The organism is Mesorhizobium sp. M1307 (assembly GCF_040318155.1).
Taxonomy (GTDB): domain Bacteria; phylum Pseudomonadota; class Alphaproteobacteria; order Rhizobiales; family Rhizobiaceae; genus Mesorhizobium.
In genome coordinates, this window is record NZ_JAMYLR010000034.1 from 1 (window position 1) to 56,612 (window position 56,612).

The 56,612-nt window shown below is 58.7% G+C and carries 53 protein-coding genes and 7 pseudogenes; 21 read left to right on the plus strand and 39 right to left on the minus strand.

What is annotated here, in order from left to right; all coding sequences use genetic code 11:
* The coding region (locus tag NKH16_RS26335) for a serine hydrolase (RefSeq protein WP_352902566.1) at window positions 1-1,060 on the plus strand (1,060 nt) is incomplete at its 5' end.
* A gap of 2,020 nt (window positions 1,061-3,080) precedes the next feature.
* On the opposite strand, the gene NKH16_RS26340 is transcribed toward NKH16_RS26335, so the two are convergent.
* A complete protein-coding gene (locus NKH16_RS26340) occupies window positions 3,081-3,527 on the minus strand; it encodes a hypothetical protein (RefSeq protein ID WP_352902568.1) in 447 nt (148 codons plus the stop codon).
* 1,196 nt (window positions 3,528-4,723) lie between these two features.
* Between NKH16_RS26340 and NKH16_RS26345 the strand changes: the two genes are divergently transcribed.
* On the plus strand, window positions 4,724-5,398 hold the full coding sequence (locus NKH16_RS26345; RefSeq protein WP_352902696.1) for a Crp/Fnr family transcriptional regulator: 675 nt from the start codon (window positions 4,724-4,726) through the stop codon (window positions 5,396-5,398).
* 787 nt (window positions 5,399-6,185) lie between these two features.
* Here NKH16_RS26345 and NKH16_RS26350 read toward each other — a convergent pair.
* Window positions 6,186-6,695: a ferritin-like domain-containing protein gene (locus NKH16_RS26350; protein WP_352625184.1), complete on the minus strand. Its 510-nt coding sequence runs from the start codon at window positions 6,693-6,695 to the stop codon at window positions 6,186-6,188.
* Window positions 6,696-6,835: 140 nt separating this feature from the next.
* A pseudogene (locus NKH16_RS26355) lies at window positions 6,836-7,021 on the minus strand (IS21 family transposase); the annotation flags it as partial.
* 160 nt (window positions 7,022-7,181) lie between these two features.
* Between NKH16_RS26355 and NKH16_RS26360 the strand changes: the two are divergent.
* The 6 genes from NKH16_RS26360 to NKH16_RS26390 all read left to right on the plus strand — a co-directional run bounded on the left by NKH16_RS26360 (window position 7,182) and on the right by NKH16_RS26390 (window position 9,271).
* Window positions 7,182-7,409 (plus strand): hypothetical protein, encoded by a 228-nt coding sequence (locus tag NKH16_RS26360; RefSeq protein ID WP_352902570.1) that lies wholly within the window; start codon window positions 7,182-7,184, stop codon window positions 7,407-7,409.
* A gap of 173 nt (window positions 7,410-7,582) precedes the next feature.
* Window positions 7,583-7,759 carry a hypothetical protein gene (locus NKH16_RS26365; protein ID WP_352902572.1) on the plus strand — a complete coding sequence of 59 codons (177 nt, stop codon included), beginning with the start codon at window positions 7,583-7,585 and terminating at the stop codon, window positions 7,757-7,759.
* 4 nt (window positions 7,760-7,763) lie between these two features.
* Complete coding sequence (locus NKH16_RS26370; protein WP_352902703.1) at window positions 7,764-7,922, plus strand: hypothetical protein; 159 nt, start codon at window positions 7,764-7,766, stop codon at window positions 7,920-7,922.
* 175 nt (window positions 7,923-8,097) lie between these two features.
* Window positions 8,098-8,352 carry a DUF982 domain-containing protein gene (locus tag NKH16_RS26380; protein ID WP_352902575.1) on the plus strand — a complete coding sequence of 85 codons (255 nt, stop codon included), beginning with the start codon at window positions 8,098-8,100 and terminating at the stop codon, window positions 8,350-8,352.
* A 7-nt stretch (window positions 8,353-8,359) separates the two neighbouring features.
* Window positions 8,360-8,605, plus strand: coding sequence for a DUF982 domain-containing protein (locus tag NKH16_RS26385; protein ID WP_352902578.1), 246 nt, complete (start codon window positions 8,360-8,362; stop codon window positions 8,603-8,605).
* A gap of 447 nt (window positions 8,606-9,052) precedes the next feature.
* Complete coding sequence (locus tag NKH16_RS26390; RefSeq protein WP_352902580.1) at window positions 9,053-9,271, plus strand: KTSC domain-containing protein; 219 nt, start codon at window positions 9,053-9,055, stop codon at window positions 9,269-9,271.
* A gap of 25 nt (window positions 9,272-9,296) precedes the next feature.
* Here the strand turns inward: NKH16_RS26390 and NKH16_RS26395 are convergent, their stop codons facing one another.
* Complete coding sequence (locus NKH16_RS26395) at window positions 9,297-9,716, minus strand: YidB family protein (protein WP_352902583.1); 420 nt, start codon at window positions 9,714-9,716, stop codon at window positions 9,297-9,299.
* Between the two features lie 470 nt (window positions 9,717-10,186).
* Between NKH16_RS26395 and NKH16_RS26400 the strand changes: the two genes are divergently transcribed.
* Window positions 10,187-10,336, plus strand: coding sequence for a hypothetical protein (locus tag NKH16_RS26400; protein WP_352902586.1), 150 nt, complete (start codon window positions 10,187-10,189; stop codon window positions 10,334-10,336).
* Window positions 10,337-11,141: 805 nt separating this feature from the next.
* Here NKH16_RS26400 and NKH16_RS26405 read toward each other — a convergent pair.
* The 3 genes and pseudogenes from NKH16_RS26405 to NKH16_RS26415 all read right to left on the minus strand — a co-directional run bounded on the left by NKH16_RS26405 (window position 11,142) and on the right by NKH16_RS26415 (window position 13,063).
* A pseudogene (locus NKH16_RS26405) lies at window positions 11,142-11,816 on the minus strand (peroxiredoxin-like family protein).
* A gap of 361 nt (window positions 11,817-12,177) precedes the next feature.
* The gene (locus tag NKH16_RS26410; protein WP_352902588.1) at window positions 12,178-12,426 is read right to left on the minus strand and encodes a hypothetical protein; all 249 of its coding nucleotides are present in this window, start codon (window positions 12,424-12,426) and stop codon (window positions 12,178-12,180) included.
* 298 nt (window positions 12,427-12,724) lie between these two features.
* Window positions 12,725-13,063 (minus strand): hypothetical protein, encoded by a 339-nt coding sequence (locus tag NKH16_RS26415; RefSeq protein WP_352902590.1) that lies wholly within the window; start codon window positions 13,061-13,063, stop codon window positions 12,725-12,727.
* A 181-nt stretch (window positions 13,064-13,244) separates the two neighbouring features.
* Between NKH16_RS26415 and NKH16_RS26420 the strand changes: the two genes are divergently transcribed.
* A complete protein-coding gene (locus tag NKH16_RS26420) occupies window positions 13,245-13,460 on the plus strand; it encodes a DUF3606 domain-containing protein (RefSeq protein ID WP_352902593.1) in 216 nt (71 codons plus the stop codon).
* Between the two features lie 590 nt (window positions 13,461-14,050).
* Here the strand turns inward: NKH16_RS26420 and NKH16_RS26425 are convergent.
* From NKH16_RS26425 to NKH16_RS26450, 6 genes and pseudogenes are all read right to left on the minus strand, one after another.
* Complete coding sequence (locus tag NKH16_RS26425) at window positions 14,051-14,209, minus strand: hypothetical protein (RefSeq protein ID WP_352902595.1); 159 nt, start codon at window positions 14,207-14,209, stop codon at window positions 14,051-14,053.
* A gap of 388 nt (window positions 14,210-14,597) precedes the next feature.
* On the minus strand, window positions 14,598-14,981 hold the full coding sequence (locus NKH16_RS26430) for a hypothetical protein (RefSeq protein WP_352902598.1): 384 nt from the start codon (window positions 14,979-14,981) through the stop codon (window positions 14,598-14,600).
* A gap of 354 nt (window positions 14,982-15,335) precedes the next feature.
* The gene (locus tag NKH16_RS26435) at window positions 15,336-15,830 is read right to left on the minus strand and encodes an FAD-dependent oxidoreductase (RefSeq protein WP_352902601.1); all 495 of its coding nucleotides are present in this window, start codon (window positions 15,828-15,830) and stop codon (window positions 15,336-15,338) included.
* Between the two features lie 1,114 nt (window positions 15,831-16,944).
* Entirely contained in the window at window positions 16,945-17,250 is a 306-nt protein-coding gene (locus NKH16_RS26440; RefSeq protein ID WP_352902603.1) for a hypothetical protein, read from the minus strand.
* A gap of 272 nt (window positions 17,251-17,522) precedes the next feature.
* A pseudogene (locus NKH16_RS26445) lies at window positions 17,523-17,623 on the minus strand (SOS response-associated peptidase); the annotation flags it as partial.
* 60 nt (window positions 17,624-17,683) lie between these two features.
* Window positions 17,684-18,563: pseudogene (locus NKH16_RS26450) on the minus strand (hypothetical protein).
* A gap of 273 nt (window positions 18,564-18,836) precedes the next feature.
* Between NKH16_RS26450 and NKH16_RS26455 the strand changes: the two are divergent.
* The 3 genes from NKH16_RS26455 (at window position 18,837) to NKH16_RS26465 (ending at window position 19,712) form a co-directional block, all read left to right on the plus strand.
* On the plus strand, window positions 18,837-18,959 hold the full coding sequence (locus NKH16_RS26455; RefSeq protein WP_292654615.1) for a hypothetical protein: 123 nt from the start codon (window positions 18,837-18,839) through the stop codon (window positions 18,957-18,959).
* 119 nt (window positions 18,960-19,078) lie between these two features.
* Window positions 19,079-19,177, plus strand: a complete 99-nt coding sequence (locus NKH16_RS26460; RefSeq protein WP_502911758.1) for a DUF2905 family protein — start codon at window positions 19,079-19,081, stop codon at window positions 19,175-19,177.
* A gap of 409 nt (window positions 19,178-19,586) precedes the next feature.
* Window positions 19,587-19,712, plus strand: a complete 126-nt coding sequence (locus NKH16_RS26465) for a hypothetical protein (RefSeq protein ID WP_023722793.1) — start codon at window positions 19,587-19,589, stop codon at window positions 19,710-19,712.
* 235 nt (window positions 19,713-19,947) lie between these two features.
* On the opposite strand, the gene NKH16_RS26470 is transcribed toward NKH16_RS26465, so the two are convergent.
* The 8 genes and pseudogenes from NKH16_RS26470 to NKH16_RS26505 form a co-directional block, all read right to left on the minus strand.
* The gene (locus tag NKH16_RS26470) at window positions 19,948-20,166 is read right to left on the minus strand and encodes a DUF3072 domain-containing protein (RefSeq protein ID WP_352902609.1); all 219 of its coding nucleotides are present in this window, start codon (window positions 20,164-20,166) and stop codon (window positions 19,948-19,950) included.
* A gap of 74 nt (window positions 20,167-20,240) precedes the next feature.
* A complete protein-coding gene (locus tag NKH16_RS26475; RefSeq protein ID WP_352902612.1) occupies window positions 20,241-23,216 on the minus strand; it encodes a Tn3 family transposase in 2,976 nt (991 codons plus the stop codon).
* Between the two features lie 121 nt (window positions 23,217-23,337).
* Window positions 23,338-23,520: a hypothetical protein gene (locus NKH16_RS26480; protein ID WP_352902615.1), complete on the minus strand. Its 183-nt coding sequence runs from the start codon at window positions 23,518-23,520 to the stop codon at window positions 23,338-23,340.
* A complete protein-coding gene (locus tag NKH16_RS26485) occupies window positions 23,517-25,223 on the minus strand; it encodes a patatin-like phospholipase family protein (protein WP_352902618.1) in 1,707 nt (568 codons plus the stop codon). Before NKH16_RS26485 ends, NKH16_RS26480 begins: the two co-directional genes overlap by 4 nt.
* Window positions 25,224-25,235: 12 nt before the next feature.
* Window positions 25,236-26,210 (minus strand): HNH endonuclease family protein, encoded by a 975-nt coding sequence (locus tag NKH16_RS26490; RefSeq protein WP_352902621.1) that lies wholly within the window; start codon window positions 26,208-26,210, stop codon window positions 25,236-25,238.
* Window positions 26,210-28,183: an AAA family ATPase gene (locus tag NKH16_RS26495; protein WP_352902623.1), complete on the minus strand. Its 1,974-nt coding sequence runs from the start codon at window positions 28,181-28,183 to the stop codon at window positions 26,210-26,212. Before NKH16_RS26495 ends, NKH16_RS26490 begins: the two co-directional genes overlap by 1 nt.
* A gap of 627 nt (window positions 28,184-28,810) precedes the next feature.
* Window positions 28,811-29,805: pseudogene (locus tag NKH16_RS26500) on the minus strand (4-hydroxyproline epimerase).
* 195 nt (window positions 29,806-30,000) lie between these two features.
* Window positions 30,001-30,150, minus strand: a pseudogene (locus NKH16_RS26505) (ABC transporter permease); the annotation flags it as partial.
* 462 nt (window positions 30,151-30,612) lie between these two features.
* Here NKH16_RS26505 and NKH16_RS26510 point away from each other — a divergent pair.
* Together NKH16_RS26510 and NKH16_RS26515 are read left to right on the plus strand one after the other, a co-directional pair.
* Window positions 30,613-30,930 (plus strand): hypothetical protein, encoded by a 318-nt coding sequence (locus tag NKH16_RS26510; protein ID WP_352902625.1) that lies wholly within the window; start codon window positions 30,613-30,615, stop codon window positions 30,928-30,930.
* On the plus strand, window positions 30,927-32,165 hold the full coding sequence (locus tag NKH16_RS26515) for a hypothetical protein (protein ID WP_352902628.1): 1,239 nt from the start codon (window positions 30,927-30,929) through the stop codon (window positions 32,163-32,165). Before NKH16_RS26510 ends, NKH16_RS26515 begins: the two co-directional genes overlap by 4 nt.
* A gap of 319 nt (window positions 32,166-32,484) precedes the next feature.
* Here NKH16_RS26515 and NKH16_RS26520 read toward each other — a convergent pair.
* Window positions 32,485-33,595: pseudogene (locus NKH16_RS26520) on the minus strand (IS110 family RNA-guided transposase).
* A gap of 35 nt (window positions 33,596-33,630) precedes the next feature.
* On the opposite strand from NKH16_RS26520, the gene NKH16_RS26525 reads away from it, so the two are divergent.
* Window positions 33,631-34,821, plus strand: coding sequence for a tetratricopeptide repeat protein (locus NKH16_RS26525; protein ID WP_352902631.1), 1,191 nt, complete (start codon window positions 33,631-33,633; stop codon window positions 34,819-34,821).
* A gap of 159 nt (window positions 34,822-34,980) precedes the next feature.
* On the opposite strand, the gene NKH16_RS26530 is transcribed toward NKH16_RS26525, so the two are convergent.
* Window positions 34,981-35,340: a hypothetical protein gene (locus NKH16_RS26530; RefSeq protein ID WP_352902634.1), complete on the minus strand. Its 360-nt coding sequence runs from the start codon at window positions 35,338-35,340 to the stop codon at window positions 34,981-34,983.
* Between the two features lie 276 nt (window positions 35,341-35,616).
* Here NKH16_RS26530 and NKH16_RS26535 point away from each other — a divergent pair, with 276 nt between their 5' ends.
* Window positions 35,617-35,796: a hypothetical protein gene (locus NKH16_RS26535; RefSeq protein WP_352902636.1), complete on the plus strand. Its 180-nt coding sequence runs from the start codon at window positions 35,617-35,619 to the stop codon at window positions 35,794-35,796.
* A 201-nt stretch (window positions 35,797-35,997) separates the two neighbouring features.
* On the opposite strand, the gene NKH16_RS26540 is transcribed toward NKH16_RS26535, so the two are convergent.
* Genes NKH16_RS26540 through NKH16_RS26550 form a run of 3 tightly spaced genes read right to left on the minus strand, consistent with a single transcriptional unit; the run spans window position 35,998 to window position 38,830 of the window.
* Window positions 35,998-36,330, minus strand: coding sequence for a ubiquitination-like system serine protease family protein (locus NKH16_RS26540; RefSeq protein ID WP_352902639.1), 333 nt, complete (start codon window positions 36,328-36,330; stop codon window positions 35,998-36,000).
* Entirely contained in the window at window positions 36,327-37,727 is a 1,401-nt protein-coding gene (locus NKH16_RS26545) for a HesA/MoeB/ThiF family protein (RefSeq protein ID WP_352902641.1), read from the minus strand. Before NKH16_RS26545 ends, NKH16_RS26540 begins: the two co-directional genes overlap by 4 nt.
* Window positions 37,724-38,830: a multiubiquitin domain-containing protein gene (locus NKH16_RS26550; RefSeq protein WP_352902644.1), complete on the minus strand. Its 1,107-nt coding sequence runs from the start codon at window positions 38,828-38,830 to the stop codon at window positions 37,724-37,726. Before NKH16_RS26550 ends, NKH16_RS26545 begins: the two co-directional genes overlap by 4 nt.
* Before the next feature lie 198 nt (window positions 38,831-39,028).
* Here NKH16_RS26550 and NKH16_RS26555 point away from each other — a divergent pair, with 198 nt between their 5' ends.
* Genes NKH16_RS26555 through NKH16_RS26565 form a run of 3 tightly spaced genes read left to right on the plus strand, consistent with a single transcriptional unit; the run spans window position 39,029 to window position 40,765 of the window.
* The gene (locus NKH16_RS26555) at window positions 39,029-39,619 is read left to right on the plus strand and encodes a transposase (protein WP_352902647.1); all 591 of its coding nucleotides are present in this window, start codon (window positions 39,029-39,031) and stop codon (window positions 39,617-39,619) included.
* Window positions 39,619-39,993, plus strand: coding sequence for a hypothetical protein (locus NKH16_RS26560; RefSeq protein ID WP_352902650.1), 375 nt, complete (start codon window positions 39,619-39,621; stop codon window positions 39,991-39,993). The genes NKH16_RS26555 and NKH16_RS26560 overlap by 1 nt, the downstream gene beginning before the upstream one ends.
* Window positions 39,971-40,765: an ImmA/IrrE family metallo-endopeptidase gene (locus NKH16_RS26565; protein WP_352902653.1), complete on the plus strand. Its 795-nt coding sequence runs from the start codon at window positions 39,971-39,973 to the stop codon at window positions 40,763-40,765. The genes NKH16_RS26560 and NKH16_RS26565 overlap by 23 nt, the downstream gene beginning before the upstream one ends.
* Window positions 40,766-41,121: 356 nt before the next feature.
* Here the strand turns inward: NKH16_RS26565 and NKH16_RS26570 are convergent, their stop codons facing one another.
* Window positions 41,122-42,318, minus strand: coding sequence for a hypothetical protein (locus NKH16_RS26570; RefSeq protein WP_352902656.1), 1,197 nt, complete (start codon window positions 42,316-42,318; stop codon window positions 41,122-41,124).
* Window positions 42,315-42,650, minus strand: a complete 336-nt coding sequence (locus NKH16_RS26575) for a hypothetical protein (protein ID WP_352902659.1) — start codon at window positions 42,648-42,650, stop codon at window positions 42,315-42,317. Before NKH16_RS26575 ends, NKH16_RS26570 begins: the two co-directional genes overlap by 4 nt.
* Before the next feature lie 672 nt (window positions 42,651-43,322).
* Here NKH16_RS26575 and NKH16_RS26580 point away from each other — a divergent pair.
* Window positions 43,323-43,517 carry a hypothetical protein gene (locus tag NKH16_RS26580; protein WP_352902662.1) on the plus strand — a complete coding sequence of 65 codons (195 nt, stop codon included), beginning with the start codon at window positions 43,323-43,325 and terminating at the stop codon, window positions 43,515-43,517.
* Window positions 43,518-44,115: 598 nt separating this feature from the next.
* On the opposite strand, the gene NKH16_RS26585 is transcribed toward NKH16_RS26580, so the two are convergent.
* The 11 genes from NKH16_RS26585 to NKH16_RS26635 form a co-directional block, all read right to left on the minus strand.
* Window positions 44,116-45,192 (minus strand): NAD(P)/FAD-dependent oxidoreductase, encoded by a 1,077-nt coding sequence (locus tag NKH16_RS26585; protein WP_352902665.1) that lies wholly within the window; start codon window positions 45,190-45,192, stop codon window positions 44,116-44,118.
* A gap of 8 nt (window positions 45,193-45,200) precedes the next feature.
* Entirely contained in the window at window positions 45,201-46,739 is a 1,539-nt protein-coding gene (locus NKH16_RS26590) for a LodA/GoxA family CTQ-dependent oxidase (RefSeq protein WP_352902668.1), read from the minus strand.
* Between the two features lie 35 nt (window positions 46,740-46,774).
* Window positions 46,775-48,265 (minus strand): ferritin-like domain-containing protein, encoded by a 1,491-nt coding sequence (locus NKH16_RS26595; RefSeq protein ID WP_352902671.1) that lies wholly within the window; start codon window positions 48,263-48,265, stop codon window positions 46,775-46,777.
* Window positions 48,266-48,302: 37 nt separating this feature from the next.
* On the minus strand, window positions 48,303-48,701 hold the full coding sequence (locus NKH16_RS26600; protein ID WP_352902674.1) for a cupin domain-containing protein: 399 nt from the start codon (window positions 48,699-48,701) through the stop codon (window positions 48,303-48,305).
* A gap of 173 nt (window positions 48,702-48,874) precedes the next feature.
* Window positions 48,875-49,981, minus strand: coding sequence for an NAD(P)/FAD-dependent oxidoreductase (locus NKH16_RS26605; protein WP_352902677.1), 1,107 nt, complete (start codon window positions 49,979-49,981; stop codon window positions 48,875-48,877).
* Window positions 49,978-51,975, minus strand: coding sequence for a LodA/GoxA family CTQ-dependent oxidase (locus NKH16_RS26610; protein WP_352902680.1), 1,998 nt, complete (start codon window positions 51,973-51,975; stop codon window positions 49,978-49,980). The genes NKH16_RS26605 and NKH16_RS26610 overlap by 4 nt, the downstream gene beginning before the upstream one ends.
* 99 nt (window positions 51,976-52,074) lie before the next feature.
* Window positions 52,075-53,100, minus strand: a complete 1,026-nt coding sequence (locus tag NKH16_RS26615) for a catalase family protein (protein ID WP_352902683.1) — start codon at window positions 53,098-53,100, stop codon at window positions 52,075-52,077.
* A 188-nt stretch (window positions 53,101-53,288) separates the two neighbouring features.
* Entirely contained in the window at window positions 53,289-53,900 is a 612-nt protein-coding gene (locus NKH16_RS26620) for a hypothetical protein (protein WP_352692931.1), read from the minus strand.
* A gap of 10 nt (window positions 53,901-53,910) precedes the next feature.
* Window positions 53,911-55,140: a hypothetical protein gene (locus NKH16_RS26625; RefSeq protein WP_352902686.1), complete on the minus strand. Its 1,230-nt coding sequence runs from the start codon at window positions 55,138-55,140 to the stop codon at window positions 53,911-53,913.
* Window positions 55,141-55,627: 487 nt separating this feature from the next.
* Complete coding sequence (locus NKH16_RS26630) at window positions 55,628-55,924, minus strand: hypothetical protein (protein WP_352692935.1); 297 nt, start codon at window positions 55,922-55,924, stop codon at window positions 55,628-55,630.
* Window positions 55,925-55,982: 58 nt separating this feature from the next.
* Window positions 55,983-56,393 (minus strand): hypothetical protein, encoded by a 411-nt coding sequence (locus NKH16_RS26635; RefSeq protein WP_352902689.1) that lies wholly within the window; start codon window positions 56,391-56,393, stop codon window positions 55,983-55,985.
* Between the last annotated feature and the right edge of the window lie 219 nt (window positions 56,394-56,612).

Here is a 56,612-nt window from a genome sequence, read left to right on the forward strand (position 1 = left end):
GCGCAAGCAGATCGTCGGGAGCCTGTGGATGGTGCCGCTCGATCCCTTCCGCATCTCCTATCACTACGCCAATTTCGGCACGACGATCGGCGCCGAGGCAGTGGCCCACGCCGAGAAACAGCCCTGGGAGCCGCTGGCCAAGAGCCTGTTGTTCGATCCGCTCGGCATGCGCTCGAGCAGCTATCGGCACGAGGACTTCATTGCCGCCGGCAAGAACCGCGCCCTGCTGCATGCGCGCGTGGCGGAGAATGTGTTCGAGCCGCTCTATGACCGCGACCCCGACCAGCAGGCGCCGGCGGGCGGCGTCTCCTCCAGCGCCCAGGACCTTGCCAAGTGGATGATCCTGCTGCTTGGCGACGGCACCTATAACGGCCAGCCCATGATCGACCCGAAGATCCTGCAGCCCGCCATCACACCGCAGAGCGTGACCTACCGCGGCGAGACGCCCGATACGCGGGCCAGCTCCTATGGCTATGGCTTCAATGTGGGGGTGAACGCCAATGGGCGCACCACCATGGGCCATTCCGGCGCCTTCCTGCTCGGCGCCGGCACCACCTTCCAGATCTTGCCCTCGGCCGATGTCGGCATCGTCGTGCTCACCAACGGCTCCCCCGTCGGCGCCGCCGAGGCGGTCGCCGCCAGCTTCATGGACATCGTGCAATATGGCCAGGTCACTCGCGACTGGTATCCCTACATCAAGCCGCGGTTCATGGCCTACTACAAGCCGGTGGGCGACCTCGCCGGCAAGGACAAGCCGACGAACCCCGCCAAGGCGCGCAGTCCATCCTTCTACGAGGGCCAATATACGAGCAATTATTTCGACACCGCCACCGTGCGGGCCGATGGCGACAAGCTGATGCTCGAACTCGGCCCCAAGCCCATGCAGTTCACGCTCGAGCACTGGGACGGCGACACCTACGCCCTCACGCCCCGCGGAGAGAACGCGCCGACCGGCTCGCTGTCATCGGTGAAGTTCGTTGGTTCCCCCGGCGGCATTCGTGCGCGGGTGATGACGGTGGACTATCTCAATGAGAACGGGTTGGGGCATTTTCAGAGGTAGGGATGGGGGCGTCGGGTGCTCCATACACCCTATGCCGTCGAAAAGGCGAACCGGCCGTCTGCAAGGTGATGCCTGAGATGGCGGATTTGTGACGGTTCGCTTCCGGGCCTGGAAATCAGGAAGCCGGCATTTGCTCGGGAGCTTCCGACAAGCTACGTCGGCTTTTGGCCAGCCGCTGATCCGAAGCAGACCGACGGCTCCAGGCCCCTATGCCGCCGAGAAGCAATGCGCCGCTAAGTCGACGTTTGCAGCAAATGCGGCATGCGCTAGCAGTCAAGAGTCCCGGTGTCCGTCGGGGAGCTTTGTTATCTCGACTTGTTATAGCCAACCGCCCGAAAAACCGGCTCGGTGCAGTCCCGCGATGATCGCCGGCACGCGGCGCAAAGGCACCACAGGAAGTCCGAGCGGTAGTTCTCTATCATCAGAGTGATCGGCCCCTGATTGCCTGATTGATGCCGACATGGTCCGGCGACACCCAACCGCATGGCCGGCCGTCGGCTGGTGCTATTGTCGGATTGAAGCTTGCGGTGAAGCCGTAAGGGTTGCCCTCGTGCAGGTCGATCTCGTGGAAATAGCGCAGTGCGAGGACATCGGCGAGATAGCCCAGCGGCTCAACGCCGTTGGCTTGCAGGTTTCAATCAGCGACGGCTTAGGAAACGGCCACTCCTAAAAGAGCCATTTGATGGCTCCCAGGATCAGCACAACGATTGCTGCCACCACATACTCGCGCCCCGGCTTAACGTGTGCACGAAGTCGCGGTGAAAACCGACAAGCCAGCAGGACGCCAAGCCCGCCTCCAAGCGGGGTTAGAACCTTGTCGATGAACTCAGCAGCACTCATTTTCTAACCCCCCACTGTCAAATATATAATCGCCATCTTGGCCGAGCATCTTCCTTCTGCCGTCGGCCGAATTTTTTCAGGCCAGGGGCGAGTGACGCGCCAAGTGTGCAGTCGAGCGTTCGCAATAGGCCGAAATCAATAAGTCGTGCAATTCACTGTGTACCGAAGCGGTTGCAAGTCGTTGTTTTCGGCTGACTGTGTTGCATGTTGGCAAAACGCCGCATTTGCCCTGGCAGATGGGCGGGACAGACCTCCGGCGAGTCGACCTGCTGGAGGCGCCGGCCGCTTACGAACCCGATGAAGACGAGGAAAATGATCCGGATGTCCTGATGCTCAAGGGCAGACACTTCCGTCTGTGATGGGAAAGGGGACGGGCCCAATCTTAGGCTTTTGAACCTTTTGAGGGTTCGGCCTAGGGGGCTTGTCCAAATTTTCGGCCGCTCGTCGGCGATGCCTCCCCGCTGATAATACAGCGAGGAAACAGCGGGGGAGGGCTACCGGGGAATTAAGGTGGTGAGTGCTGCGAAGCAGTGCCGGTCTGCTTCGTGAAGTCATGGAGGCGCGCGCGAACATGTGCCAGCAAATTCACTTCATTGACGACCCCGGATTGAAAGAGAGACAGCGTGGTCGAGGCTAGAATCTGGCTGTCTACCGACGTGCTGTACGATTTGGCGTCGGCGGCTATCTGGTCGACAACCCGCTGGCAGATCGCTCGATCTTTAGGTCTAAGGAACTGACTTTTCGGTTCTCGTGGCATCTCGACGCCTTTAAAGGGGAAGTTACTGTGTCCCCCCACGCGACGGATGCGTGGGGTCTCTGCGAATGAACCCTAATCGCATTTAGACAGATAGTTGCCATTCGTTTGAGTGGTGCCGATGCCCCTCAAGGCCCATGGCCGTTATAGGCACGGTCAGTTCACTTGCGAGGCCGTCTTGCCGCGTTGGTCGCCGAGGCGCGGCGAACAGCGGCCGCGGGGTATGAATGGAGTGGTTCGCCAATCACCCAGCAACGCCCGTGCCCCGTCGTCTGAAAACAGACGAGCGACAGGCCTCGTTACAGCCCTACGACTTGAAGCTGTTCCGCACGGTTACCGGCTGGTCGCAAAACGCGCTCGCTTTCAGCATACGGCCCTGCTGACATCTGGCGTGTGCTGCGGAGCGGTGACCCAACGACGGTGTGCTCAATCCGGCGCCGGCAATGGCGCCTTAATGTCGGTCCGGTAGGTCCACTCCTGCTTCATCTCCACAATATCGGCAAGCCCAATGCTGGTGCAGATCATCTTTCGGCTCAGGTATTGCGGAACCTGTATCCAACCAATGCAGCGATACTGCTGTTTGCGATTGGGCATGGAAAAAGTTTTCGTATAGGCGATTACCACGGTGTTGACGCCATCAACCAATTCTTCGCGCAGCCTATGGCAGTTCGAATGATAGGGCGTACCGTCAGTATTGGGATTGATGTTTAAAGCGTAAGGTTCCGCGCGCCACGGTGCATATGGAGCTGTCCGCTCATATTTGACGCGATTTTCGTACACGATTTCAGAATGCATTACCACGCGCGGGTTGCCATTGATGACGCCATCCCACGTAGCCTGAAAACTTAAGAGCGCCTCGTTGGCGGCAGCCATAGGATGGCACTCTGCCTCTTCAACCGGCTGACCGTCTCGTGAGCCAGCCCAGGATGGCAAAGGCGAATATGCCGACCCGACAATGACCGCGGCGAGTTGCAAAAAGACGGATTTCAGATGACTTCGACTTAGCTCAACGTCCTGGCGATGTCATCCAGGAGAGAAGCGGGAGCTAACCAGTTGCTCAGGAAGAGGCCACTTCTGCCTGATAGACTGGACGAATGGTTTGATCTTCTCCGCATCAAGGGGGCCTTGCCCTGTTTCGCGCCGACGTCCTATCTAGCCGACTACTTTCAGTTGTGGGGACGGATATGAAACAGTTGGCCATCGGGCTTTTGATATCGAGCATATCTCTGGCAGGGTGCACTACAGTCTCAAGTAGCGGTCCGGATGGATGGCTTACGAAGCGAACTGCTTCCGGGGTTTCCGACGCAATGGCTAAGAAAGGCATGATGCCCGTAGCGGTCGACTGCCGGTTCGATCGCACAGACCCGGACAACGCGGCCTTTGGATCAAAGGTTACTTGGAAACCTGCCCCACCAAATTTCCTCTGGCAATGGCATGTCGGCTATCCCGATTACGTTGCGACGAAGGAAGCTAGATCACGCGCAATGGGCCTTCATCGCGTGTTTTCGAAAAGAGTTCGTGACCGGGCAACGGGTCAAGTAGTTCAGTGTTCAATCTGGAGGAATTGATCCTCTCAGCGGTGCGGACCATCCGTTAACCAAAAAAGCCCCGGTGCTGGGTCGATGCGCCGGGGCTTTGGGCATGTACAAGCTACACCAACATGTCCGTATATGAACGTGCGCTAATAACGTGAAGGAATGGTGAATCGCGGCATCAGCTCACGACCTGCGTGCTAGTTGTCTGCTCTGTCGGTGCCGAATTTCCTTCCAACTGGCGAACTAAAGGGTTCTGACGGCACTTTCGTCAAAGCCGGCCCCGTGAAGTGGGCTCGGGCTCCGTCCAAAAAATTCATGCCGAGACTCTTCGCAGCGATAGCTGTAGTCTGTTCCATCGGCGACAGTATTCAGGGCATCGCCGGCTGTGAGCGAGCATCATGCTTCCGCCCAATTCGGGAGGGAGCCATGAACAGCCCCAACACCTCGAAAATTGGCCTCGCCTACTCAGACCGCGACCGCCCGCAGCCGATTTATAGCCCCGAAATTGCGTATAAAAACGAACTGCTGCGGCAGATGGCCCCGGCCGACCTGCAATTGCTCAGCCCTCACCTTCACAGCAGCTTTCTGCCATTGAGGACGCAGCTCGAAACCGCAAACGCCGCGATCGAGGCCGTCTACTTCTTCGAGACGGGAATTGGCTCGGTAGTGGCGAAACTCCGGCCGGAGGTCGACGCCGAAGTAGTAGTCATTGGTTTCGAGGGCATGACCGGCTCGGCGCTGATCATGGGTGGCGATCGATCCCCGCACGACTGCTACATTCAATTGGATGCCGAGGTTGCCAGCATGGAAGCCGAGCCGTTCACAAAGGCGCTTTCCGACAGCCCGACGCTGCGGCTTTTTCTGCTGCGCTACGTGCACTACGCGTGGATCCAGGCAAGCTATACCGCGCTCGCAAATGCTCGCTTGAAACTGGAAGAACGGCTGGCGAGATGGCTGGTCATGTGCAACGACCGCATAGAAGGCGACCGGCTGCCGATTACCCATGAATTCCTGTCGGGCATGTTGGGTGTACGACGGCCGGGCGTCACCTTGGCACTTCAAATGCTGGAAGGCCGCGGCCTGATCAGGTCAAATCGTGGCGAGGTCATCATCCGCGACCGCGCTGGCCTCATCATCTTGGCAAACGACTCGTACGGGCAGCCGGAGGCGGAATATGCCCGCCTGATCGGCGAGCCGGCATCGCCATGATCTCAAGGCAACGGTCGCTTCACACGCTACGGGCTCTGGCACGACGGGGCCGGGCCTCCTACCAGGACGGCTCACCGGTGTCGCCGCTCGGTATGAAATCGCCTTGTCGTTACAAGACAGAGTCGTTGAACGTGAGCGGCGAATGGGTTTCCCTGCGGAGATCAACGAAAATTCCTCGGGTCGCTCCTCACGCCCCCGGGGTGCACAGGCTCTGCATGGAGTTAGGCTATTAGGGTGCGGACCCGTAAGTCGGATCTATCCCGATGTTCCCACATCTTTCGTCGCTGTCCCGGGGTTACAGGGAAGTTTTGGAGACGAATGGACGGTATGCTTTGACCTGCATGGCGTGGCGCGGTGTCTGGATAGTAAGCTCGCACGCCGGGTCAGACTTGGCAGCCTCAGACGATGCAATCACGACGTCATTAGGCAAGCCTTTACTTGCTCACTGCAGTTCGCCATGGGGCATCTCGTTTCGCCAACTCCAAATCGCGGACGCCGGCTGACAGCGAGCTTCCTTCCCGCGATCAGGGGCTTCTGCGGTCGTGGCAACCGCCACCACGTCGCCAAGCTATTCCCCGCGCCATAGTTGAGTCAGGGGCATGCGCTTCGAGGATCTGAAGCTGTGTGTTCCGGGCCATCATCGCCGGGGTCCCAAGCCGGCGCCAAGACGACGCTGCTGCGGCGGCGATGTTTTCTCGGCTACCGAGTGCCAGATGAATATCTCGGCCGACGGGCGCATCAGGGTTCCTCGGAAGGATTCAGAAGCGGCGCGTACCCTGCAAGCTCATCAGCGCTTCGCGCTGTCGCTTTCCGTTTCGGCCCTCGCGAGGAACTGCTCGGTTGTCGAGGGAAGATGGTCCTTCAACCATTCCGCCATCGCGACCTCCTCTCGCAAGTTCTCGTCGCAAGCCCGCGCGACCTCGCTTTCGCCCAGCGATTCAGCGGCGGCAATGAGGATCGTGTAGGAGGCGATTTCCATGTGCTCGAAAGTGTAACTCGCGAGTGATCCCTTCATCACCTCGTCGCCGGCGAAGATGCCGCTCAACGATTGCGCCATTGCAGTGAGCTTGCCGCCAGCATCCTTCATCGTAGATGAACCCTCATCCATTCGGTCGAGGCAGATTTTCAACCGAGCAGCCTGCTGCCTCGTTTCATCAAGGTGCAGTCGGATTCGGTCGCTGAGCTCGGGATAATTCTCGATACGGCTCAACTGCCCGTTCAACATCGTTTCGGCCTGCTCTTCCATGGCATGAGCATCTCTAAGCCATTGGGCAAGCCATTCTCGCGCCTCTGACATTTCAAATCTCCTTAGTGGACGGAGAAGAACTGCCGAACGGTGACATTGTTCCCACTTCGTCTGGTCGGATTAGAGAGGTCCGATGAGACGGCTCTCAGGTCCGGCGCGCGCGGAGTAACATCCCTGCCTCCTCCGCACTGCCGCCGTAGCATTTCTTCGTAGATGGCGACAGCACGGATGCCTGGCGCCGCCTTCAAAAGGGGAAGGACCTCGGCATCGAAGATGTGCTCGAGAGGGCCAGGCCGTCGCCGGCCGCGAGCCTTTTGCTTTTGCGATGGCAGGTCCGGATGCTTTTTGATGCGATAGGCCGCCGCTCTGCTGATCGACGGTACCGGGGGTCTTCGCGCGAGCCAGTTATCTGATCCCCCGCTCAGAAATTTCTACCAAAAATTCCGTGCTTATTCCGTACGATTCGAACATTGATTTCTTGGAGAAGTGACCCATAAGGTGGCCGCTTGGGTTCTCGCTGAGGTGGGAGGCCTTCGGATGAACGTTCTGACGAACTGCCGACCCCGCAAAGTGACTGCACATGAGCTTGTTGAAGAGCTGATCTTACGAGCCCGTCGCGGCGAAATCATCTCCGTCAAAGAGACCATCGCAGGGGTGCGCCGAGCCGGGCCGCATCTGGTGGAAAGTGACTGCGCGCTGGTCGAGCTTATTGTCGAGATTGCCCCAGCCTTTGGCCTGTTTGTCGCGTTCGACCTCCGCGAATAGCCGCATGGCTCTCCACTGGTTCTACCCGTAGGATCGATAGGGCGTAGGGGGTCTTCGCGCGAGCCAGTTATCCGATCACCCGGGCGAATTTTCCACCAAACATTCCGCCCATCATTCAAGGGAACAAATCCTCTCGCGGTGCAGTTCGGTCCTTTAAACATGCAGGCCCGAACATGGCTGAAATCGATGAAGCCAAACGGAAGGTTATTGCCGAACTTGTGCGCCGGTCGATCACCTCAGAGGTAATCCGCAATTACCTTCGCAACCTGCTAAATCTGCCTGTAGAACGGGAACTGCCGGCTGAGCAAAGGTCTTTGCTGGAGGAACTTGATAGGGCCGACAAAGAGTGACTGTATGGCACTCCATTGGTTCAACCCTCCGGTCTCCGACAAGACCGAGCGTCCCGGGATCATCCGCCACGTCAACAACGCCGAGACAGCCGGCGAGGAGCTGATGAAGTGGACAAGCGTGGCCCTTGATGGGACCTCGTGGTGCGCGTTTGCATCGCCGTGATATTCGACGAGATGGAAGCTGAGGAGGCCCGCAAGGCATTCCTGGCTGCCGCCGCCAAGGAGGAGGGGATGTTACGGTCCTCTAATTAGGGCTGGTGGTTGACGCCCGGTAATTTCGACCCAATACTCCCGACCGGAAGCTGGCTGCAGAGGAAGTCCTTCTCTAAATTCCGCAAATGGCAATCCTTTGGTTCGCACCTCCAGTGTACGTCAGGACGGAGCATGACGGCTTCCGCTCCGGGGTCCACCACGTCCAGGCTGCGGCCGAGGAACTCGTGTTGTGGACCAAGCGTGGCCCTAAGTGGCAAAAGGCGGAGCGCGCCTGTATGGATGCCATGAGCGGCAAGGTGTCTCCACAGCAGGCCCGTGAGGCGTTCGAAGAGGCAGCCAAGGAGGGGCCAAGGAGGAGGGTATGCTCTTTTGCTGATTAGGAGTGCTATGTCTCGCCATTGGTTCTCCCCTCCGGTCTACGTCAGGACCGACTACCCAGGTGTCCGCGTCGGGGTCAGCCACGTCGAGGGTGCGGCCGAGGAACTCATGAAGTGGACTAACCGGGGACATCGGTGGGACCTTGCGGTACGTATCTGCATGGCCGCACTGGCCGATAAGGTGTCACCTCAAATGGCTGCTAAGGCATTCTTGGCTGCTGCAAAAGACGTTACTCCCCCAATGGCAACTGGCTAAATTCGGACTGCACTGTCAGTCTCTAACCAAGAGGCCCGCCGCCCGTGAGAAAGGCGACGGGACCCCCCAGCGGCTGCACATCCAAGAAGATCGACCGCTGCGGAGCGCCTGAGCTGGCGGCCGTCACCGTAGGGATACCATCCCTCCAGCCGCGGCCGGATCGCCAATGGGGACGCAACCCGTTCGACGGCGATTACTAGGTCCTGCCGCTCTGCGGGCACGCCCCTTCATCGGTTCCCATGCTCGGGTGGGCGACGAGCCAGGCACTCTGCGCGTTCTCGATCGCCCCGACCAATCGGTGATAATGGACATCGCCACGGCTGAAGGGTTTCCGCCTCGGGCAGCAGCCAGCGCTGAACTAGAGGGACGGTCGCGCCGCCGGGCTTTCTTTGCGCGCCCACCATCAGAGACGAGGAACGCGATGGCTTTTCCGCTCGTTGATCTCTTATGCCCTCTACCTCGATTCGCAAAACCGAATACGATCCTGAGCGGAAGGTCCTTTCGGTGTGGTTTGTGGCCAGCGGCAAGCGCTACGAGTTTGAGGGTGTTCCGCCGGAGACCTTTGCCGAGTTCAAAGCCGCGTTCGCCAAGGGTCGCTATTTCAACGAGCGCATTCGCAATCATTTCCGCTACCGCCTGATTGCGAGCGATAGCGATCCGGGATGACCTGACCTGTCGTGGCAAGGTGGCGCTAAGTGCGGCCTGGGATCTCGCCCAGGAGATTTGGACCTTTGCTCGCTGGCAACTGGCCGTCGGGAGTGAGCTTGTCCACTGCGTCGGGGAGTTCTCTTGTGAGCCGGTCGAGAAGCTCGTCGTGGGACAGTCCGGTTTGCTCGGCCAGATCGTTCAACGTTTGGGGGTCGATTGCTTTTTCAACCTGCTCGCGCTGAACGGGCCGGTTTGATCCTTTGCTTACCCACGAATCAACTTCGTCGCCCGCACCTGCATTCCTGAGGCGGTCCAGGATGTCCCCGAGGCCGCCGGGGGAGCCAGCGCTAGCGTTGGGATCGGTCGATTTCCTGCCAGCGATCAACTCGCCGATCTTGTCCCTGTTCTTGTAGGCAAGCAGACCAAGCAACGCTATGGCGACCTTTCCTATGTCAAGGCTCATTTCTCATCTCCTTCTATCGAAAAGGGACAAGGCATGCGGCTTTGAAAGGTTCCATGGGTCGGGTCTCGCACCGGAATTCCGGGCTAGCCTCGCACCTGTTGTATATTAACATCTGCGGAACTTTCGGCCGCTTTCACGTGTGGAGCTTCGTACTCCGGCCAGACGGCAAATTGTCATGAGCTGTCGGTCACACTTGGCCCGTCGGCTTCGGTCGCCGGGCTTTTTGTTGTCTTGGGTGGAACACCCGCCTGCGACGATGGTTCGATCACTAGCACTATTCGCCCAGATCGGGCCTCGCATAGGAGAGCGCCGCTTGGCCACTTGGACACAAAGAGATGAGAGAGAGCAGCGCACGTCAGATGCTGCACGGTCATTAATCGATATTGAGCGCGCGGCCCGAGACGCAAAGACGGCTCGGCTACGGGAGCAGCGGCGGAAGGCTGAAAACACGCCCTCCTTGGAAACACGCGATGGAAGAGCTTCGCAGTGAAATGGCGATGTTGGCGGACCCCGGCTTTTGGGTAGCGCTGGCGGTCGTTCTGGTTCCCTACGGGATCAGGAAGGCTATTGCAGAGCCGGAGGGCTACCCACAGAAGCAGTGCAACGCCGACGCCGCATAACGGTTCGTTAGGCATGTTTGAGGCCGTGATGGGACTGTCTCCAAACGTTCATCGACCGTCTTCGAAGCGCTCAGTAGGCGGGCAGGCATGCATCATCTCCCAATGGGTGTCGCCCTCGCCATTTCGCTTGCATTCGGTTTAGTCGTGACGGCGATTGCCGCATTGCCGCTAAGGATCCATCGGCACGCTGCAGCACGCGGTGCTCATCCGTCCTGGGCGATGTTCCCATGACGGGCACGCGCCACGATGTGGAGGCGGAACCGGACATCGGGCACGCCGAGCCCTAAACAGAGGGCCTCCTTAGCAGCCTCGAAAGTCATAAGTGCCTCTTCTGGTGACGCTCGGCCCCGCCAATGCCTCGGTGCAGAGCTGCACAGCCTTCTTCCACTTGGGTCCCTTCTTGGTCAGATGGATTTCTGAGCCGTCGGGAAATGCCAGTGGATACTATCTGTCACTGTCCGCTATTGACAGCCGAAGGGCATCGGCAACTTCGACTATGGCGTCCCTTATCTCTTGGTCTGTCGCGACCAAATGAGGTGCCGCCTCCCGAACCCGGCGTAACGCGACAGAAATCGATATTCTGTCCTCCCAGTCAGCCCTGTTGAGGACTGCATCAAGTGCCTGCTCCAAAACTGGATTGATCCTTGCAACGCCCATCCAACCCCCCGGTTGTAAGGGTCTCGATGATATTACCGTAGTATTAAGGATCAATTCGATCTTCGCGCCGAAGCGCGTCGACCCCGGCTCGAACTAACGGTTTGCATAACACCTGCTATCCGTGCAGCCGATGTCCGCAACTGCGCCGCTACTGACCAATGTGCGACGCTGCCGACATTAGCTCCTGCATATTCGGAGCGCCGAACAGGCCGCCATCGAGAACCTCTGTGGAAGGTCCAGCGAACGACACCGTCGCGGTCGAGCAGGAACTGGCCGACGAGCTGCCCCATGCCAGTGGCCATCATCTGTTGATCCGCTTCCGTGATATCGTAGCTGTCCTTCTTGTTCAGATATTCGAGCGCCGCAAACGGGTCCATCGGCTCCGGCATCTCGCCCGGCAAGTCGACCCGCATCGACTTCGCATCGCTCATCCAAACCTTTTGCGGCCATGCGCTCTCGTCTTCGGTGATCTCCATATTCGGCAATCCAAAGGCGCGGTGTGAAGTCCGCTCCGGATCGGATGCCGCGAGCAGGCCGAGCATCGGATGGTACCGCAGATAGAGGCGCGCCCGCTCGATGGGCGTGTTGACCACTGTCAGACTTTCGATGCCCTTCTCGTTGAGGCTGAGGTGAGCTGCGAGATCATCGCGATGTGACGCCTGCAAAAAGGACAATGGAGACCTCGATACAGCCCAACCAACACTGGTTTCTCGCCACGGAAATCGTCGATAGCGTTTGTGCCCTCGCGGGTAATCGCGTCGAGCACGAAACTGGGCGCCGTTTCGCCCAGTTGCAGAGGGCCTACGTCGGGGCGGTCAGACATGCAGCCTCCAAAGAGCCGCGGTACTTCCCGGTCCAGCCCGTGTTCGGCACATACTTCCTGTGCGTGTTGAAATTGCACTGTAACACAGAGATGGCGGACGATGGGGCGCCATCTTAGTGTCGGCACTTTCCGAGCTTAATTTCCGGCCATTTTCGCGCCAATATTTGTTAAATGCCTGCGCGCCGACAAAGACAGCGAGCGGCGCCAGAGCGAGGCCGTTGAGGCGTTTGCCCGATCAACCGGCTATGAAATCATCGAGAGCTACTACGGTCAAACAAGAATTGCTCCGCACCGTTCAAGGTCAGCAACCCGTCGCGGCAGCAATCAAGCATCGCAGCACCGGCTGTGCGGAAATCGACTGCTAGTAGCGCCAACCTTGCTTGAATTCGTCGATGAACCATCGCTCGACGTCGTCCCGCACCGAAGTACTGCTTCGGAATTTCAAGTGGCCCGGCGACTTCTGCTCAAGCCAAGAAAAGAAATCGGAAAATCTTGGATTCTCTGGCTGATGAGGAAGCCCGCGCTCTTCAGCCCATTTTGTGCAAAAGTAGCGAACACCCTGTTCTGCTTCATCCCTAGTCATGACCGATGATGACAGGTGATCACTCAAAGGCAAGTCTTCTGTTCCGACACAAAGCAAGCCGCCGACGACGCTGGCACGTCCGAATGGCAGCGTGTGACAGCCATCCGCGTCGCCACGTCCCCCCAATCAATTTGAGACGGCAATTAAGAGCGACAACCCGCCGAGCTTTACGGCCAAAAGGAAAGTCGGCGGCCCATCTTTCAATGAGCATTGCCTGAACCCGCCGACCTGCGGATTGCCAGTGGCCCCGCGATTCCCACCTTTGCCGGAACGAAGGCGTGCCGTCTAGCAATGTAGGCGTGTACCGTTCCAGGTGCGGAAGTTTTCAAGACTCTGCCTTAAACCGCAGTGGCCGGCTGATGATCCCGAGTATCCCGTTCTTTGGACTTGGTTCTTGCGCGATCCAACTTTCCCCATACGAAAGCGGAATAGCAATAGGAGTTGATGACGGCTTTCTGTAGTGCGTTGAAGTCGGGCAGGCCATTCGCACCCGTGACCGCCTCGCCCTCGAAGATCGCGTTTTGACGTTGAGTTCACGCGCCGCTTCGACGATGCCAGTGAACTTGCTGGTCCAATCGACGCCGGATTTGGTGAAGATGCGGATATCCTCGGGGCTGTTGATGACGACGTGAGCGCCGTAGCCGTCGAGCTTGATCTCGTGCATCCAGTGTTCACCCTCTGGCGGCTTTGCGGCCAGCTTGGGCTCCATCGGCGGAATGAACTCGAGGCGGCCGGCTAGGTACAAACCTTATATTGGCCAGAGCGAACAGAATGATTCTGCGAAGGCGAAACAAAATTGACTTGCCGGTGTTGCCATTAATCCAAGCCAAAGAAGGAGGATTCGGATGGCTGACGACAAGGACAAACGAGATTTCCGCGACCGCAACCGAGTCTCGGCTGACGACGACTATGAGGTCGAACATTTCGCGAGAGAGAATGGCATTACGCCAGAGCAGGTCCGCGACTTAATCAAAGCTACCGGCAATGACCGCGCCGCTTTGACGGCCGCTGCGAAGCAATTGAGGACCGTTCTGGAAGGAGGCCCGCTGATCGCCAGGTAAGATAGACATCATCGACGGTGACGGGGCTTTATTGACAGTCCTTTTGATCTCTCATCACTCCGCTCCGCCCGCACGGCGCCAGCCTTCAATTGCTGTTCGCGCAGCCTAGCAGTTTTCTGTTCCCTGGCCGTGCGCTCCGCATGGGTCAGCTTCCGCGCCGTGTCGGACGTACGCTCCTGCTTTTCTCGAGTTTCACGAGTAACCATGCTTCGCCCCGAATTTGGTGTACGCCGCTCCAACCGTGGTCGAGACCGGGGGTTCCACCGCCAAGCCAAAAAGCCCGCCAGCCGGAGCCAATGGGCAAAGCCATCGGGCCGAAGCCCGCGCCCTGCGGGGAGCGCGGGCCGATCGGGATACCGATCTGCAGCAATATCCATGAGGGGAAGGACTTTCTGCGTGCACCGAACCTTCCTTGCTGGCCGGTGTTCCAACTGGACTCATAAAAAGTCCCGCTGCACTACAGCGCGGCGAGACGATCTAGGGCCTTTACACCAGGCAGGGTGTGGGGAGATTGCGCTTGCCCGGTGCGGGGCTGACCGTAGGGTAACTCTAGAAGCGGCAGCGGCAAAGCGTCTACCAACCGCCCGACGCTATTCAGCGCCCGGCAGGCCTGGCCTGAAACCCTTCAGCGCCGCAGCGATTCCCATCATCACCGAATGCTCGGGGTAGTCGAGCACCCGCAGCGTGCCCGGCACATCGCCACCAACGCCGCAGATCGGCAACACCTGGTAGTCGCCCTCGAACGGCAAAATGTCGCCGTTGGCAAAAAATCGTATTCTGGAAAACAGCTCTTCAGTAATGCCTCGACTCCGCGCAGGTCCGCTTCGGACCGGGCGACTGATGGCGGCAGGATGATGAAGCTGTCAATCCCGTCCCCGGCAGGCATGCCGGAAATGTCGATGGCGGAATGCATGAAGCCCCGATTGGATGTTCTCATCCCGGTCATGATCCTGGCCCAATTATGGCGACTAGCGCCAACCGTGTGCCGTAGCGGAGATACAACTCCTCGTCATCAGTGTCCCAAGCTGCTGTGCTACTCTCCTCGAGAGAGAACCGACCGATGGTACCTACAATCGGCACGTGGTTTCGCAAAGAAAGGCCTGTCCGATGCGCTGGCACAGTTAGGGGCGGCCGAGTTTACCAGCTTAGTGCGACCTGTTCGACCAGGCGCTGCCGACGATCCAGGCGGCGAGGCCGATTATGAGCAGGACTATTGATGCCGGAATGTGCGTGAGAGTTTCGTCGGCTCCAACATGAGGCGTGGGGAATGAGCAGCAGAAAAGCCATGAGTGAAAGCGGCAACCATTCGGCGTTGAAAAGGTAGCTCATCAACTGGATCAGTATGATAAGAAACGCAAATAGGCACAGAAGGCGGCCGATGAACCGGAGAAGCAAAAAGGCTTGCTCTTTAAAGGACGACAACAAGGCAAATTCCCCACTGCCATGTGGGCGTTCACCATGGAACCCGTTCGACAGTTCCTTCCATCTGATGTCCAATCTGCGGTCACGCCGTTTCGACATGATTATATAGGTCTCCCCGAACGCCAGCGCAGCGGGGGAACGCCAATCTTAGCAAAAACAGGACAATGCCCGGGCTCTGGCGGCGTCGATCGACGTGCTGGAGCCGACCAGCAGGATGAGAAGGTTTGGCAATGCGGGCGAGACGACCGCAACAGCAGGTCTAGCTGTGAATCAGCATCGAAGGTCGACCCCTATCATCGGTCCCGTAAAGCCTTGATTTGGCGAAGTGAAACGAGATCGGGTGGGGTCGATCGGCGCCGATCATGACCCACCCGCGTTGCGAGTTTTGCAAGCAAAGTCAGGCACTGCCGCCGCTCCGAACGGGGTCAACCTCGGTGCTTGAGATCAATCAGCTTACCGTAGCATTCGGCCACGCAGCGGTCGCTGCAACCGACATGCACAACTATGTTGCAAATGGCGATGGCGAGCATTGATCCCGACATGTCCGGCTGCATAAAGGCCGGTGACTGCGGTGCGCTGGCGCGAGTCCACGACGAGATTGCCCGCTTTGTCACAGCATGCACCAAGCTCGACCGCGAGCCTCGAGCGTGTGGTCGAGCCCATCGCAGCGTAGATGGTGTCGAACCAGAGCATTCCGCCGTAGATGAGCTCCACGACCGCCTCCCGGCCCGTATCGCAAACGGCATTGGATCTGCATACGCCGATCTTGATTCCGGCCCCCTTGAGCTTTGTAAGCTTGTCCCGAGAGAGCTCGGATGGATCGGTAATCAGCAAAGTGAGATCCTGTGTGAAGGTGCGCATGAACAACGCCTTTTTCATTGCGTGTTCGACCGGTCCGATGACGGCCACCCGTTTCTCGATGGCTTCATAGCCTCGCAGATAGGGCACAACCGCAAGACGCCAGCTTGGATCATTGTCGGCAGCGCCAGGAGATCCGGCAGGATGTCAACAACGCCGGTTGCAATGAGCACCGAGCGGGCACGAATGGGGGATGAAGCGCCCGCCAAAAACCCAGCCTTCGTTTTGCGAATGGATAGGATCCTGTCGCGGACCAAGCTTGCGCCGTATCGAGCAGCCTGCAGTTCGAGGCGGTCAAGTAGGTCAGCGCCGGTGATGCCGTCTGGGAAGCATGGGCAGTTGCGCGTCAAGGAATCCGCCTTGCACGGCTTTCATCTGCGTCGACAACAATTACTCGCCTTGGAAATCTTCCAAGGTAAGTCGCAGCCGCTAGGCCGGCCACCTACGATCAGGCACTCGAAGCTTCCTTCATGCCGGCTCGTGTCCCGGTTGACCATTCAGAAATCCTGAAATCACACGGCTTCATCGCGCGGGCGCACAGTCGAACAGAACGCGTTGAAGGAAACGCTGAGCAGGCCATTCGGTTACATGGCATTGGTGAGGCCAAAGCCGCCAAGCCGTCTCAGTTAAGGACGACCGCCGCTACTAGGATCGTAGGGAGTAGTGACAGCGGAACGGCTAGAAGGCACCACATCTCCAAAACGTTGTTTTGCCGCGGGTTCATCGTCAGCTCACTTTTGTTTTTGTCATTGGGACACTAACCGTTGGTCGGAGGTAGCGTTTCCAGCGAGAACGCATGGAGCGCTGCCTGTGCTGGATAGTGCCAACAACTTGGCAGATCGACATCGCAGACGAGGTAGCAAATTACAGCCGCAGTCCGGCGTAGGTTACAGAAGACCGCGTAAGCGTCTCGATCCCAAGCTACGATTTCCCGGATCTCGGACCGGGCTCGGCCGCCCGGCGATGCGGCCCCAAGCCGTTGGGCTGCCCATCTGCCCACCTGGCGCCTCTGCCACTCAGGGCGGCGTGGTAGGCCGAGTGCGCGTGCCTTTTGAAGAGCGAAATCCGAATCTCTCGGCCACATTCATCGCAGGTGTAATGGGAAACCCGGGATGTAGCGAGACACCAGGCTGCACCATTGTGCTGTTCAAGTGCCCTTGCATCTCCCTACGCCGACAAGCGCAGCCTTTGTATCGCCGTAGCCTCAACCCGCTGAAGCCCGGCGGTGCTTTCTCAGCCGAGTGATCGCCGACTTGTCGACCGTGATAACCCCGCCGCAGTCAATCCGCACAGTGAGTTTGCTTGCTCCGCGATCGATGCGGGTGACGTCCCCAACAAGAACCACTCGGTCTCCGGCCCGGGCTTTGGGTGCCGGATCGATCGTATAAGGATGGTCGTAGGTTGGAATGCTCACTCTGGCGCGGCCGCTAGGGAGAATCGTGATGACGGTACTTGTTAGCGCAACCTCGTCGCCGACCTCAAATTCGCCAGGCATGTTAAGGTGCAGCATGGTTTTCCTCCCGATGCTTTCCTATTTGATGCTTTGCTAAATTAATGCCTGGCCAACCGGGTTGGTTGCTTGCAATCCGCTTCGTACGGTTCCGCACATTCCAAGCTGGAATATCGACTAGGCAACCCTGCGTTAACGGAACGGCGGGCATCGCGGGGCCGTTGCGGGCCGAGCTGTGGTCTTTTAGTGTGCTTGCCGGGATCTGGAGGCTTGAGGCATCCAAGCACCCGGTAAGCGGACTGGTGCCTTGCTATGCGGATGTCGTGTGCCTACGGCAGGTCAAGTTCCGTTTGCGTCGGGATGTTAAGGCTAGTGACGCCATCATCCAGCAATATTCGGCCCAGGCGATATGTTGTTCGTAATCGTTGCACATGGAAAGCTCCGATCGGGTCACACGGACGCTGAAAGCGGGCAAGCCAGAAACGCTAGGACGCTAGGACGATGACACAAGCTTTGCCCTTCTTCGCGCCAGGCTTCGAGCTTTTTGGCCAGCGATCCTGAGCTCGGGCAGCGTTGGTTGCCACCAGCCTCGCTGCCGTTCCGTTAACCCGGCAGCACGCCGAGCGGGCCATGTTCTAATCAATTCAGTCAACGTCGCCGGACGCCATCTGCCCCAGACAAAGTCGACGTTCGCCTCGATCAAATGCGGATAGAACGCTGCTAGCTCCGAGGCCTCGACGAGTTCGCCCGAAATCTCGATGAAGACCACGATGCCGTATTGCTCCGTTGCCATGGCACGGCCAAGTTGGGGTAAATCGTGAGGGGGCAGTGGATAGCGACGTCGCCTGCGTTCGGCATACCGCAATCTGGCGGCTTTATATTCCTCGGAGTCTTTGGACGCTTCCCGTCGCCGTTTCCTCTCCTCCGGTTCTGCGCGGCGTGCGGCCCTTTCGATGCTTGGCCAATGGCGCCTCAACTCCTCGTAGGAGCGGAAAGGAACCCTCCAGGCCGCAGTTCGTCGTCCCAGCTCGCCCATGGAACGGCTCGCACTTCTTCGAGAACCGTCCGCGAATATGGCGTGCGGATGCGCAGGTCGTCCGCGACTTCCAGATACCGGCTCGACAGGGGATCGAAGGCGAAGGCGTCTCGTCCCTTGCTGTCATCATGTGCTACTCGTAGATCCGCCTCTTGCGCAAGCCAGCGCTGGATGCGCCGCGCGGCAGTCTTCCCGGCACGAACCAGCTTGTGCGCTCGTCACTCCACCTGGCGCGCGGGAATGCCTGTCGAAACCGCTCAACCGCCGCTCGATCGTAGGGGCGCGCTTCGGCGCCAGCAACTGTCTGCGGTGCAGCAGGGACGTCGGATTTTTCCATCAGATTGCGAAGCACAGCACTGCTCGCAAAGAACGCGGTGCAGGTCATTTGGGTCCGAAAACACCAGAACGTATGGTCAGAGCCGCAAGGGGAAACCAAGGAGGCGATCGGTGAAACTGCTCAACGAGCTAGCGTGACGAAACCTTCGCCGCGCCAGACCGTTTATTCTGCTCCAGGAGAGGTCCATTCATGCCCAGACGAGATGCAAAAAACCCAGCGGCCAGACGGCCAACGAGCCCTCGTTCGCGTCCCCTGAAAGGCGAGGAGACGGAAGTGAACCACATCGTCGAAACGCAAAGTGTATCGCCAGCCCAGGCGCGAGAGCTTGTCCGGCGGCACGGAAACGATTGGCGTAAGATCGATGAAGCCGCCAAGTCTTATAAGGACGACAGCTAAGCACTTCCAAGCCGGGGGAAAGGAAGCTTGTCACGGCAATGGTCTGATTATAGTTGCCATAGGGCCTATTGTGGCCCTGGTTGTCGCGGGTCGGTCCGGGCAGATTGCCCGGTGACATCGTGATCCAACGTGAGAACTTCACGTTTTACGCTCCGATCGGCACTGGGATTCTGATCAGCATCGTGCTTTCGTTTGTTCTGTGGCTACTCAACCGATAGCGAGGACGGCGAGCCCACGTCGCCGGAGGAAAAGAACGACGTGGGCCGATCGGAGCTATCCGATCTGGCAGCAAAATATGAGGGAAAGAGTTTGCTGCGTGGGCAGAACTTTCCCTACGCGCCGGTGTTCCATCGCGTGAGTGAAAAGCCCGCCGCACAGTTTGATACGGCGGGCCGATCAAGCGCTGTTGCACCCGGCGGGGGCTCGGGGTCGGGCATGCCCGGTGCGCGCGGATCACAGGGATTTTAGATGCATCAGCTGCAATACGTCCACCAACCGACGGTTGGACAACACGAGGCTTTGATTCCGAGCTCTTTCTCTCAGTGCCGAAGGGACAAGATAGTTGCAGGAACTCAGCCTTGGCGCGGCACGTTGCTAAGTCGTTGACCATCGCAAAGGATATATCCAATGGCGAAAGACATATCTCGCGAGGAAGAGCAACGCGGCACCGAAAAAGTTCTCTTCTGGGGCGCTGCGATCGCTCTTGTCCTTTTTGTGTCTCTGCTGACCATCGCCCTCGTCGGGACGTCCTGATCTTTTTAGACAGCAGGATTGGACCGGCGGGCGCGAGGTCTTGTGAGCTTAGGGGCGGATGCCGGGCTGCTGCACCCTATAAGCCACTCCCATCCGCCGTTTGTCTTCTCGAGTCCAGCAGCAACCCGCTGAATTCATAAAAAATTAATTGCGCGGGTCACCACCTACAGCAACACTGTCCCAATCCGACCCTTTCGGCTGTCCTTCGCTGGAGACGAAAAGCCACGAGCGGACGCTACAGGCCCAACTTCTCCCGGAGTGCATCAATGCGTTTAGAAGCTTCCGCCTTGCTGAGGCCATCAGCATAGGCGTGAGGGTCGTCAGCCTGTTCGGCAAGAGTTTTCAAATAGGAGGCCTGTGCGGGAGTCATTGGGTCATCTCCGCTGACCCAATCTTCCGGGTCCTTTTCGACATTTGCCGATGCCTCGATTTTTGGGTTGTGCCGGTCGACCATGCTCAATCTCCCTTGATGGGGTCGGAACAAGAACTGTTCCCAGCGACACGCTAAGGTCGAACGGAGCATGAACGTCATGCGGCGTGGCGTAGCCGAGCCGGAAGTCTGAGCGACCGGAAGCCTTCAGGCATCTGATGTTCTGCATCCCAGGTGTAGATGCCGGTCAGATTGATGTGTTCCCAGCTCAGCGGCGAGACGTGCTTGAGCAGGTGATCCGGAATCTTGCGATGCATTTTGCGCAAGTGGGTGACGGCCCGTTCGATATAGACCGTATTCCAATGCACGATCGCGCTAACGACGAGGTTGAGGCCGGAGGCGCGGAACGCCTGGCTTTCGAATGATCGGTCGCGGATTTCGCCGCGCTCGTGGAAGAAGACGGCGCGCTTCAGTTTATGCGCAGCTTCGCCCTTGTTGAGGCCTGCTTGGCAGCGCCGACGCAATATCGGACTTGAGTACCATTCGATCATGAACAGTGATCGCTCGACCCGACCGAGTTCCCGTAGCGCCCTTGCGAGCTGGCTTTCCTTCGGAGATGCGGACAGCTTCTTCAGGATCGTAGACGGCACCACGGATCGTGACGTGATCGACGCCGCCAGATGGAGCAGATCGTCCCAATGGTAGAGAATCAGATTGGTGTTGATCGGCGCGCCAATGTGGTTCGACAGCGCCGGATATGCATCGCCTTTCTCGAATGTGTGGAATTTCCGGTCCTTGAGGTTGCGCAGCCGAGGCGCAAAGCGTTTGCCGATCAGGGCGAACAGCCCGAAGACGTGATCACTCGCGCCGCCCGTGTCGGTAAAGTGTTCCTGGATGTCGAGGACCGTGTCCTGATCGAATAGCCCATCGAGTACATAGGCCGCCTCGCTTTCGGTCGGACTGATGGGCAGAATGCTGAAGTAGCCATACTGATCGGAAAGATGGCTGTAGAATTTCGATCCGGGTTCGCTGCCGTAATGCAAATTGATGTCACCGCGCTTTGCAGCTCGGTCGCTTGCGCGGAAAAATTGTCCATCGGACGATGAGGTTGTTCCGTTGCCCCACAGTCGAGAATGCGGATGTCGGGTGTGTGCATCGGTGATACATGCTTGCGCCGCGCGATATGTCTCCGACCGAGCGTGGAAGGTGCGCATCCAGCCGATCTGGTGAGCGCTGATGCCCTTGGACGCGCTCGCCATTCGCTTCGGACCGAGGTTGGTCGCATCGGCCAGCACGCCGGCCAGCATTGCCGAGACATTTCTTGGGACGTCTCCGGTGCGAACATGCGTGAAGAAATCCGCAAAGCCGGTCCATTCGTGCACTTCCCTCAAGAGGTCCGGCACCTCGACCAACGGATACATGTCGCTGATCTCGGCGTTCAGTTCCTCGGCCGCCGCCGGAACCTCGCCAGCCGTTGGCGTCACGATCAACGTCCCGGCTGCAAGACGAACACCTTCGAGCTTTCCGGACCGTGCTCTGTGCGCGAGGCGCTTCAGGTTGAAGTCGAGCATCTGACGCGCTTCGGCAAGCCACTGCGCGCCGTCACCTTGGACGCCCAGTCCAAGGCGATCCTCCTCCTTCATGGTGGTGAATGTCGACCGCGGCATAAGATGCTCGTTGATCGGCCGGAAGGATCGACTGCCATCGACCCAAATGTCCGTAGATCTAAGCCGGTCCCGCAAAGCCGCGAGCGTGGCGATCTCGTAAAGTCGGCGATCAGATCTCCCCTCGCCGAAGATGAGTCTCCGATCAGCTTGGCTGAGGTGGGTGACCGGGACGCGATCCGGAAGGGCCCGCCGCTTCTCGGCATAGAGCCGTTTTAGCAGCGAAATCGCCGCAAGAAGCGGATCGTGGCGGCGCGCTGAGCGGAACGTGAACGCCTGCAGGAACGCACCGGCATATTTGTTGACGGTCGCATATTGCTCTGTCGCCAAGGTCAAGGGCGACGCCTCATTGTCTTCGACTATCGACTCGAGCTCGGGCTTGATCCGGAGCAGCCGGTGCCACCCAACTTCCTGATCGAGAACCTCCAATGCGTTCCGGCCATGGTCGTTCGCGGATTGCAGAGCAGTGATGGTTTGGAGGAACATGCGCAGCGCCTTGGCGGTATCCGGCCTGCAGTCCATTTGCCGTTGCTTCTTGCGGTTGTTGGCTTGCGAGAACAACCTGCCCATCAGCTTGATGAACATCGACACTGCATCGTCGGTGAGCTTCTGGCCTAGATTGATAACCTGCGCCACGATCAGCGCGTGTCGACGGCTGGCATTGAAGTCGTTGGCCAGCCATGCCGGTGTGGCGTTGCCCTCACGGATCATCTGATCCCACTGTCCAGACGATATGCGCATCTGCAATTTCGGATCGATCTCCAGCGTGCGCAAAAAGGCGATCCGTCCGGTCAGCCCGACCAAGTTTGACGCACCTGGCGCATCCGGCGCTGATCGCAGCCAATGAAAGCGCGTCTGGCCGAGGGCCGGGTCAACCTCCAACAGCCTGTCCAATAATGTAAGCCGATCGGGCGGGATACCTTCGACGAGTTCTTTCTCAGCCGGTCGGCGAGCTATCGCGCGACCGCCGAGGCCGATCTTCTCGATGGAATGCAGCGAGGGCAGGAGTGCGTTTCGTTTCCGGAGCTCGGCAATGACTGCTGTCGCGATCGGCAACCCGTGATCGCCATTGGCCGCCGCATCGATTGCAGCCACAAGGGCGGCACGGCGATCGTCTCTAGATGCAGCCCGGAGACCGAGGTAAGCCATCAACGATCGGCTGTGATCGAAACGCGTCTGTACTCGATGTGCATAGAAGGCGTAGAGGCGCGCGTCGATACCGAGCTGATCCGCAAGATAGTTGATCACAGCCGCGGGTGGCTGCTCGTTGTCCCACAAGAGCCGCCCCGTTTGTCGCATCGTGCAGAGTTGAACGGCGAAGCCCAGCTTGTTCTGCGGTCGCCGGCGGAGTTCGCATTCCAATCTATCTGCCGGGTCCAGTGTAAAGTGACGGATCAGACTATCCTCGTCCGTCGCTATGCCCAGAAGTATCGCCGCTTCCTTTGAACTGACAAGCCGTCTTCTACCCACTCGCCTTCTCCCTCGGCACACTAAATTCCAAGGGGTAGTGGTTCGCCATTGGCCGGAGGCTTTCAACCAGCCCGGTGGCTTCATCTACAGATCTATGCGCGTGTTCGCGCTTCGTTCGACATTAGCGTGTCTGCGGGAACAGTTCTTGTTCCGACCCCGAGTTGCCGACCTTGCCTACTTGATCTCCCGAGGACATCAGAGCCCGTGCTGCAACGCGCACGCTGCCTGAATGAGCGATCTCGACATGGAAGTCGCCGCAATCGACGATGACATGGTTGCCGCGCGTTGCAATCGTCGCGGTCAATAATCCATCCTGGCAACCGAGCGGATCCGGCTGCGGCTCTTCGGCATGCGTTCATCGAAACTATCGAGCGGTTGTAGCGCCTGGAACGCTTTCCCGAGCGCGGCGATGGCCTCTGCTCGCTCTCGCAAGGTCTGTCGCTCGCCTGGTTTGAGGTCTTTGTAGGATGACGGTTCGTAGTCGGTTGCGATCTCTGCGTATCCAAGCGAGCCCGGCTCGGGTGCTTCAGCGTAGGCGTCCGCAAATTGCCGCAGCATCTCGTCAAGCGCGCGGACTTCGACCAGATAGCGACGCCACTTGTGTTCGTTGAGTTCGAAATCGCTGTTGATCAGGTCGCCGGCACGTTCGCCGAAGCCGGTAAGCTGGTTGATGCGTTCCGGCGGCATGTCCAGATTGAGGCCGCCTTCCTCGGGCTTGAGGTTGACCGTCGCGATCCGTTCGCGATAGCCGGCGAGGATGGACTGAAGGGAATCCTGCCAATCCTTGGCGCTGTCAAAGAGGGCGAACACGAAGGCGATCAATCCGGAAAATCCTCGGGTCGGAAGGAGTTGTCCCTGTCCTGCCTTTGTCGGGAGGAATACCCGGGTTTCCTCGGTGTTTTCCGGCTTCTCCCGCCGATGGTCATATTCCCCGAGCGAGATGCCGAAGGTCGGGCGCGACGGCAGGAAGCGGTCGAAGAAATGCACCGGAAAATTCGACGACAGTCCACCATCGGAGAACATGCAACGCACCAACCTGTCCTGTTCGGGAACGCCGACCAGCGTATAGTCGATCCTGTAGAGCGGCACCGCCGATATCAACGCCGGGAAGCTGAGGCTCATGCGTGCGAGGACCACGAGCGGAAGATTGTCGATCTTGAACGGATAGAGGTCGCTTGATCCCTCTTTTGGCGTCGTCAGCATCGCGTCGACGACACGGGCCGGAAAAAGAGACCGGAACTCCCGCTCGGAAAAGTAATGAAGATTGTTCTCCATCGGCAGCACGTAGGGGCGATGCGAGGTGATGTCGGTGGTCACCGTCTGCACCCTGATCTCGCGGGATTGAAGGTCCTTGACCCCGAGCGGCTCGGCGGTGGTCGGACGCCCGGCGACGAGATCGATTGTATCGGCCAGCCACTCGGTCAGGGCGGGATGGCCGGCGGGCATGTAAGGTTGGGTCATTCCGTTGCAGAGGCCGTAATCGGCCTCCGGAAGCCTGCGGGCGACATCGCGGGCCGCGACAAAACTCGCCGTGGCGGCCGGCAGGAGAACGAGCAGGAACAGGAACAGCAGGACAGCGAGGATCGCCGCCGCAGTCGAATGCCAGGTGAACGGGATCATGAAGGCAACAATGATGGCGGGGATGGCACCCAGAAGCGCTGGCACTGGGTAGCCTTTCAAAAGTGCGAAGACTGTGCCCGCGATACTTTTCGACATCGCCGCCAGTATCAGATTGAAGACCGGACGAAGCTCCGGGCGGGGCTGGAATTTCTCCAAGAGCGTCGCCGACAACTGCTTTGGAAGCGCCTCGATCTTTTCAAATCCGCCGTCCGCGCGTCCGTATTCGGCGGCGGCAGTGACCACCGCGGCAATCGCGCCGGCCGACGTACCGCCGATGTTGCGGAAGCGGTACTTGCGCGAAAGTTTCACGACGGCCTTCGGGTAGACAATCCCACTTGTGATCCCGCCCTTCATGACGAGGTCGCAGCTCAGTTCAGGCGCGCTCATGTCCCATCTACCTCAGTTGGTTTTAAGAGTGTTCGACCAAGCCTTCACGAGGCTTGAATAGGGTTGGTCCGGCTCCGCCATCGTGCGGATTTCGTTGAGGATTTGGTTGACCAGCAGGTCAAGCCGCGCGCCCATCGTCTTGGTCTGCTGATCGAGGCTGGCAAGCAGTGTCTCCGAAATCTTGCCGATCTCGTCGATCAACCGGCTTAGGAATTCGAGCTTGCGCAGGATCCGCGTTCGCTCCTGGACCAATCCGAGGCGGTTCAGGCCGTAGACATGGATCGATGTCAGGCCACGCCGGGAGGGGACGTTATCCTTGAAGGCCGGAAGAATGAGCCCGAGGGGGTCACCGCGGTCGATGTGGAACACCAGGTGCTCTTCCGGATCGTCCACGCAGGGGTTGACCAGGTCGGGCTGCTCGTCGATGCCGGGAAAGTCCGCCGTCGCCCTGTCCGCGCCGGCTATCGGAAACAGATCCTGCTTGCCAAGCGATGCCTTGGCCCCTTGCATCTCGGGCGCCGACATCAGTTGCGCGAGGCTTACCGGGAATTTCGGCAAATCCTGCCAACGCCGGCGATTGCAATCGATGCAGCTCGGCAGCAGGTTGTCCCATACCATGGCGAGCCACCAGTAGCCGGGATGATTGGCAACGCCGGCGATGCGTCCCTTCGGCCGGTAATGTTCGACATCGACCGGTGCCTGGTTGGCATATCGGCTTTCGCAATAGGCGCATTTGCCGAAGAACAGCTTGTCGAGCGCGTATTTGACCGCTTCGTCGGAATAGGCGCTAAAATCGAACGTCTTTTCCTTCTTCGTCTTCTTTGCTTTCGTGGCTGGAGCCAGCGCGCCGGCGGCTGCTCCCGCAGCTTCAGCCTTTGCCTTCGCCTCGAAGAAGATCTTCGCCTTCGCCAGTTCCTTGCCGCCGCGGCTCTTGTCGCCGAGAAGGACAGCCGGCGCCGAAACCAGGGCCCGATCGACGCGCCGCATCAGATGCCCTCCAGGACGGCCAGGATCCGCCTTTTCGTTTCGTCGCGCAGGTCCTCGCGTGGCTTGCCGGCAAGGTTGCGCCGCTTGACAAGGTAGTCCGCAACGGCCTCCTGCACGAGCCGGGCAGCCTCGCTCATGCCGACCGGAAGGGCGTCCACCACCTGCCTACGGATCGCGTCCATCGCAGCCCTGACGGCCTGGTCCGGCACACTTCCGGCCTTCGCGAGATAGTCGCCAAGACGGGCGAGGCTTGCATCCGTCTCGGGATCGTCGGTGGAAAAAAGGCTGAACAGGTCCGAGGTCAGGAGCTGCTCGATGGTCAGCGCCGACACCTTCGGCAACTGCGTCAGGCTGTCGACCATGACCGGGATCTGGCCACTGCCACGCTGCCTTGCGACCTTGCTCAACACCACCACCTCCCCGTCGCGCATTCCCCTGAGGCACAATGGATCATGGGTCGTGACGATGAAGGTCATTGACGGCAAGGCGGTGCGCAGGCCCTTCATGATGTGGATCTTCCAGCGCGGGTGGAGATGGGCCTCCACCTCGTCGATCAGCACGATCCCCTCCGCCGAGGTCAGCGTCGTGAAGCTCGGATTGATGTCGCGATCCATGAGCCATCGCATGATGTCGCAGGACAATGCGAGAATGGTGCGGAAGCCCGACGAGACGTTCGAGAGCGGGGTCCTGCTCTTCTTGCCGGACGCATCGATCTGCATTTCGACGAAGCATCGGCCCTTGGCCTCGTCGCGATAGATGACGTCGATCTCTTCGGCAGCCCCGAAGATCACCCCTAGCGCCTGGACGACGGCCCGGTACTCGGTCGGCGTCAGGCCGAGAAGCCATTGCTCCGGATTGCTGAGCAGGCTGTCGGTATGAAACAGGCTGAGCACCGGTCGCGACGGTTTCCAGTCATGCAGGTCGCGCACATAATGACGGTAGGCGCCGTAGCCGAAGACCAGGGGCAACCGGTTCTCGCCGATCTGAGAATAGCCCTTGGCGCCGACCGTGAGTGTCGAGACCTGTCCATTGTCGAATTGAAGCCGGACTTTGGCCGTTGGCTTCTGCGGCAGGTCTTCGGCGCCCATGAAGCTGGGGTTGAGCCTCAGGCTACCCGGATCCTCCACAAGGTCGGGGCGCGCGTCGGCGCCGATGAGGTTAAGTGCGATCGCCTCCAGGATGGAGCTCTTGCCAGCAGCGTTTTCGCCAAGGATCAACAGTGCCTGCGCTATGCGTTCGGTCGGGTCTGGTGCAGCAGGCATCTTAATCGACAGCGTTTCGATCGCCTTGAAGTTCGTCAGCCGGATTTCCTGCAGGCGAGGTCGTGCTCCAGCGATGTCGGCTTCCTCGACGATATTCGCAGACGCGGTGATCGCTGCGATCTCTGCGTCGCTGGCATCGGTCTGACGCCTCAGCATCCGCCAGAGGCCGACGAATTCATTGGTGTCGTTCGGTCCATCGCCTTCGAGTCTTGCGTAGTCGTCGAAGGCCTGCTTTCGCCTGGTTCTCAATCGCGTCCGATTGAGCCGGAAATGCTTGATCGTCTCCTCGCCCTGCGGGCTTGCGGCTTCCAGCGATCCGTCGTCGCGCGGGACGAGATGGCGGGCAATGTCGTTGACACAGGGATCGACCAGAAGCGGTGTCTCGTCAAGCTCTAGGTCCGGCCACGCCCCATCGCCATTCTCGACGAACCCGGCGTATTCTTCCGGCGTCGGGATGTGCGCCCTCTGTCCTTTGACCGGGAAGTACGTGGTTCGCTTCGGCCTGCAGTCCCCGCAGATCGCATAGAGGTTGATCCAGGCATCCGACAGCCAGCCGTAATAAAGATGGGCATCGCGCGCCCGGCCGTCCTCCTCGCTGCCGATCGTTGGCTCGGCATCGTTCATTGGCCTGAAACGGTGTAGGAACATGCTTTTCGAAGCCTGCTCGCAGAAAGCGCATTTCCCCAGGAACATGTGCGAGAGATCACGCATGATCTCCCGTGACTCGAACTGCATGATCGGAACGCGGGTCTGTTCGCGCTTCAAGGGATCGAGCTGCAGATACCGAAGAAAAGATTGCCGCCTTTCGCTCGCAAGGGAGTCTCCGAGGGCTGCTGGCGGACTTGGTGCCCGCATGACGTAACGCATGATCTCCCCCAAGTCGTTTGATATCGGCACGTCAAGCTTCCGTTGAGTCGACAAGGCGATTAGTCCGAGGTCGGCGCAATCGTATCCTGTAAACTAAAATGATCATGTAAAGAGTACGAGAAACATGCAATCATAAAGTTTAATTCGAAGAAGAACTTCTGGCCTGACAAGCTCCACACACCCGAGCAAAATCTTCGCTTTCAGAAGAAGAAGAAGAGGGCCGACGCTAACGTCCGGCTTGAGCCGCACCGGCGCCGCAAGATTATTCGGGCCGAGCGTCGGCTTTGGGCAAAGGCAAAGCTTGCTTAAAACGACCGGAATTGGACGCATTGCGGTCCGGCAGCCCTGGTGCCGGAAGCGGTCCGGCGGCTTGAGGCACAGCTTTTCAGAAGCGGTCCTTCAGACCCCGTCAGAGCATCGACGTGATCTGATTCAAAGCGGATCTAGTCTAGTGAAGAGTCGTCCATGTCGTCACCGCATCTGGAATCCGTGCGCCAACGGATCGCGATCGTCCACGAATATCGTATTGTGGCCGATGACCCGCGCCCAGCCACCGACACTGGGCCTGATGCCCTTGAACGGATGTCGGTCTCAGCCTCGACGCGGCCCTCGAACACCGTGCCGATCAGGCTTTCCTGGCGAAAAGTTTCGCCGACCTTCAGCCGTCCCTTGCCATGGAGTTGCGCCATGCGCGCCGAAGTTCCGGTGCCGCCCGGCGAACGGTCGATCGCCTTGTCACCATAAAACACCGCGCCGCGGCCGTCTGCATTGCCGCTTGAGGGCGCATCGCACCAAATGACATGATGCACGCCGCGTATTTTCTCGTCTTCGGGATGAACCGGATCGCAGATGGGTTCGAGCGCGTCGCGGAGACTGCGGCTGAGGTCGACGATGTCGCTCGCCGACATGCCATCGAGGCCCTGAAATGACTCCTGCGGCTCGACGACAGCGTAGTAGTTGCCACCATAGGCGATGTCGACGACGAGGCGACCGAGACCGGGGACATCGACGGCGACGTCGGCCGCATGTAGATAGCTGGCTACGTTGAACATCCGGACGGAGTCCACGAACTCGCACGGTTTGTCGTACTGGATATCAACCCGCCCGGCCGGAGTCTCGATTGAGAGCTTGCCCGGAACCCGCGGCGTTACGAGGCCTTCTTCGATTGCCGCCGTCACTAGGCCGATCGTGCCGGCGCCGCACATCGGCAGGCATCCGCTGACTTCGATGAAGATCACGGCGAAATCGCAGTCCTCACGATACGCAGGATAGATGATCGCGCCCGACATGATGTCGTGGCCGCGCGGTTCGAACATCAGCGCCTGCCGGATCCAGTCATGGTCGCGTACGAACAGGTCGCGTCGCTCGGCGATCGGGATATGGGGAAGCAAGGCGCCACCTCCCGCGACCAGGCGGACCGGATTGCCGCAGGGATGGGCATCGATGCAGAAGAAGCTGCGGCGCATGGTATCTACCTTTTGCGATTCAGGCGGCCTTTGGCGGGCCAGGTGCCTGGCTTCGCTGCAGCACGCCCCTGGACACCCTATCGAGAAGGATGGCGACGGCGACGATCGACAGCCAGCCCGCAGGCCCAGGCCCATTTCCATCCGCGTCAATCCCCGCGTCACCTCGGCTCCCAGACCGCCGGCTCCGACGAGTCCCGCCAGGACGACCATCGCCAGTGACAGCAGGATGCATTGGTTGAGACCAACCAGGAGTGTCGAGGTGGCTGAAGGGATTTCGATCTTGAACAGAATAGACCGTGGCGAGGCGCCAGTGGCTTGGCCGAGCTCCAGCAGGTCTTTCGCCACCTGGTTGAAGGCCAGAGTTGTCAGACGCCGTTCTCATCAGGGGAACGCTGTCGGCGGAGGAGGTCGGGGTTCTGATCGAACAACAGCCCCGGCTCAAGCTGGTCGACGAACCAGGGAAGAAGGCGCGATAGAACATGACTGACCTCCAACCCGTATCGTTGCTTGCTGGCGGCTGCCGCTTTCCGAAATCGTTGCCACCGAAGCCATCGATCGGTTGGGTTCCTTAAGCGGCGGATCGTCGGTGCTAAGAACAGCGAAACACCTGCCGTCCGGCGGATCATCGCCGTGTCAATCTCAATGCTTCTACGCCATAGACGCGACTTATCATTCTATCCCAAGGTTCAGACTTCAAAGGTACCCCAGCGGCAAAATATATCGTTGGGCAGACAATCCCCTGCCTCGACTTCATTGTTCTTAAAGGTTAGCGTCAAGTTATTGCTTAATTCAAGCAAGGGGGCAATCTTGCAAAAAAAGTCGATCTATGCCTACAGTTTGAGTGGGAAGAACATCCGCGTCAGCATCGTCTCGGCTCGCCTGAGAGTGGTACTGGACCCAGAGGGGATCATCGGGGTCGACACGCTCGATCCTCTGACTGACTTCTTCGACGGTGCCAACCCAGCACTCGTGCTGCCGGATATGATCAGCAGCTACAAGCCATTTCACGATGATAAGCTGAAGATCACCGTAGCGGATCTAAGCAAGGCGAAGACCGTCCATGATGTCACAACGATCGTCTTGCGAAAATACAAGAAGATGGGCTGGAAGGTGCTCATGGGATGACGAACTTGCGATTGTTTGCGATGCTGGTTGTATCGCTGCTGGCACTGTCCTCTGCGGCGGCCGCGGAAAGGGCTGTCGCTGAACGGTACGACCTCAACCACAACGGCTATCTCGATGGTGGCGAGGAAATGCACGTTCTCGCTCTCCACTATGCGAGTCCTGTATTGCGCGCCTACGATGTCGCTCCGACGGACGGCAAACTCAGTGAAAGCGAAATCCAAGCCATCTACGACACAGCGGAAGGTCGCCTCACCGATAACGAGTCCGTGCAAGCCACTCTCGGCCCGCTCCTCGACAAGCTTTCGCAAGGCAACGGTCACGTGCCAATCAAGGATGCCAACATCGACTTCACTGGCATCGACGCGGCGATAGCGACGGGCGAGGATGACCTCGAGCCAGAATGTTCGGTCAAACAGCAGGTGTTCCTTCGCCGCGACAAGGTCGACATGTCGCTCTACGACAACACGCTCGGCGCCGAGCAATCAAAGGGCGCGTCGATCCGGGTCGATCATGACTATGTGCTCGGTCAGACGACGGCGACCATCGACGCCGCCACCGCTGTCGTCCTTTTCCGCAATGCATGCCCGGATCCGGGAGCGCAGGACATAACGGAAGGCTTCTTGGCAGGCTATTCACTCGCCGCGTACTCGGACCTGACGGGCGAATTCGGGACCGGCAATCAGGATCTCGAAAGCAACGCCGAGATAGGCATGGATGGCCAGCTCCAGATTCAGGGTGGCCCTTTCCGGTACACCTACGTCACCGCCGGCGCGTACTATCTCACCGACTTTCATGGTGAAGCCAGTGGTTACGGTTTCCAGGCAACGGTTCAGCCCTACGACGAGCGTTACCATCTGGGCATCGCGCGCAAGGATAACCCCTACCTTAGCTGGTACGTCACACCGATCTTTCGCATTGACAGTGTGCAGGTCAACGAAGGCGGCTTCACGGGACTGGCTGACGACACACGATACCTTTGGCTGGGCGGAGACTTCGAACTTACCGCATTCCTCTATCCAGAGAAGTTCGGTCACCGCTTCTACGCCAAAGCCAATGCCAGTCTTTACTGGGATGCGCTTGGCGAGCGTTTCGTGGATCAGTACGGCGCCGGTCTCTTCTACAACGTTGACCCTGCCGGAAATACGTCCGTCTCGACGGAGTACGTGTACGGCACCGACCGCAAGAAGCTTCGTCAAGAAGAAAAGGTGACACTCAACTTCAACGTGAAATATTGAGCTCGGGCCTAGCAACAGCCACGCAGTCGCAAGTCCACATCGACGTTGAGAAGGGACTGGGATTCCGCCTCATTTTGCTCTGCTCCCGACCTAGGAGCTGGGTGGCATTCGCCGAGACCATCACCGCAACCATCTTCGACGCTGCTCTCAACGACGGCTTAAGTGACCGAATTTAGCTGTAGCTTGAATGTCAGCTTCTCTATTCGGCGCGTTGAGGTCAAGCGCTTGTCGAGCTTTCCGTTTCGCTGGCGTGTGGGTGTCTTTCGCGGGGTCATGCTTCTCTACGGGATCGGCTCTCGGCCCTCGCCTTGATGGGGGATCAGAAGAATGAGGCGGAACAATCTATCGGGCGTCCTGATCGGTGATACGATCGGTACTGCAGACATTGCGAACTCACCTTCATCCATCGTCCCGCGAAGGAACAGCGGAACCGGGTGCCGTCGCTCCAGATGCGATGCATGATCACCGCCAGCCGGCGCGCCAGCGCGACAATGGCCTTTTGCCGGCCACGCCGTTTGACGACGTTCATCGCCCAGGCCTTCAGCCACGACCATTTCGTCACGTGCGTCAGCAGCACCTGCGCGGCCTCGTAGAGCAGCGTTCGCAGCATGCCGTCGCCACAGCAGGATATCCGGCCGATGCGCCGGCTTTCGCCCGACTCGTCGAGCACCGGCGTCAGGCCAAGAGCCGGCCCGACCGCCTTCGCGCTCTTGAACCGCTGCGGGATATCGATCGTCGCGGTATAGGCCAGCGCCACCACCGGGCCGACGCTAGGTATCGTGATCAGCCCTCGACAAACCGCATCGTCGCGGACAAGGGTCAGAAGCTTGCGGTGGAGGGCGGCAAAATTCTGCCGCAGCTTGCTGCGTGCCTCGAGCAGCGGTTCAACGATCTCGGCCCAGGTCAGGCATGCCTTCGGTGAGTTCGCGGATGCGCACCTCGAATTTGACGGCACCAACAGGGCCGACCTTGAGCCCGAAGTTGCGCAACAAGCCGCGGAGGTCGTTCTCAACGGCAATGGCCTTTTCCTGCAAGAGCTTGCGGGCGGTCAGCAGCGCCCGGCGCTTCTGGCTCGTCAGGGTCTTCACATGCACCGGGCGAAAAAGGTTGACCCGCATCATCTGCGCAATGCCGCGGGCGTCATTGCGGTCGGTCTTGTTCACCTGCGCCTTAAGGAATGCCTTGGTGTGGCGGGTCTCGATGCAGATCATCGGCAGGCCGGCCCTGGCCAGGCCTTCGAACAACCACTGCGATAAGGTCCCGGCTTCAAGCCCAACGCGCTCAAGCCGCCAGTTGGGATCCTTGAGCACCCGTGCCAGATCCTCTGGATGGCTCGCCACCTTTATCTCGCGGCAAATCTGGCCTGTTTCGTCGATGATGCACACTGCGGTCTCTTTCACTGAGACGTCCAATCCGGCATAATATTTCATGCTGCGCTTCTCCCTCTGATGCTTGTGGCTGCTCCATGCAGACCACGTTTATCATCAGCTCGAAGCGCAGCACCTTCAACATATCCACCATGCACGCTCACTCGAAGATGAGGCTTAAGCCGAACACCCCATCTATCGAAGGAGAGCGTCCGGGCGTCAGCGGTCGGTGGCAAGGTCGTCTCTATGGCGCGCTTCGCCTGAAGATGCTATTCTTGGCGCATTTGTGGGGGGTAGATATGACAACGGAATTACTGACCAGCATTTATGCCGGCGCGGCGAGCATTGCGAAGCCCCTCTCGCTTTCTGCTCTGATCGCGAGTTTCTTTTTCCTGATCGCCCGACAAGCCGTCTCCTCCCTTCAGGAGCCGCTACGGAAGGCGCTTCCTGGGCAGGCCGTCGATATTGTGCATGCGGTTTTGCGGTATTTTTTCATTCTATCGGCAATCGCTCTTGTCGGAGGGCTTGGCAGCTATGTGGTCGAATTCACTTTAAGGGACTATGTCACGAAGCAGAAGATTGCTGCTGATGCGCGCGCCGCAATTAACGGTTCAAATCCAGACGTGATTTTGTACAATGCGAGCTTGCTTATTGAGAAATACCCATCAGATCCACTTGGATACAGCTTCGCCGGTATCGGCCATTTTTATGCCAACCAGTTTGATCAAGCGGTCGTCGATTTTACTAACGCATTGAATCGAGTCCCAAATGACATGGATGCATGCGATGCTTCCAAACGAGGAATCCTCGGCAACCTTGGCGCGGCTCAAGGTGCCAACAGAGATTACGTGAACGCGGTATCAACGCTTGAGTCTACTCTCAAATGTAAACCACGAGACAAAATTGACTTGTTCAATTTCTCTAAGAATGCGCTAGCGATTGGTGATCTCAAGAAAGCGAAAAGCTCACTGTTCGATGATGCGTTGCTTTCAGCCAGCACGAGGCCGGACCTTCGCTCACGTGCCGCCTTGGAGCGTGGAATATATTATGTTCTGAGTAGGCAGAACCAGTGGGAAAGTTCCGCGATCGAAGAACTGCGTTTGTCGATTTGCCGCGACCCCAAACTAAAAGGGGTAATCCTTGGCGCTGAGGTCTTGAATGACCCAGACGGCAATAAGGCCGAGGAGTACGCTTGGGAGAAGCAGATTTTTGGACTATCATCCAATGCAGACTTTGTGAAGAAACTTGGCGAAGCCTTATCCCAGCGACCCGATCCCTGCATGATATAGGAATTTAACAATGCGCGTTATCATCTTTGCGATCGGAACTTTGGCAATGCTTGTCGGTCCGCTCCCCATCGCTGTCGCTGCCCCGCCTGATTGGAATATTTGCTGCCATGATCCAGTTTAGAAATTTTCGAAAGGTTGTGTTCGTCATGTCCCTCCGGTTCACCAGACCATGTGAGAACATGCGACGAAGAGGTGGCGACCGATCGCTAGTATGTTGTGTTTCTTGACAAAACTTCGACCTGTTCCGCAGGGATCGAGATCGACCAGGAGCCACCCCGCTACGCCTTTCCAGCGCCTGACAAATGTATCCTGGACCGCCGCCGGCAGCGTCGACGTGCAGGTTCTGTACCGTAGAGATGCGTGACGGAGCTGGATACGCCGGAAGTCGGCAGCGACGCCAGAGTCTGCTTCGGGATGCACCATGATCTGGTTTGCAGGGGAGATCGTGTCGGTTTCCGTCGCCAGCACCATCGCACCGAACGTGGCCGAACTCCAAGACGGCGGCGGGGTGTTCTTCAAGGGGCATCCCGTGCGGGAATGCACGCGGACACAGCTAATCGACGATATCGTCGTCAGGCTCGGCGGTCTCGTGGCTGAGGAAGTCATGCTGGGGGACCGCTCGGCGGGCGGGGGCGGTGCGTCTGGGTCCGACCTCCATAGCGCGACTCTGTCGGCGCTCACGTTCGAGGCCTCCTACGGCCTCGGCGAGGTTTCGCCTACCTCGCTTCCGAGGACGAAGACGAACTGTTCGCCGTCCTGCGGCTCGACCGCTATCTGCACGCCCGGATCGACAAGGTGCTGGCGGAGCAGTTCGCCCGGGCGAAGAAGATCGTCGAGGGGCAACGGCAGGAGGTGGAGTGTGTTGCGGGAACCCTGGTGGCGAAGGGGAGTTTGTCGGCGGAGGAGGTCAGGGTTCTGGTCGAACAGCAGCCCCGGCTCAAGCTGGTCGACGAGCCAGCGAAGAAGGGGCGATAGAACTGATCTGACCTCCAACCCGTGGCCGTCCGCCAATACCACTCGATGATCGACTGCCGACCACATAAGATCTCGTGAGTTCGTTCTTTTGACGATATTGTCCGCATAAGGGGAGCAAAATCATCTTATTTTGCACATAAGCAACTAGGAATATCGAGGGCGGATATGCTGCCCATGGAGAGTTCGTCCGATAGTAAGCCTTTAGTCACACCAGTGAATGCGTCCCTGCCGTATCCAGAAGTGAGAGCGGCAACCCTTCTGACGCCATACGGAAGGGTGCAGCGTGGGACGGCGACTCTCGTCGATTCTGACGTCCCAGCGGGGTTTCGCTTCCTTCAACACCATTAGCTCGATGGGCTCGCCGCAGCCGCAAGGGCAGCGCATGCCGACGCTCCAGTCGTCGCCGTCGTCCCGGGTCAGGATAAGGTCCCGCCGTGGCAGGATCGCAGGAAGGGCATCGCCTTCGACTATCTTAAGCCTGCGGGTGGGACCATGTTTGTCCCAGAATCGGCGGAGCCATCTGACGATTTTCATGCCGTGTCCTTCCTCTTTTGCCGGAAAGAAGGCAGTCCGAGGAGCGGTTCTGCGGCACCCCGCCCGAACAGGCCGTTATCATGCCATTCGAAATCGTCCTCGTCATAATGGTCTTCGTCGCAGGCCGCGAGACTGAACATGGTCCGTGCATAGCGTCGGTTCGGCTCTTGGCGGAACAGGAACGCGCGGGCGATGTACTCGTTCACGAGGGCCGAGGAAGCCCGCATGTTGAGGGTGATTACCGAGGGTGCCTCCTCGAGAATCCCCTTGATGTAGCCCGCCTCCAGTTCCTCCCGGAACGCATCCGGGTCCACGCGACGGAGGTATTCGGCGCGCAACCCCTCTGGAGTGTAGACTTTGCGGTCGGACAGCGTCGACCCGCCAGGCTGAACATAGTCGATGCGGCCGCTGGCGTCAGCGATCGCGCTCCTGCCGTCGTCGACGAACGTGGGGATGGCGACACCGACATCGAATAGTGGGATGAGGAAGGCGGAGGCGATCAGGTCTGCAAACTGGCGGCCCTCCAAGCTGTCGACGCAGCAGAAGATGACATCGCACTGCGCGACGGCCTCGATGGCTTCACGGCAGTCGAGGGTGAGCGGCAGGGCGAGGGCCACTCCCGTTCCCCGATAGGACTCGATCACCTCTGCGAACATCTCAGCCTTTGGTCGCTCGTTCGCAGCATCGTCCAAGGTCGAGTTCAGAATCCGGTTGAGGTTCTTATTCTCGACCTTGTCGGGATCGACGAGGGTAAGGGCGCCGAACCCAAGGCGGGCGGCTTGCTCGGCAACGATCGATCCGGTTCCGGAGACACCGATCACGGCGGCCGAGAGCCGATTGAGCTCGGAAGTCATCCCTCCGGTGAACGCCAGCGGAGGGGCCGCGGGAATCCCACTCGAAATGCGGTCGTTCCACCAATAGTTGATGTCGTCGCCTGCAATAGTGACCAGGTCGATCCTCTCGCAGCTCATGTTGGACGAGTAGAGCCGCGCGCGGATAGCACCGTCTGGCGTCATGACCGCCGAACCATGATGGTCGCCGAACGCTTCGAAAAGTCCAGGAAGCACCTTTGCATCGCTAGTGTCGTCGACCCGGGAGAAGTCCAGCCATCCGCTGGGATGGGAGTGCAGAAGGATGACGACGAGTCCTTCAGGCTCTGCCACGTCGATGGCGTCCTCGATGTAGGAGCCTGGCCAGACGATGGCATCGGGGGAACGCAACGCGCAGGCATCGTGAGGAACGAGGATCGTCTGCCGAACCATCAGTCGGCGACGCGGTGACGGCGAATGCGAACAGATTAAGATTGCCGCGGACTCATTGCCATCTCCCGGCAGCAGATGGTTCTTGAAGATCGCATGAGTGACGCCGGCAAAGGCGAGCGTGATACCAGGGGTCACTGATCGACCTCTTTCGCGATTGCCGATTCAACGAGCGCGAGATGCGTCACAACATTGTCCTGCTGGGGGTTCCAAGGCGAACCCGGACCGCGATGCCGTGACCAGCGCTGGAACGGCAGCCCGTCGATGGGCTTCGTAGTCTTCGTCGCCGGGATAACGCCGCCAACCGCCTTTGCTAGGGCTGGATAGGCGTAGAACATGTCGATCTGCGCCTGGGGATAGTTCGGCGGAACCAGCAGGGCGAGGGTTGTGGTCGAAATCGTATATCCCACGGGAACCGGATAGTCGTGGATTATCAGCCACCGCGGGCCGTCGACCGCCTTGGTCTCCCAAGGCAGCCCGAGACCATCCAGAAAGGATTCGTCCACCTCGAGAAGGGGGAAGTCGCGGCGGGGCAGCGGGCGCGACTCGCCGTTGTTCACGTCCTTCGCGGTCAGGCGGACCTTCTCAATCCCTGGCGTGCGCAGATCGATCACGTCGCCGACAGCGAGCTGCCGTTTCGGCTGCCCCTCGACTTTCAGGATGATGATCCACGCGTTCGGATCGAAGCCAGCGCGGGTGAGCGCATCGACGACCGCGATCGTGGGAGTCCTCGATTCGAGGCGCTTACCTTGGACGTTGAGTTTCCAGACCTGCGGCTCGCGGCTCTTGAACTCCTCGATGCCTCCCTTCGCGATCTTGATGATGTCGGCGTCCTCGACCATGCGGTCCGCCTCGCCGACGCGTTCGAGGAAAATCGGCCTTTCTGATGGGATCCTGCCCAGCTTGCGGACGACCTCGCCTGAGACGGCATCGGCCGGCCAGTCCAGTTCGTTGCCGTTGATGGCGATACGGTTCGTGCCGTCACTCTCCGCGACAATGAATCTGGCTCCCTTGTCGAGGTCGGCCTCTTCAAGGACGCGCAGCCCCTCGAAGTCGCCGTCGTGCATCCACTGGAGGACGTACGGGCGCTGTGCGCTGTCGAATCCTGCGACCCGGGCGATCTTGCCTCCGGTGGGAGTTTCGGTGTCCAATTCGAAACTGCGGAAGGCAAGGTCAAGCCCCGCGATCTCGACGGTCGGCTTTCGGCCGGAGCCGTGTTGGTGGGTGGTCTCGGTGGTCATGCGTTTGGTCCTTTGTGCTCGTTGTTCGTGAGAAGTTGGGTCGTCCAAAGGTGATGCGAACGACCCGCAGGATTCCGACAAAGAGAAATCCTTGTCGGAATCCACCGCCTCGCGCGCATCCATGATGTGCAACGGGATGGGGGATCGCCGGGATGCTGTGTTAGGATTACTTCCAGAAGTCGACGTTCGGAGAGCTTCGTGGATCAAGGTGGGGACGACCGCTGTCATCCGGTAGATGACGCCTTGGCGGCCTATCATGGCTTGTCCGAGATCGAACGACGCAACATCGTCAACGCGGCGAAAGCGCTTGCAGGGCAGGGGAAGTACGTCTCCCCTGACGAGCTGATCAGCGAAGCCTATGTCCGCATGGCTGAGGGCAGACGGCTCTGGCCGACGTCGAAGCCGTTCACGGTGTTCTTCGCGGGCGCGATGAAGAGTCTCGTGAGCGACCGCATGTTTCTGACCGACGAAGGGAAGGTCGTTCGCCTCAAGAACAAGCTAGCGGTGGTTCGGCCCGACGATCTTTCGCTGGTGGCGGCCAACGACGACTCCGAAGACCTCCGGGATAAGATTCTGCTGGAGGAAGTCGCGAAGGTGCTGGAGGCTCGCATTGCCGACGATGAAGGGCTGGAGCTGCTATGGACGGGCATACAGTGCGACATGAAGGGAAAAGAGCTTCAAGAGGCGCTGGGCGTCGATGTGAAGCAACTCGCCACGCTCCGGACGCGTTTGAGTCGGCTTATCGATAAGCTATGCGTCGAGTATCAGGCGAAGGAAGGACGCTCCTGATGGGTGACGGTAAGAAGGACGCGATAGACAACCTGCTGGAGTTCATCCTGGCCGATGACACGCCTGTAGGTCCTGAAGACGCGGAAAGCCTGCGTCTCTTTCAGAAGGCGACCGAAGATGGAGAAGCACGTCTGGCGAAAGCCCGATTGCAGCGCGCGAGGGAAGGTGCGTTCACTGCTTCGATGAAGCACAATGTCACGCCCTTGGGGCTCGAGAAGGCTCGGAGGCTGTATGAGAGGGCGAAGGCAGGTGATCCAACGGCCGAACTAACGCTGGCGGCTCGTTTCGGAGACGGCTCGATGGACGGCGATCTCGACGTCATCCTGGAGGACATTGCCGAACTCGAAGCTGATGATGATGATGAAGAGAATTGATCCGATCCCAAGGAACCTGTCTGCCGACTCCCTCCTTAGGTCTCTCGGCATCACGGCTCCCCGCGACATCGATCTTGAGGCGATCGCGTACTATGTCGGCCTCCGGATCAAGCGAAGGTGTTTGAAGTGCTGCGAGGCGATGATCACGGGCCGTGGGGACAACGGCATCATTTCTGTCACTCCAGGCAGCATGATCCAGCGCGAGCGCTTCTCAATCGCGCACGAGATGGGACATTGGGCGCACCATAGGGGCGAGACCGTCGCGTGCCGCGCCGCCGATATCGGAAAGTTTTCGAAGACAAACACGGTGGAGCGCGCAGCGGACCAGTACGCCGCGGATCTCCTCATGCCGTGGAGGATGTTCAAGGCCGAGTGCAGCGGGCACAAGCGGCTTGACCTCAAAGCCCTCAAGTCCGTCGCCGCCACATTCAACACGAGCATGACGGCGACGCTGATCCGAATGGTACATAGCGGGCTTTATGGCAATGCCATGATGATCACGCATGGAACCGGAGGACGAAAGTGGCATCGCTCCGCCGACGGCATCCCAGGATACTGGTTCCCGAAGGCCGATCTCGACCGCGAAAGCTTCGCATTCGAACTGTTGCACAACGCGAACACTCAGGATCAGAACTTCCCTAGGAAGATTGGAGCTGACGCGTGGTTCGACAATTGGGCCGCTCCGCGGCACGAGATCACCGAGCAGTCGTTTAGGGTGCCGGGCGAGGGCGTGATTACCATCCTGCTTCTCGATAATGCCATGCTCGGCTGAGATCGAGTACGCGGAAAATTAGCAATGACCAATGCTCAATGGCCGTCCGCTAGCGAGACCCCAACGCTAGAAGCTGACAGTCTGCTCTGAACCCGATAATCGCCCGGCAACCGACATCATGCGATGTGCTGCTTGAACGAGCAGACCGACTAGCTCAGCCGGCGGCCCGGGGAGTTGAAGCAGCCCGGTATGCCTGTGCCGCATGGACGAACGATGCCGGGATGATCGGACCGCCTTCTGGAGCTCCGCCCGTGGCCAGCTTCTGTACGAAAGGGTGTCCTCCGCGAGCAGGGAGATCAGCTTCCAGTCAGGAGGCTCCGGTGTGATAACACTGCTATATGTCTGACAGCTTTGGTCTATCCGTTGACGAAGTAGTACCCGTTCATCCGCTTTTCCCTGATGTCGCGGAACGGGCTGTTCGAAGCCAAATGAGCATCGAACTCGGGGTCGTGCATCCATGGTTCATCGATCAGGCACCAGTCCAGGTGCAGGAACTCGCCATCCTTCGAGACGACCACCCCGATGCCCCGCCTGGCCTTGCTCAGATACTTCGCGGCCGTCGTGAGGTTTTGGAGGCCAATTGTTCGGGCTTGCTCACCCTCCTGTCCGGTCGTGGGTTTGCCAGGAGGGAACGGTGCGAACATGAAGCTGCAATCAGTTTCAGGAAAATAGAATCTGTAGGGCTTTTCGAAATGCTCGTTTTTGGCCGCCCCGATCGACAAATCCAGCCTCTCCCTCGCCGCCCTCCAGGCAGACCTCGGCAACTTGGCAAACTCTAAGAGTATGCGGGCGTAATCGCCAGAGTGGTCCGGGTTCTGAATGTGGTCGGCGAGACGGTTCATGATCACCGACAGGTCTACGTGATCCGCGTCATCGACAAGACGATCCAAGTGCTTGTGGGACGACGGGGTAGGAATGTTTTCATCGGACATATAGGCAGCAAGGATGTCGCTCTCGACGACTGCCGTCTTGATGGCGCGGAGCTTCACCAGCGCCTTCTCGCGATACTGAAGATACCGCCGAACTTCGTCGGGGACGGCAAGCGTCTTGACCACCAGGCTATAGTCGCTTCGCTCGAAGATGTGGATGAAGCCAGCAGTCTCGCTGTCGTGGTACTGGATGCGCCGGCATTCATCTGGCAACGACGGGCCAGCGGCGTAGAGAACAACCTTTTCAATGTGTCGGAGATCGCTGCCGCGAACGTCGTAGCGCTGACCGCGTCCGTTGGCGATCGAAATTGTTTCGTGCTCTTTGAGGAAACGGATGGAGTCCTTGACCTGACTAACTGCCTTTCGGCGGACCGCATCCTTAAACCAGCGTCTTTCGACTTCGGGATCGTCCGTCGGCTTCGCGCGCTCCTTCATCTGGATGACGAACGCAGTCTCACCGAGCCATACGAAGCTGTCGGCGAGCTCCAACTCCTGACCTGGCCGCGGCGAAAACTGGTTTTGGGAGAACGTGAACTCCTTCCAAAAGATGGAGCCGTTCAGTTGAGCGGTGAATTCTTCGAAGGTCATCGTCACGGCACGGTTCAAGTAGCTACCTTCGATCACTGCTTAGAAATCATCCAGGCGCCGAAGCGCCTGGATGATAACAGATAATTCACAATCAACATTATGCCGGGGTGAGCCAACTTCGAGTGTCGAACGAGCCATCTATCATGACGTTGAGCCAGATACGGTGACGCGTCAGGGATGGCGTCGAGCATGGTACTCTTGCCGGCGCCGTTGATCCCCAGCAGTACGTTCACATTTGACAGCTTGGGCGGCCAGTTCGGGAAGCCCTTTCGGAATGCCCCGTCGCACTGTCGACCGGGATAAACAAGATCGAGCCGTCCTTTGGCGACCGATCGCATGTTCGACACCTTCAGGATTCTGACGTACATCGCGCGACCATCTCCAACGTGGATCAGACCATATCACGAAAAGGCGGTGGGAGTGGGTCGCTGTCTGCATATTCCACGGCGGAACGATCTTTCACCGGACCGGCTCTCCGACCCTAGTAGATCATGCGCGCCTCGGTGAAGCCGCCAGCCTTTACCGAACCTGGCTTGTTGCATCGGAAGATCCAAGTCCGGAGTTCTGACCGCCTCTTGAAGGAGCAGATGAAGCGTAGGAGGTCGCTGAAGATTTCGAAGGTGATCTGAGCCGCTCTGTCGTCTTTCGTTCGGAAATGGCCACCTTATGCGAGAACGATCATTTCACTGTCTTGCCTATACTGTTTGAGCTGTTGGGCGAGCCAGTACAGTTGGGAAGCGTAGCGTGCTGAGATGCTCTCATTATCGGAGATTATCGCAAGGAAGGACGGGGTGTTGCCTTATAGATCATTCTCAGGGTCTCGTCGGGATCACCCGCGTCAGGTGCGCTCTCAAGTCCACCATTCAGCTGCGTGATGGGATAGGTGGCCAGCTCCACCGAGCCCTCGATCGCACTGGTTCGGTGGCCATGGCAAACCGCTCCCACCGGTTTGACAAAAGGAGGAAAGGGGGAATTAGATCATTTTCTGTGCCGTTCTGGTGGAATATGTACGCGGCGGCGCAAGTGTTCCGGGCGAGCATATGCCGCTGAAAGCCTCAGACAGCATTGCATTGGGAGACGTCTACGTCCCGACGCGTGTATCGCTTCGCTTGGAACACCGGCGGAACGAGACGCCTGCGTTCAGTGTCGCTCAAGGCGAAGTCCAGCACGATCGCGAAATCGCCATCGGTGACCTGCTCGCCACCGAGGATCGAGAGATCGAGCTTCCGAAGTGAGACCGAGGCGCGCTGTCGCGACAGGGGCCCTGCTATGTGTTGTCTCCAAGTCTCGTAATGGGTCTGCATGGTGCCGAGGAGCAGGCCGGTTGGGTGGCTCTCAGAGGTGGGCGACCGGCACGTGTCCACCTGAAGGTCGTCCGACGCCTGGCGCACGGCGGAAAAAAGCGCCCACGAGACAGGTTCAGCTCACGAGATCGGGCTAGGCCAGACTGACAGCTTCCGGCCCAATACTGCCGGCCGGCAATGCGCCTCATCTCAGCTTTAGAGGCAAGCTTTGACTTCTCCTTAGGCGGACGCTCCGACTGGTGCACAGCACATCGACCATGCTCAAAATCAACCATTCCAATCAGCGATCAAGCTCGCGCGAGGCCTTTCGGTTGCCGATGCGTCGAGCGCCTCTTGCGACTTTCCCATGATCGGGGTGACCTCCCGTCCAAGATCGTTCCGCCATCTCAAATCCTCGGGGCGTTGACCGCGTCGCACACCAGTTCGTTGCGATCCTTCGCTGACCCATTGGCGTCGAAGAAGAGTGAGCAGCGACAATGTGAACTCGATTTCACGTATGAATGCTAGGGAAAGAGCGGCGTCAAAAATGTCAGTGAGACGAATCCAACACAGTTCGTCTTGTCCAGAAGGGCGAATTGAAGCGAGGCGCTGCGCGTGAATAAGTCGCCCGTTGGGTTTGAAGATGGGCCGAGAAGCTTTGGCGCTCCGCGTCCGCATAAGCATCCAGACAGGCCGACAGCTTGTCACCGCTGGCAAGCAGTCTGCCAATGGATGCGCCTTTCGCGAGAGCCGTTGAAATCCCCTGTCCTGACAGAGGATCGTACGTCGCGGCGGCATCGCCGATCGCGACCCAGGTTGAGCCGTTGATACACTCACGTATGCTGCTATTGGCAGGATACCCGCAAACATAGTCACGGCTGATGAGTTGTGCGGAAAATTCCCGAAGAAGCGATGTCCTTGCCAGTTCGTCCTCGACGAACACCCGTTGGGAGCCCGCGCTTTTTTTCAGAAGATCCGCATCTGTAAGAAAGGCAATTACCGCCTTGTTGTCCGGCAGCGGTACCGCATACCACCAGCCGTGGGCACTTGCCTCAACCAGCATACGCTGATCAGCCACATCATCCTGTCGGCCATATTGCAGAATCGCCACCAGACTATCGGTTCCGACACGCCGTCCCTTTCCCAGCAATCCACTGGACCGTCCGGTCGCTTCGACGACGACTGGGCTTATAACGGCGGTTTCGCGATCCGAGGTCTCTATCCTCCACCCCTTGCGATCCGGTTTGACATCAAGATTGCGCCCGCTGCATTGGATTGAAACTCCCATTTGCCTGGCGCTCGCAATCAGCCAGTCCTCAAAGCGGTGCCGGTCAACAATCGCACCAAAGCCGTAGGGATCGACAATCCCATCCCGTGAAGTAGGCAGATGCTCGTCCCAAGCTGAAATGCTTCCTGCAAGAACCGGAAACCCGAGAGTGTCGAACGATTGAAGCAGGCCGAGTTCAGAAAGCGTCTCCCTCGCCAATGAGGAGATGACCTCGCCCGGCTTGGGACCGAAAGCCTCCATTCGTCGGAAGAGGACTACGCTCGCACCTGCCTGCGCCAATCGGATCGCCGCAGCGCATCCGGCAGGCCCGGCTCCAACAATCGCCGCGTCAACTTCCATCGCCGCCGTTAGACACCCGTATCGAGGGACGGGTCCCTGTCTATCTCGATGAAGTTGTTGCCGGAGCGGACAACGACACCGAGCTGAGCGAAATGGTCGATCATATTCTTGTGGCTTTCAAAACTTGCGTCGTTCCCACTAACGATGATGCCGCGATCCCACTCTACGCCCTGTCCCGCCGTGTTTCGTCCTGCCCAGTCAGGGCGCTGCGCTGGCCACCAGTTCGTGTTGCACTCGGTAAAATCAGCCTGCCAGGGGCAGGCCATCCGAGATGAGATCAAGCCTGGGTCCATCTGGTAGGTCTCGCCATTCCAATCGCTGAACGTGCCGCGGGTGATCCGACCAAACTCGCTATAGATTGTAGCCTGACGCAACACAGTTCCAGCCTCGATCCCCGGCAAGAAGCCACCCCCAACGCAATGCTCAAGGCTCGTGCGATCGAGATCTTCCGCGGGAGACGGAGAGCGACCCGCGTCGGCGTGCTCATCAAAAGCCCCATCGACCCAGCTTCGAAGGATCGCTTGTTGCCTTGTCGTTAGGCTGCATCGGCTCATCTGGCTAACTGAAGCTATCACGGCATCGCGCAACTGAGACCGTTGCGGTTTTGCGCCAGCATCGTTTTTGCCGAGATCCGTACTGGTCTCTAGCAGCTTCTTGACGATACCCCAACCATTCCGCTTACTGACGAAATAGAGATTCCCGGCCCTTTTCAGAAGGGGCTCGATATCCTGCGGATACGTCAAAGGATTTGGCAGTGGAACATTTACAGCTTGCTCCGCGATGTCGAGCAGTGTGGTCAGCGGATAGATGTCCGGGGCGAAGTCAGGCGGTGCGGCGAACACCCAAGCTCCGATGGTGCTGACCGGCGAGGCACCGGGCAGAGTGACGATTGCATCGACGCTTCCGTCAGCGACGTCGTCGTACCAAGTCGGATTGTTGAGGAAATTCTCTGTTCGTCGAAGTGGAGTTTCCCAGCTGTTGGCAACTCCCCGCCCGGCAAGCACGATGAGGCGCCCGGCCGCATCTGTCCGGGCTTCACCGATGAAAAGATCCCGGCCGACTATCCGGGCCACCGGTTCCGCGCCAGGTGCCGGTCCCGCGTTTCTGCCAGTCACAGAAAGGTCGACAGACGCCGCGAGATCGGCGCGTGTAAAGCCTGCAGGAGGATCGTTGCGATCGCTCTGGCCGGGTACGATAGTATCGTTTCCATCTGGTCCAGTCGTCCCACCCATCAGCTTGCCAGCGGCCTTCGAGGCTGTCAGCTTAACCGACCATTCGATTGTCGCATCGTCTGCAGTGACCTCGCGCACCCAAGAAAGAGCGCCGGTGGCGTCGTTGCGGTCATACTCGTAAACACGAAACCGCGCGCCTTGTCGCCGCATCATCATTGCAGCGTCCTTGTAACCTGTAAAAGGCACGTCGCTTCCACCGGTGTCGATATCAATCGCCTGAGAGGCACCCGTTTCCGCTGCCAGGAAGAAACCCAGCTTACTCGGCCCTACACGCATGATGCCCATGCCGGGATGGATCTTATAGACTTTCGACATCATTCCCTCTCCCATTTGCGATTAAAGACTTCTGGTCAGGATCTCAGCAATTGCAGCCGAGGCATAATATCGTCGTCGAGGACTGAGGTGACACCCTGAGCCATAATCATCACGCTTATCTCTTCCGAACTCTGGCCAATTTGGTCGGCCAGGCTATGGAGATCCGCGACGACGGCATCGGCGCGATCAAGCACCGCTCCGATCGTTGGCGCGACATCTATTGGAGCTGTGGAGAACGGCAGGCCGCAGAGTTTTCCGGTGGGATTCGGCTCGCTAACGGGTAGCGTCCTTAGTACCCTCGCGACCTCTCCCAGCCCCTGCCTCATCGCAAAAATCGCCGCCTGCGCAGCATTTGGCCTTGCCACCGGCGCTGCATCGGAAGAAAGCAAGAGGCTCGCAGCGATGCACAGAAGCGCGAGCTCGTATAGCTGGTCACCCAGTTTGGCGCACAGGATCCCGATATCAGTGTCGATCCTATCTCCCCCGCCCTCGGGTTTCTGAGCCCCGTAGTAAGGGTTGAGCGCAATAGGATTTGCTATCGTACCGGCGCTTTTTGCTGCCCGCCAAGCATCGACGAACCGTTCAAAGTGGTCATCGGTCGTTCCCTCGAAACCCTCACCTTGCGCCGATATCTCGGCAATTCCATCGCGAGCCGCGGACGGCCCGGTGATGACCTTCACGATAACGGTAGTGAATGTGCCCTTCCAATGCTCAGGCTGAGCGTTCAAGGCTGACGCGTCAGTCACAAAACCGATGTGAACATGTCTTCCTGCAAGCTCCGGCGTAGTGGCCAATTCTGCAACAGGAAAACCTTTCCAAGGCTCATCTGCAGGATTCGGCAATGGAAGATCATTGTCGCGGAGCAACCAGTAGATCTTCATGTAAAGCAAACCCACACGATGGGCTTCAACGGACCCGCCAGCGGCTAGGTCGGCTTGGGCTTCGATCTCCGGCAGATCGGGCAGAATACTTTTGGGAACCGTGGCTCGATCTGGCATCTCCCCAATCGTGAACTTTGCTAAGACCTCGACAGACAAAGGTTCAAGTCTGAACGGATACGGCTGGAACAGGTTCTGTTTGCTATCCCAATCGCTATGTCCCAAGTAAGGGGGCTTGCCGCAGGCGGTCAGGAGATTTTGGACGCTGATGAAATGCCCCATTTCCTCAATGGCGATTTGTCTGAGCTGACCTGCGATCTGTTGGTTGGTCGCACTGTAGGATGCATAGAGATATTGAAGCATCAGCCCGTGCTCGACCTCAGCGGCGTTTTGAAGAAGGCTGATGAGCTCATCTTCGGGAGACATGGAAGGGTCGTTCGGGATCCCGACGATATGAATGGCTTGAGCCAAGGATAAGTGTGTTTGAGCGATCGGCAAACCCGTATCGAACTGGGTGAGGTTAATGTCGGCATCCAAGGGAAGGGAAAGGTTTCCGCCGCCAGAGAACGGCTCATGCTTGCCACCACCGGCAGACTCGGTGTGCACACGGATCCATTGAAAAGCGGTGTTGCGCCTTGGAGCGAACATAGATTGCTTAGCCTAAAAATCGTGGTAACGTCCAAAATTACTTTTGATCGCGCGGAAGCAATGAGAATATGCTTTGTATTTCAATGGTCTCAGGTTTCTCGTGCGCTGCGATCAGTATGAAACGGGCGTTCTCACTGGATTTATTTTCGACCCAATGCACATAGCCTTGGGGAACAAAGGCTGCATCTCCCGGCTCCAGAGTAATAATATGCTGATCGCCGTTTGGGCCGATAATGCCGACCTCCCCGGTCCCAAGGAGACAGTAATCCATTTGTGCGGCATTGGGATGCAAATGCGCGGTGCGACGTTCGCCCGGTGCCATGTCCAAGTCCTGGATCGCCATTCCCTTCAATGACGGAAAGTTAACGGCTGATATTCTAAAAAAGGGTTCGTTCTTTGGTGTATTATTGGATCGTTTGAAATGAAACTCCGACATAGCTTCTATCTTCCTCTCCCGAAAATAAAGTAGAACTCATGTTGGCAGTCTGCCAGTAAGAAAAAAAGATATTTTTGATAGGAATACATTTTAGAGTCGGCGTCAATAACTATTGTGCATGCAAGATCCATTTCGGGCCCCGTTTTCCCAGGAATGCGACTTAGGGATATGGTTCAGACGTCAAGCGTTGTGATCTCCACACTGCTCGGAACTTGCCGATCTTGGACGGGCGCGATCATTGAGGGGAATGGTTCGGCCGCATCAGGCCACGACTGCGTTCGGTCGCTCACAGTGAGACCAATGCGTCGGGGCACCGAACTGTTTTTGTAAACGTTGATGCGGCCCGCTTCCGATGAAAGGAATGTAGCTGTAACTGCCTCGGAATAGTGCCTCGCCATGGCCAAGCTAATTTGATCGGCCGAGACGAGCATTCCAGTTGCTACCAAAGCGGAAGACAGCGCATTGAACAAACCCTGGGAGGCGATCGGATCGAATGCGATGGCAGCGTCACCCACCGCAATCCACCCCTCGCCCGCAGCCGCGGAGAGAACGGTCGATGACGCGTCCACGCTTAATAGGGCGTCTCTCGCAGGCTTTCCCGAGGCGCGGACTCGCCAAATCTGGGCGTACCCACCTGGTCCGCAAATATGGTAGCACCAATTCGATCCGTTGCTCCAGTAGTCGAGCCATGACGCGTTGTGCGCGACGGCATTGACGGACATATCCATCAATTCCGCGACCATGCGATCCCGAACGGCAAGCCGCACGCCCCTGCGGCGCGCGATCGCGGCGCGGCGGCCTGTAGCATCGACGACCATGTTGGCAAACATAAGCTCTGTCGTTCCGGCTCCGCCGCTTTCCCGAAAGACGACGCCGCCGTCCGCCGTGACGCCAGTCGCGCGCCATTGCACGAATTTGACTCCGGCAGCGACAGCAGCTGAGCGAAGCTGCCGCTCGAAACGAACGCGGTCCACCACGTAGCCGGTGCGAGACGGATGACGGAGGAAATCTTCATAGTCCCAATTGCCCGTGGACTGCCTCCTGCGAACGCCAAGGCAGCGCCGGGCGACTGCTGGATCGTCTAGCAGTTGTTCAAGCCCCACCAATGCGACGACGGCAAGCGACGCTGGGGAGAGAAGTTCAAGGCGATTGGCTGAAGGGAAGCCGGGATCCGCGACGATGACGTCACGCCCCTTGAGAGCCAAGAGACGCGCGATGGTTGCGCCGGCCGGGCCTGCTCCCACCACGAGACAGTCGGTCCGGCCCGCTGCCGAGATCATATCTCACCTTGCCGATACCTTCGCTTGGGTGGCGCAGTCACCGTACGCACCGCCTGTGATGGCAGAACGCCCGCTGTAGTCTGCGAGGCAAAGAGGCTTTCAATGTCTTCAACCGCATGAAATTTCGGATCGTTCTTGACGTCGATCGGCACTCCCTTCTCGTTGCGTCCTTGCTCGACTCGCGGGTCCCTCACGGGCAGTGAGGCGGGTGGGTTCCTTACGGGAAGCACCATGCCGAGCTCGGCCCATTCCGCGATCATCGCCGACAGCCTGTCATAGTAGTCGGAACCCCGAATGTCGCGAAGCCAGTCGACCCTGTGCATGAGATGCTTGAAGGTCTGCTGTTGCGTGAGCTGCCCAAGAGGAACGATCACGGCCGCACGCAGATAGTTGCCTTCCGCGAGCACCTGGTCCGGGGAGCGCGGTCCCCAGAACGTTGGCATCGACAGAAAGGTCGAGGGGAAATAGTCTGCCGCAGAATTGCATGAGGTGTGATCGGTTTGCCAGGGCACGCCGAGAAAACGGGTAAGGCACCCGGCCGCCGCGCCATCGTAGGGACCTTTGGCACCAGTGCAGACCGCAGGTGTCAGGGTTTGGCCAAAGTCCTGCTTTGCGGGTTGCTCGCCCGGCAGCACATTCAGGCGATATGCGCATTTCCAGAGTAGTGGAATTCGAACTATCCAGGTCATTTCTATCGCGGGATGGAACGGTCCGCCAAGGCAATCATGCAATGAAGCGCGCTCCAGATGCCTCACCTGTTCTTCAGCTGGCAGGGTGGAGAAACTCGGAGGGATCGGCGGCGCGGCCCTCGGCCAATCGGCATTGAAGTCGCCATCCCCCCAGCGTCGGAGGTGCGCATACTGCGTCTTCGTCACGGCAAGAAGCGCATTCGGAGGCATAGGCGGGTTGCCGAAGAATTCATCCGCGGCATCGCCGAAGATCTGCGGAACCTGATCGGGGACCAATGGGGTTGTTGCATCGGGGTCTCGAAACACTGACAGTACGGTCTTCCGCCACGCTGCATTCGCTGGAGAAGCGTCGTTCAACTTCGCCACGACCTGCGGATTCTGAGCGTCGAGTGCCGAACCAAAGCCGTGCAGAATGAAGAGCCCGTGATTGACCCACTGCAATCCGGTCAGGCGCTGAAACACGGGCAGCACGTCGCTCGTGAACGACGTCTTGGTCGGCCTCGCAATCCACGTCTTGCCGTAGAAGACTTCTCGCACAACGTCGTCCATCGTCACGAGACCGAACAGGCCAGGCGCGTAGTTTGGCGGCGTCACGCAAACATAACCTGGCTCGGCGTCGATCGGCGCACGTCCTGGGAATGTAACCTCAGCCCGCACTGGGCCGTCGCAGACATCGTCGTGCCAGCCCGAATTGTTGGCGAAGGTGAGAGGCCTTGATCCTCGATGGAAGGGTTGCGAGGTGCCCCTGCCGCCAAGGAAGATCAGGCGCCCATCCGCATCGGTACGAAGTTCGCCGAGATAGATTGGCGAGCCCCAGAACGCGCCGTCGTCCAGTTTGATCGGGCCAGCATTCGGGCTGGCGATGCTCCGCGGCGTCGGCGCTATATCGAGCCGCCACCGGCTATCCGGCAGGACAAGATCGCGATTTCGCTGGAGGGCGTTCTGGCTAAGGGGCCCAAGGTCCATAGCCTGATTGAATTCGTACCAGCCGGCCTTGAGGTTCGCGACCGTGACACGCCATTCGATCTTTGCGGACGCGGCAGTCACTTCCTGCACGCTGCCGTCCTTCATATGCGCGTAAATACGAAAGCGCGCAGCCTGCCGCTTGATTTCTCCGTTTGCGGACCGGAAGTCGTCAACATATCGCGCCGGCTTCTCCGGTGCCGTGCCAGGCAAGGTCGGTGTACCTCCGATCACCTCAGGACCGATGACGTAGTCATCGGCGCCTGTCGCATTGCCAACGCGCGCGATGCCGATCGGGGGATAGACTTTCAATTCTGCAATAGCACTGGCATCTATCATCATGCGGCCTTGAGCTTGAGGGATTCCCGAAAGTGGCGGGAGATCGCAAGAAGCGATGGCGCGTGCCGGCGGCGGCTTGCCATCGGGATTGCGTCGAACCGTTCAGCGCGGTTGGTCGGGTTCCTGCATCGACTGTCCGTTCAAGCTGCGCCTGACCGCTGCCGAGGCTGGATAGGAGATGCGCCTTGCGTCTGCGATCGACCCAAGCGGCCTGTTTTCATACAGTGACCGCCATGGTGAGAAAGCGAGGCCTTCGCCGTAAGCGGCTTGACCGGCCTGGTCGATATCCTGTGCGGGAATATCCAACCGTGCGACCGCAACGAAAGGAGAAGTCGCTTCCTCCCAGCGTTCGGTCGCACGATCGATGGGCGTCACGCTGTCATCAACGAACTGCTGCGCTTCGATCAGGAAGCTAATTGCACCGGCCTTCAGCCGCTTCTTCAAATCTTCCGCGAGATAGTTCGGAGAGGGACCGGGGGTATCGGCCTCTATCGGCTTATCGGCACGGAGACGATACTTGACGATCGTTTCTCCCAGCGCATATGGCAGCGTGCTGAAGTAACGTGCCGCCACCAAGCTTTTTTCCTCCTTGGCCATCTCCTTCAAGATCAGCAACGAGCGCTTGTGTATCGCGGTGAATGGCTGCGATTCCACATCGGAGGAGATCGCAGCCATCTCCTGTGCGTTGTCGACAAAGAAGATGTCACTGTTTTGAAAAATTAAGTCGGCCGTGGCTGCGAGCGGATTGTCGGTTGCCAGTGTTGGGCCGTTCACACCGAACAGTTTCAGCGCGAAGCCCAGGGTGTTGTTCCGCTGATCCGGAACATCCGGAGGCGCATCGCTCGACCAACGCATCCACACATCATACGGTCCGGCTGCCCATAGCCCGATGCGAAATAGCTTTGGGCAGGTATCGGCCACAACCAACTTTCCTTTCGCGACGCCGTGCTGCTTGCGGAAAACAGCCCGTTCCGCCGGTCGCTCACCATCCTCAATGCGTTTCTTCTGAAATTTGTCGATGAAGGAGGCACGGATGTCCTCGATAGGTTCGATTTGGGAATGAGGCGGCACCGTCGCTCCGGCGGCGGCAGTTGCGGTCGTCGCCCCAGATGTGAAACGAGATAGCATCATAGGTCTCCTTCGAAAGGAAAAACGCTTCAGAATTTCGGCCTTCCGTCTGACTCCGCTCTGTTGACTTTCGCGGCCATAAGCAGCGGACTCGCTCACTCGACCGGGCCTGTCAGATATGTTCGTCCATGGCGAAGCATCCCGATCCACCCCACACCTGGCTATTCCAGATAACCGGCCAGATTCGCCTAAAAGTGCTTTGTCTCCTGAAAAATCTGTTCCTCGGAAAAGCCGTCCGACTGCAGCACACGGACTTCCACGCTCTTGGCGCCAGGAAATTGATTTACGTCCAACGACGTTTGCGGGACCGGTAGCCCCACCGCCAAGGTTTGCCAGTTTTCGCTACCCCCAGGTTTGGCTTGAACGGTGTAGGTAACGCCTTCACTTGCAACCTGACTTGGCGGTGCGTTGACCATGACTCTGTGCGGCCGCGCCGGATCTGGGGGCCCTAGAGACAAAGAAGCTGCTGGCACCTTTTGGCCACGCTGGAACACCGCGGCGATTTTTCCATCAATCTCCAGTCGTATTGAACCGAGACTTGGGTTGACGGGTATGACCGCCTCGAAGGTACCTTGCGCTGCATTGGGAGCGCAGGAGTTTCGTTGAGGGTGCACTACCTGGTCAAACAGGCGTTTCTGATCGTGTGATTCACCAATGAGATGAATCGTCCCTGTTGGCGCTTCTGCTGCACGCTGCGCCGTTTTGATCGGTGTAACATAGTCGATGGTGCCGCTTTTCGCGGACAGATCGAATGTACCGGCAACGTGCGCGTACTGTCCGAAGATGAGTTCGTTTTCCATCGCGTTTCTCTTATGCAACCCGAAATGCCGCATCTTCCAACTTAAGGCGGTCGAGAATGGCGCCGTAGCTGTAGGAGGATAGCCACTGATCGTCGCAATATGACATGATGTCGTGCCATTTCTCGTGCGGAAGCGCGGCCATGGGTATGTTGAGAGTCGGGTCTCCGACGTCGAGTCCGATCATATCGCCGTGCTGGAGATCGCCAATGCGACCATCGGGATATGGGAACGTCCCATCACTGGCATCCTGACCGCAGAAGCCGGGATGAAAGCGGCCGAACGTGTGGCTCAACTCATGAGCAGCGTACCAGTCCCCGTACGAAGCGTCCTTGTCCCAATTTAGCGACGGATACTGACGAGGATTGCCCGTTGGGCCGACAGCTACAACGGACGGATCGGGAACTTGAGGAATGTCCTTTGCGGCACCACGGAAGAACAGACCTGCCGACGCATCAGAGACCAGTCCGTAGTAGTGGGTGCGCGGATCAGTACCCGCTTCAATGTCCTTGGCACGTAAAACCGCGAGTTGGTTGTGGGCGATCGCCAGCTTTGCACGCCATAGCGGATCATCTCCGTCTGGCGTTTGCGGGCCGCTGAACGGTGGTGCGAACTGCGGATTCGCTTGCACGACCAACTGCGACCACTCGATTGAGGGAACCGGATAGGCGCGACCGAGAAAGGATCGCAGGAAATCAAAGTGAAAGGCTTCCGGTGAGACATCGATTTGCGTGCCGCCGGGCTTGGTCCAGAGGTAGCGCAAGCCAACCACCTTGATCCTGAGCGGTGGCGAATCGATCAGCGGAAGCGTTGTCGTTAGATCGCCACTCAAGGGGAGGTCGGTATCCGCAGAGCGGATATGATTCACAGAAATACTGACAGTCGGCCACGAACAAACGTCAATAGGCAGGACGAAATTGAGGCTCATTTCAGCGTTTCTTCGCTGCATGCCTAAATCGGGTTGATCTTTGTCTGAAATAATTATGGATTTTGTTGAAGGAACGTACCTCGCCGGAGCCCCGGGCGCCGAAGCCACTGCTATCTCGCCGCGAAGGTCACGCTTTGCCGTCAGGCCCGTACACTTCACATATACGCGGACTACCGTCGACTTACTGCGGATTAGCGGCACTTGGTGCGCTAGGTTTTGAATCGCCTGGGTCACTTCCAAGCCAAGCACTTCGATAGAGGCCGCTCGTGGCGCACCGCGCAGCCGGCGCCTCTTGCCTTCGATCAGAATACCCATTTCATCTCCACACAAGGCTCATAAGCTTGCCGCCTGATCCGGGCCCTCACCGGGATTAGGCATGGCGAGAGAGGTGAGCACAGGATCTTCGGCAGAGGTGACAATCTGTGGGCACCTGAAGCACGCGGGAGGCCCTTCCTGTGCGAACCACCTGCAGGTACGACGTATCATGCAAGCCGGAAGCTTGTCGGTTACGGTTGGAAGCTGCGTAGCTATGCGAGACGCCAAGTTGCATTTGGCTCCATCGAAATGGAGGCATTTGCGCTCTTCACAAACAGCCGAGAGGCGGAATATCTGCGTCGACGGAACGGGATGGGCGGTCGCGAGGACCTCGTCGGTCGCAACGAGCTCTTCGTTCAGGTAGGAAACTCTATTCCCCGCCTCAGTTGGAAGAACGACGCCCAACACAAGGGCGTCTCTCATCCCTGGCTGTGCGCTTGGGCACCTGGTCGCCGGAGCAAGTGGCTGCCTGGACATGACCGAACCGTCAAATACGTTCGGCTGGAAAGAACCCAACGACGATGTCGGGTCCCAGCATCAGGGTTGCTGGAACTGAGCCTTGCCCGATTGTGCCGGCGATGTCGCTCGACAACGAATGCGCTGCCGCGGCGTCAAACGGCTGACCGGCAAGGTCCCTTACAACGAAGCCAACGATGCCATGTCCTGGAAAGAACGTTGGCGCCGCCTTGATACTCTTCAAGCGCTGTCGATTGAGAGCTGACGTAACGGCCTTTGGGACCAGTTTGTTCAAATCTTTTATCGATATCGAACTTGGACGTTCCATATGTCCCCTCCTGCGTTTTGGCTAAGTCTAAGAGGCAGTTTGTGCGTCACGTGTTCGATCAAGAACGCTTGCTGCGGGGCGCCCACCACGGAAATGGCCATGGCAGGGGCATACCCTCCCCAGCCAACTCTGCTTCGCTCGGCTTTTTGGCGCCGGCGATCATAGCCTCGACTTTATTCGTCGAGCTATGGACGCGAACGCCGAGCACCCACGCTGGAATCTGAAAGGCCTTCGTCACGCTGATGGGACAAATCACCTCGAGAACCACTCCGGTTGGCTGGGTCGCAACGAAGTCGAGATCGAGGATGCCGTCCTTGGGCGGAGCTATGTAGGACCAAGGCGCGAGATCCGGCTGGGTCCAACCGGTCGTCGGCACAGTTCCCTTCGCCGACACTGCGATTGCTGGAGGGTTCGGTACGAACAAGCTTTCGACATGGACCTCGTCGACGGAATAGACGCGCGACTGCATGATTTTCCCCTGTCTGTCGTACAGTTCACTAGGCTTGGACTGATCAATAACGATAGCTCCGCGACGCGATGGTTGCGCGTGAATAAATCGTGAAATAGATGGCGGCACTTTCGTCGCAAGGTCAAATCTGGGAAGTCGAAATGCTCATGCCGGCAAATCGGCAACCTTTATGTGCACGGGCCCATTGTCGGTCAGAAAATATTTGACGCACCGCCCGCA

Excerpts from the sequence above, each read along its gene's own strand:
- NKH16_RS26340 (WP_352902568.1), bottom strand. The coding sequence starts at position 3,527 with ATGGCTGCCGCCAACGAGGCGCTCTTAAGTTTTCAGGCTACGTGGGAT.
- NKH16_RS26345 (WP_352902696.1), top strand. The coding sequence starts at position 4,724 with ATGGCCCCGGCCGACCTGCAATTGCTCAGCCCTCACCTTCACAGCAGC.
- NKH16_RS26350 (WP_352625184.1), bottom strand. The coding sequence starts at position 6,695 with ATGTCAGAGGCGCGAGAATGGCTTGCCCAATGGCTTAGAGATGCTCAT.
- NKH16_RS26360 (WP_352902570.1), top strand. The coding sequence starts at position 7,182 with ATGAACGTTCTGACGAACTGCCGACCCCGCAAAGTGACTGCACATGAG.
- NKH16_RS26365 (WP_352902572.1), top strand. The coding sequence starts at position 7,583 with ATGGCTGAAATCGATGAAGCCAAACGGAAGGTTATTGCCGAACTTGTG.
- NKH16_RS26370 (WP_352902703.1), top strand. The coding sequence starts at position 7,764 with ATGGCACTCCATTGGTTCAACCCTCCGGTCTCCGACAAGACCGAGCGT.
- NKH16_RS26380 (WP_352902575.1), top strand. The coding sequence starts at position 8,098 with ATGGCAATCCTTTGGTTCGCACCTCCAGTGTACGTCAGGACGGAGCAT.
- NKH16_RS26385 (WP_352902578.1), top strand. The coding sequence starts at position 8,360 with ATGTCTCGCCATTGGTTCTCCCCTCCGGTCTACGTCAGGACCGACTAC.
- NKH16_RS26390 (WP_352902580.1), top strand. The coding sequence starts at position 9,053 with ATGCCCTCTACCTCGATTCGCAAAACCGAATACGATCCTGAGCGGAAG.
- NKH16_RS26395 (WP_352902583.1), bottom strand. The coding sequence starts at position 9,716 with ATGAGCCTTGACATAGGAAAGGTCGCCATAGCGTTGCTTGGTCTGCTT.
- NKH16_RS26400 (WP_352902586.1), top strand. The coding sequence starts at position 10,187 with ATGGAAGAGCTTCGCAGTGAAATGGCGATGTTGGCGGACCCCGGCTTT.
- NKH16_RS26415 (WP_352902590.1), bottom strand. The coding sequence starts at position 13,063 with ATGCACGAGATCAAGCTCGACGGCTACGGCGCTCACGTCGTCATCAAC.
- NKH16_RS26420 (WP_352902593.1), top strand. The coding sequence starts at position 13,245 with ATGGCTGACGACAAGGACAAACGAGATTTCCGCGACCGCAACCGAGTC.
- NKH16_RS26430 (WP_352902598.1), bottom strand. The coding sequence starts at position 14,981 with ATGTCGAAACGGCGTGACCGCAGATTGGACATCAGATGGAAGGAACTG.
- NKH16_RS26440 (WP_352902603.1), bottom strand. The coding sequence starts at position 17,250 with ATGCTGCACCTTAACATGCCTGGCGAATTTGAGGTCGGCGACGAGGTT.
- NKH16_RS26465 (WP_023722793.1), top strand. The coding sequence starts at position 19,587 with ATGGCGAAAGACATATCTCGCGAGGAAGAGCAACGCGGCACCGAAAAA.
- NKH16_RS26470 (WP_352902609.1), bottom strand. The coding sequence starts at position 20,166 with ATGGTCGACCGGCACAACCCAAAAATCGAGGCATCGGCAAATGTCGAA.
- NKH16_RS26485 (WP_352902618.1), bottom strand. The coding sequence starts at position 25,223 with ATGAGCGCGCCTGAACTGAGCTGCGACCTCGTCATGAAGGGCGGGATC.
- NKH16_RS26490 (WP_352902621.1), bottom strand. The coding sequence starts at position 26,210 with ATGCGGCGCGTCGATCGGGCCCTGGTTTCGGCGCCGGCTGTCCTTCTC.
- NKH16_RS26495 (WP_352902623.1), bottom strand. The coding sequence starts at position 28,183 with ATGCGTGATCTCTCGCACATGTTCCTGGGGAAATGCGCTTTCTGCGAG.
- NKH16_RS26515 (WP_352902628.1), top strand. The coding sequence starts at position 30,927 with ATGACGAACTTGCGATTGTTTGCGATGCTGGTTGTATCGCTGCTGGCA.
- NKH16_RS26525 (WP_352902631.1), top strand. The coding sequence starts at position 33,631 with ATGCAGACCACGTTTATCATCAGCTCGAAGCGCAGCACCTTCAACATA.
- NKH16_RS26540 (WP_352902639.1), bottom strand. The coding sequence starts at position 36,330 with ATGAAAATCGTCAGATGGCTCCGCCGATTCTGGGACAAACATGGTCCC.
- NKH16_RS26550 (WP_352902644.1), bottom strand. The coding sequence starts at position 38,830 with ATGACCACCGAGACCACCCACCAACACGGCTCCGGCCGAAAGCCGACC.
- NKH16_RS26560 (WP_352902650.1), top strand. The coding sequence starts at position 39,619 with ATGGGTGACGGTAAGAAGGACGCGATAGACAACCTGCTGGAGTTCATC.
- NKH16_RS26565 (WP_352902653.1), top strand. The coding sequence starts at position 39,971 with ATGATGATGATGAAGAGAATTGATCCGATCCCAAGGAACCTGTCTGCC.
- NKH16_RS26575 (WP_352902659.1), bottom strand. The coding sequence starts at position 42,650 with ATGTACGTCAGAATCCTGAAGGTGTCGAACATGCGATCGGTCGCCAAA.
- NKH16_RS26580 (WP_352902662.1), top strand. The coding sequence starts at position 43,323 with ATGCCGCTGAAAGCCTCAGACAGCATTGCATTGGGAGACGTCTACGTC.
- NKH16_RS26585 (WP_352902665.1), bottom strand. The coding sequence starts at position 45,192 with ATGGAAGTTGACGCGGCGATTGTTGGAGCCGGGCCTGCCGGATGCGCT.
- NKH16_RS26590 (WP_352902668.1), bottom strand. The coding sequence starts at position 46,739 with ATGTCGAAAGTCTATAAGATCCATCCCGGCATGGGCATCATGCGTGTA.
- NKH16_RS26595 (WP_352902671.1), bottom strand. The coding sequence starts at position 48,265 with ATGTTCGCTCCAAGGCGCAACACCGCTTTTCAATGGATCCGTGTGCAC.
- NKH16_RS26600 (WP_352902674.1), bottom strand. The coding sequence starts at position 48,701 with ATGTCGGAGTTTCATTTCAAACGATCCAATAATACACCAAAGAACGAA.
- NKH16_RS26605 (WP_352902677.1), bottom strand. The coding sequence starts at position 49,981 with ATGATCTCGGCAGCGGGCCGGACCGACTGTCTCGTGGTGGGAGCAGGC.
- NKH16_RS26610 (WP_352902680.1), bottom strand. The coding sequence starts at position 51,975 with ATGATGATAGATGCCAGTGCTATTGCAGAATTGAAAGTCTATCCCCCG.
- NKH16_RS26615 (WP_352902683.1), bottom strand. The coding sequence starts at position 53,100 with ATGCTATCTCGTTTCACATCTGGGGCGACGACCGCAACTGCCGCCGCC.
- NKH16_RS26620 (WP_352692931.1), bottom strand. The coding sequence starts at position 53,900 with ATGGAAAACGAACTCATCTTCGGACAGTACGCGCACGTTGCCGGTACA.
- NKH16_RS26625 (WP_352902686.1), bottom strand. The coding sequence starts at position 55,140 with ATGGGTATTCTGATCGAAGGCAAGAGGCGCCGGCTGCGCGGTGCGCCA.
- NKH16_RS26630 (WP_352692935.1), bottom strand. The coding sequence starts at position 55,924 with ATGGAACGTCCAAGTTCGATATCGATAAAAGATTTGAACAAACTGGTC.
- NKH16_RS26635 (WP_352902689.1), bottom strand. The coding sequence starts at position 56,393 with ATGCAGTCGCGCGTCTATTCCGTCGACGAGGTCCATGTCGAAAGCTTG.